Source organism: Streptomyces sp. NPDC096193 (genome assembly GCF_040302905.1).
Classification (GTDB): domain Bacteria; phylum Actinomycetota; class Actinomycetes; order Streptomycetales; family Streptomycetaceae; genus Streptomyces.
Map to the genome: position 1 here is coordinate 1 of NZ_JBEOSJ010000021.1, position 57,049 is coordinate 57,049.

The 57,049-nt window shown below is 71.4% G+C and carries 53 protein-coding genes; 34 read left to right on the top strand and 19 right to left on the bottom strand.

Features of this window, described 5'->3' with window-relative positions:
• Nucleotides 1-576: 576 nt before the first annotated feature.
• Nucleotides 577-3,714 carry an isoleucine--tRNA ligase gene (gene ileS / locus ABTX78_RS26255; RefSeq protein ID WP_352209255.1) on the bottom strand — a complete coding sequence of 1,046 codons (3,138 nt, stop codon included), beginning with the start codon at nt 3,712-3,714 and terminating at the stop codon, nt 577-579.
• Nucleotides 3,715-4,258: 544 nt separating this feature from the next.
• Here ileS and ABTX78_RS26260 point away from each other — a divergent pair.
• From ABTX78_RS26260 to ABTX78_RS26285, 6 genes are read left to right on the top strand one after another with little or no spacing between them, the layout of a single operon-like run.
• Complete coding sequence (locus ABTX78_RS26260; protein WP_352209256.1) at nt 4,259-5,329, top strand: TraR/DksA family transcriptional regulator; 1,071 nt, start codon at nt 4,259-4,261, stop codon at nt 5,327-5,329.
• Nucleotides 5,330-5,389: 60 nt separating this feature from the next.
• Nucleotides 5,390-5,956 (top strand): signal peptidase II, encoded by a 567-nt coding sequence (gene lspA / locus ABTX78_RS26265; protein ID WP_352209257.1) that lies wholly within the window; start codon nt 5,390-5,392, stop codon nt 5,954-5,956.
• Between the two features lie 17 nt (nt 5,957-5,973).
• Nucleotides 5,974-6,915 (top strand): RluA family pseudouridine synthase, encoded by a 942-nt coding sequence (locus ABTX78_RS26270; protein ID WP_352209258.1) that lies wholly within the window; start codon nt 5,974-5,976, stop codon nt 6,913-6,915.
• Entirely contained in the window at nt 6,912-7,388 is a 477-nt protein-coding gene (locus tag ABTX78_RS26275; RefSeq protein WP_352209259.1) for a GNAT family N-acetyltransferase, read from the top strand. The genes ABTX78_RS26270 and ABTX78_RS26275 overlap by 4 nt, the downstream gene beginning before the upstream one ends.
• Before the next feature lie 48 nt (nt 7,389-7,436).
• A complete protein-coding gene (locus tag ABTX78_RS26280; protein WP_352209260.1) occupies nt 7,437-9,023 on the top strand; it encodes a Na+/H+ antiporter in 1,587 nt (528 codons plus the stop codon).
• Nucleotides 9,024-9,050: 27 nt separating this feature from the next.
• Nucleotides 9,051-9,800, top strand: coding sequence for an SDR family NAD(P)-dependent oxidoreductase (locus tag ABTX78_RS26285; protein ID WP_352209261.1), 750 nt, complete (start codon nt 9,051-9,053; stop codon nt 9,798-9,800).
• Between the two features lie 69 nt (nt 9,801-9,869).
• Here the strand turns inward: ABTX78_RS26285 and ABTX78_RS26290 are convergent, their stop codons facing one another.
• On the bottom strand, nt 9,870-10,982 hold the full coding sequence (locus ABTX78_RS26290) for a mechanosensitive ion channel family protein (protein WP_352209262.1): 1,113 nt from the start codon (nt 10,980-10,982) through the stop codon (nt 9,870-9,872).
• 23 nt (nt 10,983-11,005) lie between these two features.
• Here ABTX78_RS26290 and ABTX78_RS26295 point away from each other — a divergent pair, with 23 nt between their 5' ends.
• The gene (locus tag ABTX78_RS26295; RefSeq protein WP_352209263.1) at nt 11,006-11,587 is read left to right on the top strand and encodes a dienelactone hydrolase family protein; all 582 of its coding nucleotides are present in this window, start codon (nt 11,006-11,008) and stop codon (nt 11,585-11,587) included.
• Nucleotides 11,588-11,612: 25 nt separating this feature from the next.
• Here the strand turns inward: ABTX78_RS26295 and ABTX78_RS26300 are convergent, their stop codons facing one another.
• The 5 genes from ABTX78_RS26300 to ABTX78_RS26320 form a co-directional block, all read right to left on the bottom strand.
• Entirely contained in the window at nt 11,613-13,103 is a 1,491-nt protein-coding gene (locus tag ABTX78_RS26300; protein ID WP_502993965.1) for a serine/threonine-protein kinase, read from the bottom strand.
• A gap of 162 nt (nt 13,104-13,265) precedes the next feature.
• Nucleotides 13,266-14,924 (bottom strand): alkaline phosphatase D family protein, encoded by a 1,659-nt coding sequence (locus ABTX78_RS26305; protein ID WP_352209264.1) that lies wholly within the window; start codon nt 14,922-14,924, stop codon nt 13,266-13,268.
• 160 nt (nt 14,925-15,084) lie between these two features.
• Nucleotides 15,085-15,900: a DsbA family protein gene (locus ABTX78_RS26310; protein WP_352209265.1), complete on the bottom strand. Its 816-nt coding sequence runs from the start codon at nt 15,898-15,900 to the stop codon at nt 15,085-15,087.
• A gap of 123 nt (nt 15,901-16,023) precedes the next feature.
• On the bottom strand, nt 16,024-16,707 hold the full coding sequence (locus ABTX78_RS26315) for a hypothetical protein (protein ID WP_352209358.1): 684 nt from the start codon (nt 16,705-16,707) through the stop codon (nt 16,024-16,026).
• A 65-nt stretch (nt 16,708-16,772) separates the two neighbouring features.
• On the bottom strand, nt 16,773-18,107 hold the full coding sequence (locus tag ABTX78_RS26320) for a DUF2252 domain-containing protein (protein ID WP_352209266.1): 1,335 nt from the start codon (nt 18,105-18,107) through the stop codon (nt 16,773-16,775).
• Nucleotides 18,108-18,275: 168 nt separating this feature from the next.
• Here ABTX78_RS26320 and dnaE point away from each other — a divergent pair, with 168 nt between their 5' ends.
• Nucleotides 18,276-21,818 (top strand): DNA polymerase III subunit alpha, encoded by a 3,543-nt coding sequence (gene dnaE / locus ABTX78_RS26325; protein ID WP_352209267.1) that lies wholly within the window; start codon nt 18,276-18,278, stop codon nt 21,816-21,818.
• Nucleotides 21,819-21,904: 86 nt separating this feature from the next.
• Here dnaE and ABTX78_RS26330 read toward each other — a convergent pair whose 3' ends face one another.
• Complete coding sequence (locus ABTX78_RS26330) at nt 21,905-22,084, bottom strand: hypothetical protein (RefSeq protein WP_352209268.1); 180 nt, start codon at nt 22,082-22,084, stop codon at nt 21,905-21,907.
• 268 nt (nt 22,085-22,352) lie between these two features.
• Here ABTX78_RS26330 and ABTX78_RS26335 point away from each other — a divergent pair, with 268 nt between their 5' ends.
• Genes ABTX78_RS26335 through ABTX78_RS26350 form a run of 4 tightly spaced genes read left to right on the top strand, consistent with a single transcriptional unit; the run spans nt 22,353 to nt 26,247 of the window.
• On the top strand, nt 22,353-23,594 hold the full coding sequence (locus ABTX78_RS26335) for an NYN domain-containing protein (protein ID WP_352209269.1): 1,242 nt from the start codon (nt 22,353-22,355) through the stop codon (nt 23,592-23,594).
• Between the two features lie 37 nt (nt 23,595-23,631).
• Entirely contained in the window at nt 23,632-24,606 is a 975-nt protein-coding gene (locus ABTX78_RS26340; RefSeq protein WP_352209359.1) for an ABC transporter ATP-binding protein, read from the top strand.
• The gene (locus ABTX78_RS26345) at nt 24,603-25,433 is read left to right on the top strand and encodes an ABC transporter permease (protein ID WP_502993966.1); all 831 of its coding nucleotides are present in this window, start codon (nt 24,603-24,605) and stop codon (nt 25,431-25,433) included. The genes ABTX78_RS26340 and ABTX78_RS26345 overlap by 4 nt, the downstream gene beginning before the upstream one ends.
• Before the next feature lie 34 nt (nt 25,434-25,467).
• Nucleotides 25,468-26,247 (top strand): hypothetical protein, encoded by a 780-nt coding sequence (locus tag ABTX78_RS26350; RefSeq protein WP_352209270.1) that lies wholly within the window; start codon nt 25,468-25,470, stop codon nt 26,245-26,247.
• 459 nt (nt 26,248-26,706) lie between these two features.
• On the opposite strand, the gene ybaK is transcribed toward ABTX78_RS26350, so the two are convergent.
• The 4 genes from ybaK to ABTX78_RS26370 form a co-directional block, all read right to left on the bottom strand.
• A complete protein-coding gene (gene ybaK / locus ABTX78_RS26355; protein WP_352209271.1) occupies nt 26,707-27,201 on the bottom strand; it encodes a Cys-tRNA(Pro) deacylase in 495 nt (164 codons plus the stop codon).
• 16 nt (nt 27,202-27,217) lie between these two features.
• Entirely contained in the window at nt 27,218-27,958 is a 741-nt protein-coding gene (locus ABTX78_RS26360; RefSeq protein WP_352209272.1) for an LON peptidase substrate-binding domain-containing protein, read from the bottom strand.
• A gap of 11 nt (nt 27,959-27,969) precedes the next feature.
• Entirely contained in the window at nt 27,970-28,992 is a 1,023-nt protein-coding gene (locus tag ABTX78_RS26365; RefSeq protein ID WP_352209273.1) for a hypothetical protein, read from the bottom strand.
• Between the two features lie 102 nt (nt 28,993-29,094).
• Entirely contained in the window at nt 29,095-30,696 is a 1,602-nt protein-coding gene (locus ABTX78_RS26370; RefSeq protein ID WP_352209274.1) for an oxidoreductase, read from the bottom strand.
• A 149-nt stretch (nt 30,697-30,845) separates the two neighbouring features.
• On the opposite strand from ABTX78_RS26370, the gene hisD reads away from it, so the two are divergent.
• The 11 genes from hisD (at nt 30,846) to ABTX78_RS26425 (ending at nt 40,010) form a co-directional block, all read left to right on the top strand.
• Nucleotides 30,846-32,186: a histidinol dehydrogenase gene (gene hisD / locus ABTX78_RS26375; protein WP_352209275.1), complete on the top strand. Its 1,341-nt coding sequence runs from the start codon at nt 30,846-30,848 to the stop codon at nt 32,184-32,186.
• Nucleotides 32,183-33,304: a histidinol-phosphate transaminase gene (locus ABTX78_RS26380; RefSeq protein WP_352209276.1), complete on the top strand. Its 1,122-nt coding sequence runs from the start codon at nt 32,183-32,185 to the stop codon at nt 33,302-33,304. The genes hisD and ABTX78_RS26380 overlap by 4 nt, the downstream gene beginning before the upstream one ends.
• Nucleotides 33,301-33,894: an imidazoleglycerol-phosphate dehydratase HisB gene (gene hisB, locus ABTX78_RS26385; RefSeq protein WP_313946901.1), complete on the top strand. Its 594-nt coding sequence runs from the start codon at nt 33,301-33,303 to the stop codon at nt 33,892-33,894. Before ABTX78_RS26380 ends, hisB begins: the two co-directional genes overlap by 4 nt.
• Entirely contained in the window at nt 33,891-34,058 is a 168-nt protein-coding gene (locus ABTX78_RS26390; RefSeq protein ID WP_327684755.1) for a CG2302 family histidine operon protein, read from the top strand. Before hisB ends, ABTX78_RS26390 begins: the two co-directional genes overlap by 4 nt.
• Nucleotides 34,049-34,696 carry an imidazole glycerol phosphate synthase subunit HisH gene (gene hisH, locus ABTX78_RS26395; protein WP_352209361.1) on the top strand — a complete coding sequence of 216 codons (648 nt, stop codon included), beginning with the start codon at nt 34,049-34,051 and terminating at the stop codon, nt 34,694-34,696. The genes ABTX78_RS26390 and hisH overlap by 10 nt, the downstream gene beginning before the upstream one ends.
• On the top strand, nt 34,696-35,421 hold the full coding sequence (priA, locus tag ABTX78_RS26400; RefSeq protein ID WP_352209277.1) for a bifunctional 1-(5-phosphoribosyl)-5-((5-phosphoribosylamino)methylideneamino)imidazole-4-carboxamide isomerase/phosphoribosylanthranilate isomerase PriA: 726 nt from the start codon (nt 34,696-34,698) through the stop codon (nt 35,419-35,421). Before hisH ends, priA begins: the two co-directional genes overlap by 1 nt.
• The gene (locus ABTX78_RS26405) at nt 35,418-35,816 is read left to right on the top strand and encodes a RidA family protein (protein WP_352209278.1); all 399 of its coding nucleotides are present in this window, start codon (nt 35,418-35,420) and stop codon (nt 35,814-35,816) included. The genes priA and ABTX78_RS26405 overlap by 4 nt, the downstream gene beginning before the upstream one ends.
• Nucleotides 35,813-36,568, top strand: a complete 756-nt coding sequence (gene hisF / locus ABTX78_RS26410) for an imidazole glycerol phosphate synthase subunit HisF (RefSeq protein ID WP_352209279.1) — start codon at nt 35,813-35,815, stop codon at nt 36,566-36,568. The genes ABTX78_RS26405 and hisF overlap by 4 nt, the downstream gene beginning before the upstream one ends.
• A 199-nt stretch (nt 36,569-36,767) precedes the next feature.
• Nucleotides 36,768-37,973, top strand: coding sequence for a cytochrome P450 family protein (locus ABTX78_RS26415; protein WP_352209362.1), 1,206 nt, complete (start codon nt 36,768-36,770; stop codon nt 37,971-37,973).
• A gap of 107 nt (nt 37,974-38,080) precedes the next feature.
• Entirely contained in the window at nt 38,081-38,671 is a 591-nt protein-coding gene (locus ABTX78_RS26420) for an ArsR/SmtB family transcription factor (RefSeq protein ID WP_352209280.1), read from the top strand.
• A gap of 76 nt (nt 38,672-38,747) precedes the next feature.
• Entirely contained in the window at nt 38,748-40,010 is a 1,263-nt protein-coding gene (locus ABTX78_RS26425; RefSeq protein WP_352209281.1) for an MFS transporter, read from the top strand.
• A gap of 100 nt (nt 40,011-40,110) precedes the next feature.
• Here the strand turns inward: ABTX78_RS26425 and ABTX78_RS26430 are convergent, their stop codons facing one another.
• On the bottom strand, nt 40,111-40,746 hold the full coding sequence (locus ABTX78_RS26430) for a TIGR03085 family metal-binding protein (RefSeq protein WP_352209282.1): 636 nt from the start codon (nt 40,744-40,746) through the stop codon (nt 40,111-40,113).
• An 84-nt stretch (nt 40,747-40,830) separates the two neighbouring features.
• Between ABTX78_RS26430 and hisI the strand changes: the two genes are divergently transcribed.
• From hisI to lgt, 11 genes are all read left to right on the top strand, one after another.
• Nucleotides 40,831-41,196, top strand: a complete 366-nt coding sequence (gene hisI, locus ABTX78_RS26435; protein WP_352209283.1) for a phosphoribosyl-AMP cyclohydrolase — start codon at nt 40,831-40,833, stop codon at nt 41,194-41,196.
• A gap of 11 nt (nt 41,197-41,207) precedes the next feature.
• Nucleotides 41,208-42,770: an anthranilate synthase component I gene (locus tag ABTX78_RS26440; protein ID WP_352209284.1), complete on the top strand. Its 1,563-nt coding sequence runs from the start codon at nt 41,208-41,210 to the stop codon at nt 42,768-42,770.
• A 6-nt stretch (nt 42,771-42,776) separates the two neighbouring features.
• Nucleotides 42,777-43,430, top strand: a complete 654-nt coding sequence (locus ABTX78_RS26445; RefSeq protein ID WP_352209285.1) for a TIGR02234 family membrane protein — start codon at nt 42,777-42,779, stop codon at nt 43,428-43,430.
• Between the two features lie 133 nt (nt 43,431-43,563).
• The gene (locus tag ABTX78_RS26450; protein WP_352209286.1) at nt 43,564-43,839 is read left to right on the top strand and encodes an HGxxPAAW family protein; all 276 of its coding nucleotides are present in this window, start codon (nt 43,564-43,566) and stop codon (nt 43,837-43,839) included.
• Between the two features lie 91 nt (nt 43,840-43,930).
• Nucleotides 43,931-44,368, top strand: coding sequence for a DUF2752 domain-containing protein (locus ABTX78_RS26455; protein WP_352209363.1), 438 nt, complete (start codon nt 43,931-43,933; stop codon nt 44,366-44,368).
• A gap of 144 nt (nt 44,369-44,512) precedes the next feature.
• A complete protein-coding gene (gene trpC, locus ABTX78_RS26460) occupies nt 44,513-45,322 on the top strand; it encodes an indole-3-glycerol phosphate synthase TrpC (protein WP_352209287.1) in 810 nt (269 codons plus the stop codon).
• Nucleotides 45,323-45,330: 8 nt separating this feature from the next.
• A complete protein-coding gene (trpM, locus tag ABTX78_RS26465) occupies nt 45,331-45,588 on the top strand; it encodes a tryptophan biosynthesis modulator TrpM (protein ID WP_502993968.1) in 258 nt (85 codons plus the stop codon).
• Between the two features lie 213 nt (nt 45,589-45,801).
• Nucleotides 45,802-47,100: a tryptophan synthase subunit beta gene (gene trpB, locus ABTX78_RS26470; RefSeq protein ID WP_352209288.1), complete on the top strand. Its 1,299-nt coding sequence runs from the start codon at nt 45,802-45,804 to the stop codon at nt 47,098-47,100.
• Nucleotides 47,097-47,912 (top strand): tryptophan synthase subunit alpha, encoded by an 816-nt coding sequence (trpA, locus tag ABTX78_RS26475; protein ID WP_352209289.1) that lies wholly within the window; start codon nt 47,097-47,099, stop codon nt 47,910-47,912. Before trpB ends, trpA begins: the two co-directional genes overlap by 4 nt.
• Before the next feature lie 88 nt (nt 47,913-48,000).
• Complete coding sequence (locus ABTX78_RS26480; protein ID WP_352209290.1) at nt 48,001-48,837, top strand: DsbA family protein; 837 nt, start codon at nt 48,001-48,003, stop codon at nt 48,835-48,837.
• Between the two features lie 99 nt (nt 48,838-48,936).
• A complete protein-coding gene (lgt, locus tag ABTX78_RS26485; protein ID WP_352209291.1) occupies nt 48,937-49,902 on the top strand; it encodes a prolipoprotein diacylglyceryl transferase in 966 nt (321 codons plus the stop codon).
• Nucleotides 49,903-49,998: 96 nt separating this feature from the next.
• Here the strand turns inward: lgt and ABTX78_RS26490 are convergent, their stop codons facing one another.
• The 6 genes from ABTX78_RS26490 to ABTX78_RS26515 are packed head-to-tail and all read right to left on the bottom strand — an operon-like array spanning nt 49,999 to nt 56,934.
• On the bottom strand, nt 49,999-50,796 hold the full coding sequence (locus ABTX78_RS26490) for an HpcH/HpaI aldolase/citrate lyase family protein (protein ID WP_352209292.1): 798 nt from the start codon (nt 50,794-50,796) through the stop codon (nt 49,999-50,001).
• A complete protein-coding gene (locus ABTX78_RS26495; protein ID WP_352209293.1) occupies nt 50,793-52,001 on the bottom strand; it encodes a CaiB/BaiF CoA transferase family protein in 1,209 nt (402 codons plus the stop codon). The genes ABTX78_RS26490 and ABTX78_RS26495 overlap by 4 nt, the downstream gene beginning before the upstream one ends.
• Nucleotides 51,998-52,885: a ribokinase gene (gene rbsK / locus ABTX78_RS26500; RefSeq protein WP_352209294.1), complete on the bottom strand. Its 888-nt coding sequence runs from the start codon at nt 52,883-52,885 to the stop codon at nt 51,998-52,000. The genes ABTX78_RS26495 and rbsK overlap by 4 nt, the downstream gene beginning before the upstream one ends.
• Nucleotides 52,882-54,393 carry an ADP-ribosylglycohydrolase family protein gene (locus tag ABTX78_RS26505; RefSeq protein ID WP_352209295.1) on the bottom strand — a complete coding sequence of 504 codons (1,512 nt, stop codon included), beginning with the start codon at nt 54,391-54,393 and terminating at the stop codon, nt 52,882-52,884. Before ABTX78_RS26505 ends, rbsK begins: the two co-directional genes overlap by 4 nt.
• Nucleotides 54,390-55,553 (bottom strand): ADP-ribosylglycohydrolase family protein, encoded by a 1,164-nt coding sequence (locus ABTX78_RS26510; protein WP_352209296.1) that lies wholly within the window; start codon nt 55,551-55,553, stop codon nt 54,390-54,392. The genes ABTX78_RS26505 and ABTX78_RS26510 overlap by 4 nt, the downstream gene beginning before the upstream one ends.
• On the bottom strand, nt 55,519-56,934 hold the full coding sequence (locus tag ABTX78_RS26515; protein ID WP_502993971.1) for an ADP-ribosylglycohydrolase family protein: 1,416 nt from the start codon (nt 56,932-56,934) through the stop codon (nt 55,519-55,521). The genes ABTX78_RS26510 and ABTX78_RS26515 overlap by 35 nt, the downstream gene beginning before the upstream one ends.
• Nucleotides 56,935-57,049: the final 115 nt, after the last annotated feature.

Here is a 57,049-nt window from a genome sequence, read left to right on the forward strand (position 1 = left end):
CGTGGCTCAGCGAGTAGTGGTCGCGCTCTTCGACGACATCGACGGCGGAGAAGCCCCGGGCCCGGCCCTTGTCTTGTGCGGGGTCTGCAGCGACCGGAGCGCCGTGGGGTTTGTTGCGCCTCAATCGCCGACGGGCTTGGTTTGTGCGGTGGGCGGTCCTGCCGGGGAGCTGAGCCGGGTTGCGTGCCCGGGTCGTTCGCGCCTCGATCGCCGGCTGGGTTCGGGTTGGCTCGGCGGGTGGTCGTGCCGGGGCGGGTGTGTTGAGCCCGGCTGCGTGCTCGGGTCGCTCGTGCCTCGATCGCCGGCGGGGTTCGGGTTGGCTCGGCGGGTGGTCGTGCCGGGGCGGGCGGGTTGAGCCCGGCTGCGTGCTCGGGTCGTTCGCGCCTCGATCGCGGCTGGGTTCGGGTTGGCTCGGCGGGTGGTCGTGCCGCGGGGCGGGTGGGGTTGAGCCGGGTCGTGGGCGCCGGGTCCTTCGCCGACTCGATCGCCGGCGGGGCTTGCTACCGCTCCGGTCCGTCGGTGCCCAGGCAGCACGAAGGGGCCCGGGACGAAACCCGGGCCCCTTCGTGCAGGGCGTTACTGCTTGCGCAGGTGGAACGTCAGGGACAGGCCCTCGTCCGTGAAGGGCGGGCCGAAGTCCGCGGGCGGGGGCGTTGCGGTGAACGACGTCGCCAGTACCTCGTCCGCGATCAGCGGCGCGTGCTCCGTGAGGGCCTCCGTCGTCGAGGGGTCCGTCGAGGACCAGACGACCGCGATCCGGTCCGCCACATCGAGGCCGCTGTTCTTGCGGGCCTCCTGGATCAGGCGGATCGCGTCCCGGGCGAGGCCCGCGAGACGCAGCTCGGGGGTGATCTCCAGGTCGAGCGCGACCGTCGCGCCCGCGTCGGAGGCCACCGACCAGCCCTCCCGCGGGGTCTCCGTGATGATCACCTCGTCCGGGGAGAGTGTGATCGTCTCGCCGTCGACCGTCACCGTGGCCGTGCCGTTGCGCAGCGCGAGCGACAGGGCCGCCGCGTCCGCCTCGGCGACCGCCTTGGCCACGGCCTGCACGCCCTTGCCGAACCGCTTGCCCAGCGCCCGGAAGTTGGCCTTCGCCGTCGTGTCGACGAGCGAGCCGCCGACCTCGGCGAGGGTGGCGAGTGCGGAGACGTTCAGCTCCTCCGTGATCTGCGCGCGCAGCTCGGGGGAGAGCGACTCGAACCCCGTCGCCGCCACCAGCGCGCGCGACAGCGGCTGGCGGGTCTTGACGCCGGACTCGGCGCGCGTCGCGCGTCCCAGCTCGACCAGCCGCCGTACCAGCGCCATCTGCTGGGACAGCACCGGGTCGATCGCGTCCAGGTCCGCCGCGGGCCAGGTGGACAGGTGCACCGACTCGGGGGCGTCCACCGTCACCGGGACCACCAGGTCCTGCCAGACCCGCTCCGTGATGAACGGGGTCAGCGGCGCCATGAGCCGCGTCACCGTCTCCACCACGTCGTGGAGCGTGCGCAGGGCTGCCTTGTCGCCCTGCCAGAAGCGGCGGCGCGAGCGGCGCACGTACCAGTTCGACAGGTCGTCGACGAACGACGACAGCAGCTTGCCGGCGCGCTGGGTGTCGTACGACTCCATCGCCTGTGTCGTCTGGTCCACGAGGGCGTTGAGCTCGCTCAGCAGCCAGCGGTCCAGCACCGTGCGCTCCGACGGGGCCGGATCGGCCGCGGACGGCGCCCAGTTGGACGTGCGGGCGTACAGCGCCTGGAAGGCCACCGTGTTCCAGTAAGTGAGGAGCGTCTTGCGGACGACCTCCTGGATGGTGCCGTGACCGACGCGGCGGGCGGCCCACGGGGAACCGCCGGCGGCCATGAACCAGCGCACCGCGTCCGCGCCGTGCTGATCCATGAGCGGGATCGGCTGGAGGATGTTCCCCAGGTGCTTGGACATCTTGCGGCCGTCCTCGGCGAGGATGTGGCCCAGGCACACGACGTTCTCGTAGGAGGACTTGTCGAAGACCAGCGTGCCGACCGCCATCAGGGTGTAGAACCACCCGCGGGTCTGGTCGATCGCCTCCGAGATGAACTGCGCCGGGTAGCGCTTCTCGAAGATCTCCTTGTTCTGGTACGGGTATCCCCACTGTGCGAACGGCATCGAACCCGAGTCGTACCAGGCGTCGATGACCTCGGGCACACGCGTCGCGGTGGCGGAGCACTGCGGGCAGTCGAAGGTGACCGCGTCGATGAACGGACGGTGCGGGTCCAGCGCCGACTGGTCGGTGCCGGTCAGTTCGGTCAGCTCCGCACGCGAGCCGACGACCGTGAGGTGGTCCTCCTCGCAACGCCAGATCGGCAGCGGCGTGCCCCAGTAGCGGTTGCGGGAGAGCGCCCAGTCGATGTTGTTGTTGAGCCAGTCGCCGAACCGGCCCTGCTTGACCGACTCGGGGAACCAGTTGGTGTTCTCGTTCTCCTCGAGCAGCCGGTCCTTGATGGCGGTGGTGCGGATGTACCAGGACGGCTGCGCGTAGTAGAGCAGCGCCGTGTGGCAGCGCCAGCAGTGCGGGTAGCTGTGCTCGTACGGAACGTGCCGGAAGAGCAGGCCGCGCGTCTGGAGGTCCTCGGTCAGCGCCTCGTCGGCCTTCTTGAAGAAGACACCGCCGACCAGCGGGACGTCCTCTTCGAAGGTGCCGTCGGGGCGGACCGGGTTCACCACGGGCAGGCCGTACGCACGGCAGACCTTGAGGTCGTCCTCACCGAAGGCGGGGGACTGGTGGACCAGACCCGTACCGTCGTCGGTCGTGACGTACTCGGCGTTGACGACGTAGTGCGCGGGCGCCGGGAACTCGACCAGCTCGAAGGGGCGCCGGTACGTCCAGCGCTCCATCTCGGCACCGGTGAACGACGCCCCGGTGGTCTCCCAGCCCTCGCCGAGGGCCTTCTCCAGCAGCGGCTCGGCGACGACCAGCTTCTCGTTGCCGTCGGTGGCCACCACGTAGGTGACCTCGGGGTGCGCGGCGACCGCCGTGTTGGACACCAGCGTCCACGGGGTCGTCGTCCACACCAGCAGCGACGCCTCGCCCGCGAGGGGGCCCGAGGTGAGGGGGAAGCGGACGAAGACCGAGGGGTCCACGACCGTCTCGTAGCCCTGCGCCAGCTCGTGGTCGGACAGTCCGGTGCCGCACCGGGGGCACCAGGGCGCGACGCGGTGGTCCTGGACCAGCAGGCCCTTGTTGTAGATCTCCTTCAGCGACCACCAGACGGACTCGATGTACGAGGGGTCCATCGTGCGGTACGCGTCGTCGAGGTCGACCCAGTAGCCCATGCGGCTCGTCAGTTCCGCGAAGGCGTCGGTGTGCCGGGTCACCGACTCGCGGCACTTCTCGTTGAACTCGGCGATGCCGTACGCCTCGATGTCCTTCTTGCCGGAGAAGCCGAGTTCCTTCTCGACGGCGAGCTCGACCGGCAGCCCGTGGCAGTCCCAGCCGGCCTTCCGGCCGACGTGGTAGCCGCGCATGGTGCGGAAGCGCGGGAAGACGTCCTTGAAGACGCGGGCCTCGATGTGGTGGGCGCCGGGCATGCCGTTGGCGGTCGGCGGGCCCTCGTAGAACACCCATTCGGGGCGGCCCTCGGACTGATCGAGGCTCTTGGCGAAGATCTTGCTCTCGCGCCAGAAGTCGAGCACGGCGTGCTCGAGCGCGGGCAGGTCGACCTGGGCGGGTACCTGGCGGTACTGCGGGGGTGCCATCTACGAACTCCTCCGGCGGACAGTTGCTCTTCCGTCGGAGGGACGAGAGCTGCGCTCCCGCGGTACCACCCTCCTTGGCGGCGCGGAACGCACCGCCCCCTCATTGGGGTCGCGACGCCGGGTCTACTCGCCTCACGGCTTTCTTCCGGCAGCTCCGGGGTGATCCTTCACTTCGCGCTCGCCCCCGGGCTCTCACCGTCCCCGGGTCGCTCATGGCTGCGTACGACGCTACTCGTCCCCATCCAAGCCTTTCGCTCCGCCCAGTGTACGGGCCGCCGCGAGGCGCGTCCGACCGGTTTTCGAGGGCGCCCTCGCGGCGCCCCGAGCGTGACCCGAATGGCCACTCCCGCCCGCCCGGCTCCCGGCGGCCCGATGTCGGCGGATTACCCGGCGGGGAGCTGGGCACAACCGATGCAGGTTCGTCTCACCGCAGGCCGGGGCGGGCCCGCGCGGTGGTGTGCCCCGTTTGCTGCGGAGCTGGGGTCGATTTATCGTCCCAGCACGATTCGCGTGCAAGATCACAATATGTGAAGGGGCCGCGGCCATGGTGGCGAAGAAGACTGCCGAGAGGAAACCGGCGTCCAGCAGATCCACCGCCGCTGAGGCGGCGGCCAAGGGCGGGAGCGGGAAGAAGAGCACCGTCATGAACCAGGCCGTGGCACCCGAGCACAAGGCCACGGCGAAGAGGACGACCGCGAAGAAGGCGAACGCCAGGAAGGCGACCGCGAAGACGGCGACCGCGAAGAAGGCCTACGCCGGAAAGGCGACCGCGAAGAAGACGACCGCGAAGACAGCGACCGTGAAGAAGGCGGTGACCGCGAAGAAGACGGCGGCCGGGAAGTCGGCCGGGGTGGACAAGAGCACCCCGGCCAAGAAGGCCCCGGCCGCGAAGAAGGCGGCTGCCGGCAAGGCAGCGGCCGGCAGGACGTCCGCCAGGAAGACGGCGGGCGGCAGGACCACGGCGAAAAAGGCCGCCGCGGACAAGGCGAAGGCCGTGGAGGAGACGGCCGCCGCACCGGCGGCGAAGGCGCCGGTGAAGAAGGCACCTGCGAAGAAGGCCATGGCCGCGAAGGCCGCGAAGAAGGCCGCATCGGCGGCCAAGGGGGCGGCCGAGGCCGCACAGCAGACAGGAGCCAGGACGGTGGGAGCGAAGAAGACCGCGGCGGGAGCCGGCAACAGCGCCACGGCGGTGCCCGGGGCACCCGTGACGGCCGCACCCGGAGAGCTGGCCGTACGGCCCGGCGAGGACCCGTGGACGCCGGAAGAGGTCGCCGAGGCACGCGCCGAGCTGGAGGGCGAGGTGGTCCGGTTGAACGCCGAGCTGACCACGTCCGAGGCGGCGCTGGCCGGCCTCATGCGGGACTCCGGGGACGGCGCCGGTGACGACGACGCCGACACCGGCAGCAAGAACATCACGCGCGAGCACGAGATGGCGCTCGCCGCCAACGCCCGGGAGATGCTGGAGCAGACCGAGCGCGCGCTCCAGCGACTCGACGCCGGCACCTACGGTCTCTGCGAGAACTGCGGCAACCCCATCGGCAAGGCCCGCATGCAGGCGTTCCCGCGCGCGACCCTGTGCGTGGAGTGCAAGCAGCAGCAGGAACGGCGGGTCTGAGCGCGGAGGGTGGGTGCCGTACCCTCGTGCTCAGTCAGGCACCTAGGTTGAGGGACTCACGTGGCAGAGGCGGAGCGCATCATCGGTACGCCGGATTCAGCAGGAGCCGACGAAGCTGCGGCGCCCGCCGAGCCGTCCCGGCGCAGGCGGAAGGTCGCCGTGCTCTTCGGTGTGGCCGTGGTGGCGTACCTGCTCGACCTCGTCACCAAAATGATCGTGGTGGCGAAGCTCGAGCACCACGAGCCGATCGAGGTCATCGGTGATCTGCTGAAGTTCGAGGCAGTACGGAACGCGGGCGCGGCCTTCGGTATCGGCGAGGCCTTCACCGTGATCTTCACCGTCATCGCGGCCGCGGTGATCATCGTGATCGCCCGGCTGGCGCGCAAGCTCTACAGCATGCCCTGGGCCATCGCCCTCGGCCTGCTGCTCGGTGGTGCGCTCGGCAATCTCACCGACCGGATCTTCCGCTCTCCCGGCGTCTTCAAGGGTGCGGTCGTGGACTTCATCGCGCCCGCGCACTTCGCCGTCTTCAACCTCGCCGACTCCGCCATCGTCTGCGGCGGCATCCTCATCGTGATCCTCTCCTTCCGGGGGCTGGACCCCGACGGGACCGTCCACAAGGACTGACAAGGCATACTCGACGGGTGAGTACGCTTCCCGAGATCCGCACCCTGCCCGTTCCCGATGGCCTCGAGGGCGAGCGCGTCGACGCCGCCATCTCCCGGATGTTCGGGTTCTCCCGCACCAAGGCGGCCGAGCTCGCCGCTGCCGGAAAGGTGCAGGTCGACGGCTCGGTGGTAGGCAAGTCCGAGCGGGTGCACGGCGGGGCGTGGCTCGAGGTGGAGATGCCGCAGGCGGCCGCGCCCGTGCAGATCGTGGCCGAACCCGTCGACGGCATGGAGATCGTCCACGACGACGAGGACATCGTCGTGATCATGAAGCCCGTCGGTGTCGCCGCCCACCCGAGCCCCGGCTGGACCGGGACGACCGTGATCGGCGGACTCGCGGCCGCCGGATACCGGATCTCGACCTCCGGCGCCGCCGAGCGCCAGGGCATCGTGCACCGGCTGGACGTCGGCACCTCCGGACTGATGGTCGTCGCCAAGTCGGAGCGGGCGTACACCCTGCTCAAGCAGCAGTTCCGGGAGCGGACCGTGGACAAGCGCTACCACGCGCTGGTGCAGGGGCACCCGGACCCGATGAGCGGGACCATCGACGCTCCCATCGGGCGCCACCCCAACCACGACTACAAGTGGGCGGTGACGGCCGAGGGCAAGCCGTCCGTGACGCACTACGACCTGATGGAGGCCTTCCGGGCCGCCTCCCTGCTCGACATCAAGCTGGAGACCGGGCGCACGCACCAGATCCGGGTGCACATGGCCGCCCACCGGCACCCGTGCGTGGGCGACCTGACCTACGGCGCCGACCCCACGATGGCCAAGCGTCTCGGACTGACCCGGCAGTGGCTGCACGCCGTGCGCCTCGGCTTCGAGCACCCCGCCGACGGGCAGTGGGTGGAGTTCGCGAGCTCCTACCCCGACGACCTCCAGCAGGCCCTCGACAAGATCGCGGCGGAGAGCGCATGACGACCGGCTTCCGGGTGCGGGTCGCCGACGGGCCCGCCGACCGTGAGGCCTGTTTCGCGGTCCGCAAGGACGTCTTCGTCGTCGAGCAGCGGGTCCCCGCCGACATCGAGTACGACGGCTTCGACGAGATCGGCACCGGCACCGTGCATGTGCTGGCCACGGCCGACGACGGGTCACCGCTCGGCACCGGCCGGCTGCTGCACGGGCCGGCCGCCGCGGACCGGACCGGCGGTGACACGTCGGTCGGCTCGCTCGGCCGTCTCGCGGTGACGCCCGCCGCACGGGGCCTGGGCGTCGGAGTGGCGCTGGTGCACGCCATCGAGGACGCGGCGCGAGAGCTCGGCCTCGTGGCGGTGGACCTGCATTCCCAGACGCACGCGCTCGGTTTCTACGAGCGCCTGGGGTATGCGGCGTACGGCGAGGAGTTCTGGGACGCGGGGATAGGCCACCGGGCGATGCGCCGCTCGTTGTAGCCGGGGCCGCCCCGGATTTCCCGTCCTCGAACAGGAGGCTCTCGCACCGTGGACCAACTGGCGCTGGTACTCGCGCTGTTGCTCGGGGCCGTGGTGACCGTACCGCTGGGGGACAAGTTCGATCTGCCGGCGCCCGTGCTGATGACGCTGGCGGGCATCGCGCTGGCCTTCATCCCGTTCGTGCCCAATGTCGAGATCCCGCCCGACTTCATCCTGCCGCTGGTGCTGCCGCCGCTGCTCTACGCGACGGTGCAGCGCACCTCCTGGCGCCAGTTCGCGGCCAACGTCCGGCCGATCATGCTGCTCGCCGTGGCCCTGGTGTTCGTGACGACGGCCGCCGTAGCGGCCGTCGCGAACGCGCTCGTCCCCGGACTGCCCCTCGCCGCGGCCGTGGCGCTCGGCGCGCTGGTCGCCCCGCCCGATCCGGTCGCAGCGACCGCGGTCGCCGGCCGGCTGGGGCTGCCCCGCCGTCTCGTGTCCATCCTGGAGGGCGAGGGACTGTTCAACGACGTCACCGCGATCGTGCTCTACCACGTGGCGATCGCCGCCGCGGTCAGCGGAACGTTCTCCTGGCCCGAGGCCGCCGGGGAACTCGTGCTGTCCGCCGTGGTCGCGGTCGCGGTCGGACTCGCTCTCGGCTGGCTCTCCAACAAGCTGATGAGCTACCTCGGCGACGCCACGCTGCAGATCGGCCTGTCGCTGCTCGTGCCCTTCGCGAGCTATGTGCTCGCCGAGGAACTGCACGGCTCCGGCGTCCTCGCCGTCCTCACCACGGCGCTCTTCCTCGCCGAGCACACGGCGGACGCCGACGACGTGACCGGCCGGCTGGCCGGCAACACCTTCTGGGACATCGTCGACACCCTGGTGACCGGCGTCGCCTTCGGTCTGATCGGCCTGGAGCTGCACAACGTCTTCGGCACGGCCGAGGAGCAGCTGTGGGAGATGCTCGGCTGGGGCGCCGCGATCAGCGCGGTCGTCGTGGGCGTACGGCTGCTGTATCTGCTGCCGGCGACCTGGCTGGCCAAGCGGCTGCACGACAAACGCGATCTCGACGAGGAGATCCCCGTCGGCTGGCGCGAGACCGTCGTCATGTGGTGGGCGGGGATGCGGGGAGTGGCGACCGTGGCACTGGCGCTCGCCATCCCGCTCACCACGGACAGCGGCGAGCCCTTCCCCGGCCGGGACCAGATCATCTTCATCGCGTTCTCGGTGATCATCTCCACCCTTGTGTTCCAGGGGCTCACCCTGCCCTGGCTGGTCAAGCGCCTCGGAGTGCAGGCCGACTCGGACGCCGAGCGGGCACTGGAGCACGGGCTCGCCCTGCGCGCCGCCAAGGCGGCCAAGTACCGGCTGCGCGAGATCGAGGACAGCGAGGAACTGCCGGAGGAGATCAGCGAGCGGCTGCTGCGCAGGGCCTACGAGATCGGGGCACGGATCAGCCCCGACATCGTCGAGGACGAGCGGCGTGAGTGGTACACCAAGCGGATCGACCGGCTGAAGATGGTCCAGCGCATCCAGCGGGAGATGATGTCGGCGGCCCGCCACGAAGTGCTGTCCGCGCGCAACGAACCGGGAGCCGATCCCGAGATCGTCGACCGGGTGCTGCGCCACCTGGATGTACGCAGCCTCCGCTGAGCGCCTCGGGCTCGTAGGATCCGGAGCATGGCGCGCACCGTGGTGATCAGTGGCGGCGGGACGGGAATCGGGTTCGCGGCGGCGGAGGCCTTCGCCGCCGACGGGGAGCAGGTGGTGCTGCTCGGGCGGCGCGAGGAGGTCCTCGCACGGGCCGCCGAGCAGATCCCCGGCTCCCGTTACTGTGCGGTCGACCTCAGCGAACCGAGCGGCGCCCGTAAGGCGGCGGAGTTCACGGAGCGCGAGTACGGCACCGTCGACGTCCTCGTGCACAGCGCGGGCGGCAACGGACGTCTGGAGCAGCGTTCCGCGTACGACGACGACCCGCTGGAGGCCGTCGCCCGGGACTGGACCCTGAACTTCCGGCTCAACACCCTGACGGCCGCCCTGCTCACCGAGGCCACCCGCGGCCATCTGGCCACCCCCGGGGGCCGGGTGCTGTTCCTGAGCTCGATCGCGGCGTACCGGGGGTCCGGCCCCGCGCCGTACGCGGCAGCCAAGGCCGCGCTGCATCCGTACGCCTTCAAGCTCGCCCGCGAACTCGGGCCGCGCGGGATCACCGTCAACGTCGTCGCGCCGGGGTTCGTCGAGGAGACGGACTTCTTCGGCGGCGCATTCCCCGAGGAGCGCCTGCGCGCCCTGGTCGCGGAGACCGCGACCGGGCGCATCGCTCACCCCGGCGATGTGGCGCAGACCCTGCGCTGGCTCGCCTCCTCGGCGGCCGCCCACATCACGGCCCAGATCATCCAGGTCAACGGCGGCGCCGAGCGCGGCCACTGAGGGCCGGGACGCTCGGCGCCGGACTTTTTGGATCGGCCGCGTTGCCCGAGCACCGGGGCATCCCGCACGTCAGCCGCGGCCGGTCCGTGGAGTGCCGTCCTCCGGCACGATCTGGTCCTGGGTGAGCTCGGCCGGCTTCTCCTCCCGCTCCACGGCGTGGGCGGTGGCGATCCGCGGCAGCGCGTACGGGTGCTGGTCGGACAGCCAGGCGATCAGCTGCTCGCGCACCGCGCACCGCACGGTCCAGATGTCGTCCGCGTCCTTGGCGGTCATCACCGCGCGTACCTGGATCGTCGACGGCGTCGTGTCTGTGACGGCGAGCGACCAGTCGCGGCCGTCCCAGGCCGGGCACTCGAGCAGGACGTCACGGAGCTTCTCGCGCATCTCCGGCACCGGTGTGGAGTGGTCCAGGTGGAAGAAGACGGTGCCGGTCATCTGCACACCGCCGCGGGACCAGTTCTCGAACGGCTTGCTGGTGAAGTACGACACAGGCATGGTGATCCGGCGTTCGTCCCAGGTCCGGACGGCGAGGAAGGTGAGCGTGATCTCCTCGACCGTTCCCCACTCGCCGTCCACCACCACGGTGTCGCCGATACGCACCATGTCGCCGAACGCGATCTGGAGTCCCGCGAAGAGGTTGCCCAGCGTCGACTGGGCGGCCACACCGGCGACGATGCCTAGGACACCGGCGGACGCCAGCATCGAGGTGCCGACCGCGCGCATGGCGGGGAAGGTCAGCAGCATCGCCGCGAAGGCCACCACACCGACGACGGCGATGACGACCCGTTGGATGAGGGTCACCTGTGTACGGACCCTGCGCACCCGGGCCGGGTCGCGGGTGGCCGCGGCGTACCGGTTGTAGGTGGACTCGACGACGGCCGTCGCGATCCGCACGACGAGCCAGGCGGAGGCCCCGATCAGCACCAGGGTCAGCACCTGGCCGATGGCCCCGTGGTGTTCGCGGATGCTCTCGATCTGCGCCTGGCGGTAGGTCGCTCTCAGCATCGCCGTGCACAGGACGACCTGCAGCGGCAGGCGGCACCGTCGCAGCAGACCCCACAGCGGGGTCTCGGTGTGTCGGGTGTCCTCACGGCGCAGCAGCAGGTCGACGACCCATCCCACGAACAGCGTGAGGACGACCGAGCCACCGATGACGATCAACGGGCGCAGCACGTTCTCCATGCCCACGAACGTAACCTGACGGCATGGACATCATGCTTTTCCATTCGACGTATGGCCTTCGTCACGGTGTGCGCCAGGCCGCCGAGCGCCTGGAAGCCGCAGGTCATACCGTCTGGACCCCGGATCTGTTCGAGGGCAGGACCTTCGGGAGCACCGAGGAGGGCATGGCCTTCAAGGACGGGATCGGAAAGGACGAACTGCTCAAAAGGGCGGTTCTCGCCGCGGCGCCCCGCTCGGAACGAGGTCTCGTCTACGCCGGATTCTCGTTCGGTGCCTCCGTCGCGCAGACGCTGGCGCTCGGCGACGAGAAGGCCCGCGGGCTGCTGCTGATGCACGGCACCTCCGACATCGCGGAGAACGCGGCGGTCGACGACCTGCCGGTACAACTGCATGTCGCCGACCCCGACCCCTTCGAGCCGCACGACTGGCTGACCGCCTGGTATCTCGGGATGGGGCGCGCCGGAGCCGATGTCGAGGTCTACCGCTACGCCGGCGCCGGACATCTCTACACCGACCCGGACCTGCCCGACTACGACGAGGAGGCCGCCGAGCAGACCTGGCGGGTCGCTCTCGCCTTCCTCTCCTCGCTGGACGGCACGCCGTAGGACGGTTGTTGGGGTCCGGAAGTACTCAGGGCCGGGTGCAGCGGCCCGAGGCTCCGGTGGCCGTGGGGCGGCACTGCAGGCCGTAGTCGGCCGAACTCGTGCTCAGATAGCGCCCGATGCAGGTGCTCGGCGAGGTCCTGCCGCGTTCGGCGCAGAAGGCCAGGGCCGCCCGCCCGTCCGCGAAGGGGCCCGGTGCGTAGATGACCCAGAACCCCGGGCGCAGCGAGGCGTAGTCGTCGCTGCGGACGAAGACGGCCTCGGGCACGGTGGCGCGGACCTTCGCGAGGCGTACGTCCCGTGCGGCGGTGCCGGAGCCGAGCGGCTCGGAGTAGAGCTGGGCGATCCAGCCGGCGGTGACCGGCGGGCGCGGCGGGTCCGAGGACTCGCTGGGGCTCGGCGTCGGTGTGGGCGTCGGCGTCGGCGTGGGGGACGGTGACGGGGTGGGGCTCGGAGTGGGCCGTGGATCGGTCGTCGTCGCTGCCGGCGTCGACGCGGCGGACCCGGTCGGGCCGCCCCGGCCGCCCGCGTCGTCCTTGCCCTGCTCCCGCAGGACGAGCACCAGAGCGGTCGCGGCGGTGATCGCCACCGCCACCGCGATCACGGCGGCGACAACGGCTCCGCGAGGTCCGCCGCTCGTCCGGTCCGGCAACGGCTGCGGCTGCGGGACCGTCGGCCGCGGACTGTCCAGCTGGGTGGGCACGGGAGGCACCGGGCCCGGCAGCACAGGGGGCGGCGCGGTCGCCGTCATGGTCGGTCCGGCCCAGTGCGGCAGCATGCCGGACTCCACCTGCGCCAGCATCGCGTCCAGTCGGCGTGCGTCGGGACGGCCCGCCGGGTCGCGTACGAGCAGCGCCCGCAGCACCGGTGCGAGCGGACCGGAGCGCACCGGCGGCGGGACGTCCTCGTCCAGCACGGCGGCCAGCGTGGCCAGCGTCGTCCCCCTGCGGAGCGGGCTCAGCCCCTCGACGGACACGTACAGCACGAGCCCCAGCGACCACAGGTCGGAGGCCGGATCGTCGTCCCTGCCGCGGACGCGCTCGGGGGCGATGTACTCGGGGGAGCCGATGAGTTCACCGGTGGCCGTCAGCGAGGCCGAGCCCTGGAGCGCGGCGATACCGAAGTCGGTGAGCACGGCCCCACCCCCGGGACCGTCGCGCAGCAGCACATTGGCGGGTTTCACATCGCGGTGCTGGATGCCCGCCGCGTGGGCGGCGCGCAGCGCCGAGAGCACCTGACGGCCGATGCGCGCCGCCTCCACGGGTGCCAGGGGACCCCGGCCGAGCCGGTCCTGGAGCGTGGTGCCCCGCACCAGCTCCATCACGATCCAGGGATGCGGTTCGCTGTCCACGATGTGATGGATCGTCACCACGTGCGGGTGACTGAGCCGGGCGAGTGCGCGGGCCTCGCGGAGCACCCGCTCACGCACGGCGCCCGACGTTCCGGCCTCCGAACGTACCGCTTTCAGGGCGACTTCGCGGTGGAGCACGGTGTCGCGAGCCCGCCACACCGTGCCCATACCACCGCTGCCCAGCGGTTATATCAGCTCGAACCGCCCGTCGATCACGTCCCCCGGCGCATGCATGGCGTCAGGTTAGAGCAGCTCTGCGTCAGCACACCCGCACAGTTGCGTTCTTCACCCGTTGGTTCCCCGGCCGCGGGGACCGGCGGGCCGGGTGCCTCAGCGCACCGGCTGGTTCACCCGCTCGACCTTCTGCGTGCCGTTGAGCGTCCGGTACGACCGGGCCCATGTGGCGGTCGCCTCGCGCTTCGTCTTGTCGGACAGCACGTAGTAGTCCATCTGCGAGCGCTCGGCGGTCACGTCGAGGACGCCGTAGCCGTGGCTGTCCATGTCCAGCCACTTCACATGGCGGTTGGCGGCCCTGACCGCAGCCTGCGCGACGACGGAGACCGTCCCCGGCGCGACATGGAGAATGTCGTCCAGATTGTCCGAGGTCACCGACGTCACGACGAACTCGGTCGCGGCGGACTGGGACAGCGGGTACGTCGCGGCCTTGACCGGCACGTCGTTGGCCCATGCCATGTGGATGTCACCGGTGAGGAAGACCGTGTTCTTGATCCCGCGCTGCGTCAGGTGCGCCAGCAACTCCCGGCGGTCGTCGGTGTAGCCGTCCCACTGGTCGACGTTGACGGCCAGGCCGCCCTTGGGCAGACCGAGCAACTCCGCGATGGGCTCCAGCAGATGGGCCGGCAGCGCTCCGAAGGCGACCGGCGAGATCATCACCGAGGTGCCGACGAGCTTCCACGCCGCGTCGGACCCGGCCAGCCCGGCCTTCAGCCAGTCCAGCTGGGCACGGCCGGTGATCGTGCGGTCCGGGTCGTCCACACCGCCGTTGCCGACCGACGACTGCTGCGAGCGGAAGGACCGCAGGTCCAGCAGATGCAGATCCGCGAGCTTGCCGAAGCGGAGCCTGCGGTAGACCGTGCCCTCGGTGGAGGCGCGCACGGGCATCCACTCGAAGTACGCCCGGCGGGCGGCGGCCGCGCGGGCCGCGTAGTCGCCCTCGGTGCCCGGGGTGTGGTTCTCGGCGCCGCCGGACCAGGCGTCGTTGGCGATCTCGTGGTCGTCCCAGATCGCGACCACGGGGTGCGCGGCGTGCAGCGCCTGGAGGTCCGGGTCCGTCTTGTAGGTGGCGTGGCGGAGCCGGTAGTCGGCGAGCGTGAGGATCTCGTGGCGGGGCGAGTGCTGCCGTACGCCGTACGGCTCGTCCGGGTAACCGCCCGCCGCGTACTCGTAGATGTAGTCGCCGAGATGGAGAATCGCGTCCAGGTCGGCACGGGCGGCCAGGTGCCGGTAGGCGGAGAAGTAGCCGGCCTCCCAGTTGGCGCAGGAGACCACGCCGAAGCGCACCCCGGACGTCGCGGCGTCGGTGGCCGGAGCGGTACGGGTGCGGCCCACGGCGGACACGGTGGTGCCGGCGGTGAAACGGAAGTAGTACATGGTCGCCGGGCTCAGACCCCTGACGTCCGCCTTGACGGTGTGGTCCGTCTCGGCCGTCGACGTGGTGGAGCCTCGGGCGACGACCTTGGTGAAGGCCCTGTCCTCCGCGACCTCCCAACCGACCGCGGTGTCCGGGCCCTTGCCCGAGCCCGGGAGGGACTCGGGCGTGGGGGTGATACGTGTCCACAGCAGGACGCCGTCGGGCAGGGGGTCACCGGAGGCGAGGCCGTGCAGAAAGGCCGGCGCCAGGGCGGCGGTGGCCGCGGAGGCGGAGGCGGAGGCGGCGACCGCGATGGCGGGCGCAGCGACGACAGCAGTGGCGGCAGCGGCCTTGACGACCGTGCGGCGGCTGGGAGTTGACGGGAGTCGACTGGTCACGGCCGATCAGACTACTGACCGGTAAGCCGAATGGGCGAGCGAACTGTCAAAGTTCGCCCGCCCATCCGGAACGGTCAACCGGCGCGTTCCCTGACGGCCGCCCGGCCGCCCGGGACCCTTCGGTCACAGGGCCTTCGGGCGGGCCGCGAAGCCGCGCGGATCAGCCGTTGAGCACCTTGTCGAGCGAGGTGCGGTACTGCTCCACGGTCATCGGCGGGTTGTCGGTGCCCTCCGCCGTGATCTTCTTGCCGTCCATCCTCAGCGTCGGAGTACCGCCGACACCGCTCTTGTCGAACGTCGCGGACATCTTCATCGCCCACGCGTCGAACGTCCCGTCCTCGACGTTCTTCTTGAACTCGGCGTTGCTCTTGAGCGCCGGGACGGAGTCGGCGACCTCCAGGAGGTAGGAGTCCTTGGCGAACTTGTCCTGGCTCTCCTCGGGGTGGAACTTCGACGAGTACAGAGCGGCCTTGTACGCCGTGAAAGCGTCGGGGCTCACGTTGAGAGCGGCGCCCAGCGCGCTCAGCGCGTTCTTCGAACCCTCGCCCTGGTCGGCGTTGTCGATGAAGGTGGCGCCGACGTACTTGAGCTTGTACTTGCCGTCGGCGACATCCTTGGCGACCGTCTCGCCGATCGCCTGCTCGAAGCTCGCGCAGACCGGGCAGCGGGAGTCCTCGTACAGCTCCAGTGTCTTCTTCGCGGCCGGCTTGCCGATGACCACGGTCGTGCCGTTTGTGCCCTCGGTGTTCTTGGGCGCGGTGACGGTCTTCTCGTCCTTCACCGACTCCCAGTGATCCGGCTTGTTGGCCTGCATCACGGCGTATCCGGCGCCGCCCGCGATCGCGAGGACCACGATCGTCGAGCCGATGACGATGAGCTGGCGGCGGGTCTTGTCCTTCTTGGCCTGGCGCTCGCGCTCCTGGCGCAGCCGCTCGCGGGCCGCCGCCTTGTTGGCCTGGCTGTTACGTGCACTCATGGTTCTTCACTCCGTGGGATGTCGTATCCGCGGATACGGGGAGACACCGGGGACACCGGAAACCGGGACATACCGGGGAACCGGGGACCGGCGAAGTCGGGGAATCGGGAAGGGGGACGTGGCTCAGGCGAGTACCGCGGCCGAGCTCGGCGGTCCCCTCCGTCCGACGCAATGCACCAGCAGCCGGGCGTGGGCCCGCGCGGCCCGGACCGGTGCGCGCCGGGCGACGGTTCCCCCGGATCGCTCCGCCGCCCCCGCCGCGGCGACGGCCAGCAGCAGTGGCCGGAACGCGAAGGCGCCGACCGCCCGCAGGAGGCCGGCCAGCGCGGACTCGCCGCGCCGCAGCCAGGCCGCGGCGAGCAGGCCGACCGAGACATGGGCGGCGAGCAGCAGCCAGGGCACGGCGGGGTCGGCGGAGTGCAGCAGATTCGCCGCGCCCGGGTCGGCGGCCACTCCGGGCAGCCCACTGCCCACGCTGCCGCCGCACAGCACGTCGAAGCCGACCGTGCGCAGCGAACCGGCGACCGGTCCGCCGCCGGGGCCGTAACAGACGTCCTGGCCGGCGGTGAAGACGGTGTCCGCGGCCAGCTCCAGGGGGACGAGCAGGCCCGCTATCCGCCAGAAGCCGCGCTCCTGCCCGGACAGGAGATAGGCGGCGCCGAAGACGAATGCCGACATCCCGGCAAGGGTCGTCCACGGGAGGGGGGAACGGGAGAGCAGCACATGGGAGGCGGCGGACAGTGTCACGACCAGTGCCGTGAAGATCGCTGCCCGCAGCCCCCTGAGCTGCACACCCGATAGGTTCATCACCGGGGAGTCTCCCATGGCTCCCTGAGAGGGTTCTTAACGGATCCGGTCGCTGGGCGGACCGGCTACAGACCGGGGATCCGGCCGTTGCGGAACAGGTCGACGAAGATCTGGTGGTCCTTGCGCGCCCGGGAGCCGTAGCTGTGCGCGAAGTCGACCAGCAGCTCGGCGAAACCGTCCTCGTCCGCCGCGATCGCCGCGTCGATGGCCCGCTCGGTGGAGAACGGCACCAGCGAGTGACCGCTCTCGTCGTCGGCGGCCCCGTGCATCGTGGCCGTGGCCCGGCCGAGGTCCGCGACGACCGCCGCGATCTCCTCCGGGTCGTCGATGTCCGACCAGTCCAGGTCCACCGCGTACGGCGAGACCTCGGCCACCAGCTGGCCGCCGCCGTCGAGCTCGGTCCAGCCCAGCCACGGATCGGCGTGGTCCTGGAGCGCCCGCTGCGAGATCACCGTGCGGTGACCCTCGTGCTGGAAGTACTCCCGCACCGACGGGTCGTCGATGTGCCGGGAGACCGCCGGGGTCTGCGCCTGCTTCATGTAGATCACGACGTCGTTCTCGAGGGCGTCGCTGTTGCCCTCCAGCAGGATGTTGTACGAGGGGAGGCCGGCGGAACCGATGCCGATGCCCCGCCGGCCGACCACGTCCTTGACCCGGTAGGAGTCGGGGCGCGTCAGGCTGGACTCGGGCAGCGTCTCCAGATAGCCGTCGAAGGCCGCCAGGACCTTGTAACGGGTCGCCGCGTCCAGTTCGATCGTGCCCCCGCCGGGGGCGAAGCGGCGCTCGAAGTCACGGATCTCCGTCATCGAGTCGAGCAGGCCGAAACGGGTCAGCGAGCGGGCCACGCGCAGCGCGGCCAGCAGCGGGCCCTCGGCGGTGTCCAGCGTGAAGGGCGGCACCTCGTCGTTCTTGGCGCCGGCGGCCAGGGCGTGGATGCGCTCGCGGTAGGCGGCGGCGTAGATCCGCACCAGCTCGGTGATCTGCTCGTCGCTGAGCGCCTTGGTGTAGCCGATCAGGGCGAGGGACGCGGCCAGCCGCTTCAGGTCCCAGGTGAAGGGGCCGACGTACGCCTCGTCGAAGTCGTTGACGTTGAAGATCAGCCGGCCGTTGGAGTCCATGTACGTGCCGAAGTTCTCCGCGTGCAGGTCGCCGTGGATCCACACCTTGCCGGTGCGTTCGTCCAGGTAGGGACCGCCGTGCTGCTCCCGCTCGAGGTCGTGGTAGAAGAGGCAGGCGGTGCCGCGGTAGAAGGCGAACGCGGAGGCCGCCATCTTCCGGAACTTGACCCGGAAGGCGGCCGGGTCGGCGGCCAGGAGCTCGCCGAAGGCGGTCCCGAAAACGGTGAGGATCTGCTCACCGCGCTGTTCGGCCGTGACCTCGGCGGTGTGCGGTACCGACATCGCTGGGTGCCTCCTGGTGCATGACAAATGGGACAGTGCTTCCGCCCCTCCAACGCTCGAAGGTACTCGGGAGTGCCCCACGATTGTCAGTGGAGAGTCGTAGACTTCCACGCTGTCCCCCCAGACCGTCCGTTACCCGCCACTCACCGTTCCCCGGAGGCCCCCGCCGTGACCAAGCCGCCGTTCACGCACCTGCATGTGCACACCCAGTACTCGCTGCTGGACGGTGCCGCGCGGCTGAAGGACATGTTCAACGCGTGCAACGAAATGGGCATGTCGCACATCGCGATGACGGACCACGGCAACCTCCACGGGGCGTACGACTTCTTCCACTCGGCGAAGAAGGCGGAGGTCACTCCGATCATCGGGATCGAGGCCTATGTGGCCCCGGAGTCCCGGCGGAACAAGCGCAAGATCCAGTGGGGTCAGCCGCATCAGAAGCGCGACGACGTCTCCGGTTCCGGTGGTTACACGCACAAGACGATCTGGGCCGCGAACAAGACCGGACTGCACAACCTCTTCCGCCTCTCCTCCGACGCGTACGCCGAGGGCTGGCTCCAGAAGTGGCCGCGGATGGACAAGGAGACCATCGCCCAGTGGTCGGAGGGGCTCATCGCCTCGACCGGCTGCCCGTCCGGCGAGCTCCAGACCCGGCTGCGTCTGGGCCAGTTCGACGAGGCGCTGAAGTCGGCCGCCGAGTACCAGGACATCTTCGGCAAGGACCGGTACTTCCTGGAGCTGATGGACCACGGCATCGAGATCGAGCGCCGGGTCCGTGACGGGCTGCTGGAGATCGGCAAGAAACTCGGCATCCCGCCGCTGGTCACCAACGACTCGCACTACACCTACTCCCACGAGGCGACGGCGCACGACGCGCTGCTGTGCATCCAGACCGGCAAGAACCTCTCGGACCCGGACCGCTTCCGCTTCGATGGCACCGGCTATTACCTCAAGTCCACCGACGAGATGTACGCGGTGGACTCCTCGGACGCCTGGCAGGAGGGGTGCGCCAACACCCTCCTGGTCGCCCAGCAGATCGACACGACCGGCATGTTCGAGGCCAAGAACCTCATGCCGAAGTTCGAGATCCCCGACGGCTTCACCGAGGTCACCTGGTTCCAGGAGGAGGTGCGGCGCGGCATGGAGCGCCGCTATCCCTCCGGCGTCCCCGCCGACCGCCAGAAGCAGGCGGAGTACGAGATGGACGTCATCATCCAGATGGGGTTCCCCGGGTACTTCCTCGTCGTCGCCGACTTCATCATGTGGGCCAAGAACAACGGCATCGCGGTCGGCCCCGGCCGAGGCTCCGCGGCCGGCTCGATCGTGGCGTACGCCATGGGCATCACCGACCTCGACCCGATCGAGCACGGACTGATCTTCGAGCGCTTCCTCAACCCCGAGCGCGTCTCCATGCCCGATGTCGACATCGACTTCGACGAGCGCAGGCGCGTCGAGGTGATCCGGTACGTGACCGAGAAGTACGGCGCCGACAAGGTCGCCATGATCGGCACCTACGGAAAGATCAAGGCGAAGAACGCCATCAAGGACTCCGCCCGGGTCCTCGGCTATCCGTACGCGATGGGCGACCGTCTCACCAAGGCGATGCCCGCGGACGTTCTCGGCAAGGGCATCGATCTGTCCGGCATCACCGATCCCTCGCACCCGCGCTACAGCGAGGCCGGCGAGATCCGCGGGATGTACGAGAACGAGCCGGACGTGAAGAAGGTCATCGACACCGCCAAGGGCGTCGAGGGCCTGGTCCGGCAGATGGGTGTGCACGCCGCGGGCGTCATCATGTCCAGCGAGCCCATCGTCGACCACGCCCCGATCTGGGTGCGCCACACCGACGGTGTGACCATCACGCAGTGGGACTACCCGCAGTGCGAGTCGCTCGGCCTGCTGAAGATGGACTTCCTCGGTCTGCGCAACCTCACGATCATGGACGACGCCATCAAGATGGTGAAGGCCAACAAGGGCATCGACCTGGAGATGCTCGCGCTCCCGCTGGACGACCCCACGACGTACGAACTGCTCTGCCGCGGTGACACGCTGGGTGTCTTCCAGTTCGACGGCGGCCCGATGCGCTCGCTGTTGCGGCTGATGAAGCCCGACAACTTCGAGGACATCTCCGCCGTCTCGGCCCTGTACCGCCCGGGCCCGATGGGCATGAACTCCCACACGAACTACGCGCTCCGCAAGAACGCGCAGCAGGAGATCACCCCGATCCACCCGGAGTTGGAGGAGCCTCTCAAGGAGGTCCTCGGTGTCACCTACGGCCTGATCGTCTATCAGGAGCAGGTCCAGAAGGCCGCGCAGATCATCGCCGGGTACTCCCTCGGCGAGGCCGACATCCTCCGTCGGGTGATGGGCAAGAAGAAGCCCGAGGAACTGGCGAAGAACTTCGTCCTGTTCCAGGAGGGTGCCCGCAAGAACAAGTACTCCGACGAGGCGATCCAGGCGCTGTGGGACGTCCTGGTCCCCTTCGCCGGATACGCGTTCAACAAGGCGCACTCCTCGGCGTACGGCCTGGTCACCTACTGGACCGCGTACCTCAAGGCGAACTACCCCGCCGAGTACATGGCCGCGCTGCTCACCTCGGTCAAGGACGACAAGGACAAGTCCGCGGTCTATCTCAACGAGTGCCGCCGCATGGGCATCAAGGTGCTGCCGCCCAATGTGAACGAGTCCCAGTCGAACTTCGCCGCGCAGGGCGACGACGTGATCCTCTTCGGCCTCTCCGCCGTCCGCAACGTCGGTACGAACGTCGTCGAGTCGATCATCCGGTCCCGCAAGGCGAAGGGGAAGTTCACCTCGTTCCCCGACTTCCTCGACAAGGTCGAGGCGGTCGTCTGCAACAAGCGGACCGTGGAGTCCCTCATCAAGGCCGGCGCCTTCGACGAGATGGGCCACACCCGCAAGGGCCTCGTCGCCCACCACGAACCGATGATCGACAACGTGGTGGCGGTCAAGCGCAAGGAGGCCGAGGGGCAGTTCGACCTCTTCGGCGGCATGGGCGACGCCGACGAGAGTTCCGAGCCCGGCTTCGGTCTCGACGTGGAGTTCTCCGACATCGAGTGGGACAAGTCCTATCTGCTCGCCCAGGAGCGCGAGATGCTCGGGCTGTATGTCTCGGACCACCCGCTGTTCGGTATCGAGCACGTCCTCAGCGACAAGACGGACGCGGCGATCTCCCAGCTCACCGGCGGGGAGCACGCGGACGGCGCGGTCGTCACCATCGGCGGCATCATCTCGGGCCTCCAGCGCAAGATGACCAAGCAGGGCAACGCCTGGGCCATCGCGACCGTCGAGGACCTGGCCGGTTCCATCGAGTGCATGTTCTTCCCCGCGACCTACCAGTTGGTGTCCACCCAGCTCGTCGAGGACACGGTCGTCTTCGTCAAGGGGCGGCTCGACAAGCGCGAGGACATTCCGCGGCTGGTCGCCATGGAGCTGATGGTGCCCGACCTGTCGTCCGCGGGCACCAACGCCCCGGTCGTCGTCACCATCCCCACGGTGAAGGTGACCCCGCCGATGGTGAGCAGGCTGGGGGAGATCCTCAGCCATCACAAGGGCAACACCGAGGTACGGATCAAGCTTCAGGGGCCGCGTAAGACGACGGTGCTGCGCCTCGACCGGCACCGGGTGCAGCCGGACCCGGCCCTGTTCGGCGATCTCAAGGTGCTGCTCGGCCCGTCCTGCCTGGCGGGCTGAGCCCGCCCGCGGGCCCTTGTGCCCGAACACCCGGAAGGGGTGCGACCGTCGTCACGGTCGCGCCCCTTCCGCTGGGTGCGGGCTGATCAGTTGTGACCGAAGCGCCGCTGATGTTTACGGGCCACATCCGCCGGGCTGCCCTGTGCCTGCGACTGCGAGCGGGCCTGCGACTCGTAGGCGGTCGTCTTCGCCTGCTCGTTGCCACGCTCCGCGGGGGACGCCGCGCGCTCCTGTTGGCCACCCTTGCGATTCTTGTTCTTGGCCATGGTGTGCCTCCACTGGGATCTAGGGGCCAGGGCCGCGATCAGACTCACATACAGGACGATACGCCGCATTTTGGATCATAGCGGTGGGTAAAGACGCCATGTCACAGGCCTTGACATGCGATCCGCCACGCCGATGATCGAGTTCCGGCCGTTAAGCCTCATTCGGTCGGGCAGACTCGAAGGAAACCCGCAACAATCCCCGGTCCGGAACCTTTTCCCGGCCCGGACCCTTTTCTTATTCCGAAGTTCCCGAAGTTCCCGAAAGAAGGTGGAACGCGTGGACCGCTGCGTTGTCCTGGTTGACGCCGGATATCTCCTGGGCGCCGCCGCGAGCCTGCTTGCCGGGGAACCGGCGCGTTCCCGGATCACTGTCGACCATTCCGCACTTATTCAAGGCCTTCGCGAACTCGCCGAGGCCGATACCGAGCGGCCGTTGTTGCGTATCTACTGGTTCGACGGAGCCCCTGACCGTGTGCCGCAGCCCGAGCACCGACGGCTGCGCGTGATGCCCCGGGTGACGGTCCGCCTCGGCGCACTGACGCGCAGCGACGGACGCTGGGCGCAGAAGGGCGTGGACGCGGCCATGCACGCCGAGCTCACCGAACTGGCCAGAAATCGCGCATGCTCCGACGTGGTGCTGGTCACCGGCGACGGAGATCTGCTGCCCGGCCTGATGTCCGCCAAGGAGCACGGTGTGGCCGTGCACCTGTGGGCGGTGCAGGCCGCCGACGGCGACTACAACCAGTCGGAGGACCTGGTCGCCGAGGCGGATGAGCGGCGGGTGCTCGACCGCGTCTGGATCACCCGGGCCGTACGGGCCAAGGAGCTCACCGGCGTCTGCGCGCCGCCCCCTGTCCCGCGGCCGGAGATCGCGGCGATCCTCTCCGCGCCCCTGCCCGAGTCGGCGCTCGCCGCCTCCCAGGAGCGGGCTGCCGAGGCCGCGCGCAACGGCGCGCCGCCCGCGCCCACCGACAACGGCGCAGCGACCCCTCCCGCCCCCGCCGCCTCCTCAAAGGGCGTGCCCACGCCCAAGGACCTGGCGAGTCTGCGGGCCCCGGGGCCGCACCCCCCGCACCACCCCGCGAACGCCACCCTGCGCTGGTCCTCCGACAAGGGCTGGGTCGAGCGGGCCGGCGGTGCGCTCGGCGAGCCGCCGGAGACGGCATCGCTGCCGACGCTGGCTCAGCTCACCAGCGCCGAGCAGCGCTGGGCCGACCGCGAGGAGGACATCACGACGGTCGGCGGCGACCCCTTCGAGGTCGGTCAGGTGTTCGCCCGGCGCTGGATGGCGCGACTGCCGGAGGCCGGCCATGTGCAGAAGCTGTCGACGATGTACCCGCGTATCCCGCATCGCATCGACGGGGAACTGCTGCGCTACGCAGCACGTTTCGGTCTGCTGGCGCACAAGGACGACCAGATCGACGAACACGACCGTTATGCGATCCGGGCCGGATTCTGGCGGGAGATCGACGTCCGGGCGGCGGCGGAACACGCCCCGGCCGGGGAGTAGCACCGGCGACCCCGTAGTCTCGTACCTCGTGAGTACGGTGTGCGTGGTGCGGCGACTGGTCAAGACGTACCCCGCCGTGCGCGCCCGGCGGGGGGTTCCCGCGACGCCCGAGGTGAGGGCGACGGACGGGATCAGCCTGGAGGTGCGGGGCGGTGAGATCTTCGGTCTCCTCGGCCCGAACGGCGCCGGCAAGTCCACCCTCGTACGCCAGCTGACCGGTCTGATGCGGCCCGACTCGGGCAGCGTCGAGGTGCTCGGTCACGATCTCGTACGCCACCCGGAGCGGGCCGCGCGGCTCATCGGGTACCTCGGGCAGGAGTCCACCGCGCTGGACGAGCTGACCGTCGCGCTGGCCGCCGAGACGACGGGCCGGCTGCGCGGACTGACCATCCGGGACGCCAGGGCCGAGCGGGACTCCGTTCTGGAGGAGCTCGGGCTGACGGCGCTCGCCGGGCGTCCGCTGAAGAAGCTGTCCGGCGGGCAGCGCCGGCTCGCGTGCTTCGCGGCCACGCTGGTCGGTGAGCGCCCGCTGCTGGTCCTGGACGAGCCGACGACCGGAATGGACCCCGTCGCGCGCCGCGCGGTGTGGGCGGCCGTCGACCGGCGCCGGGCCGTGAACGGAACGACGGTCGTGCTCGTCACTCATAACGTGATCGAGGCGGAGACCGTCCTCGACCGGGTCGCCGTCCTGGAGCGCGGCCGGGTGATCGCCTGCGACACCCCCGGCGGGCTGAAGGAACGGGTCGCGGGCGAGGTGCGGGTCGAGCTGGTGTGGCGGGACCGGGCGCCGCTGGACGTGCCCGAGGTCGCCGCGCTGCACGGCTTCGCGCAGCAGTCGGGGCGCCGCTGGGTGCTGCGACTGGCGCCCGACGAGGCGCGGGCCGCGGTCGCCGCGGTGACGGGGGGAGCGGCGTTCGCCGCACTCGACGACTTCACGCTGACGACGCCCAGCCTGGAGGACGTGTACTTGGCGCTCGGGGGGAACGCGACGAAGGGGCTGGTCAAAGCGTGAGCATCGTTCCCGCGGAGGCGGTGTCCGGGAAAACCGGACAGATCAGGGTCCACAGCGCGGCGGCCGAACCCGCCGCGCCGCTCGCACCACGGGCCCGGCTGCTGCCGGCCCTCGGTGCGGTGTACCGCGCGCAGCTGTCGCGGGCACGGGTGGCCAGGATCCCGCTCCTCTTCGTGGCGACGTTCCAGTCCGTCGGGATCATGGTCCTGATGCGCGGGGTCGTGGACGGCGGCGCCGAGGCGCGTGCCGTCGTCGCCGGCTCCTCGGTCCTCGTCGTCGCGTTCGTCGCGCTGAATCTGCTCGCCCAGTATTTCGGGCAGCTGCGGGCCACCGGTGGTCTGGACCACTATGCGACCCTGCCGGTGCCGCCCGCGGCCGTGGTGCTCGGGGCGGCCGGGGCCTACGCCTCCTTCACCGTGCCCGGCACGATCGTCACCGCCGTCACCGGCAGCGTGCTGTTCCAGCTGCCCATGACGCATCTGTGGGTGCTCGTGGCGGTGATCCCGCTGAGCGGGGCCGCGCTCGCCGGGCTCGGCGCGGCGCTCGGACTGCTCGCACCGCGCCAGGAATTCGCCACACTCCTCGGGCAGTTGGGCATGTCGGCCGCGCTGCTGCTGGGAGTGCTGCCGGCGGACCGGCTGCCGGAGCCGATCTCGTACGCGCGCGACCTGCTGCCGTCGACGTACGGCGTCGAGGCCCTCGCCAGGACGTTCGAGGCGAGCCCCGACTGGGCCGTCGTGGCGCTGGACCTCGCCGTCTGCGCGGTCGTGGGCGTCGTTTCGCTGGCGGTCGCGACGTGGGCGTACCGGCGGGCGGCGGTCCGGTGAGGCGCCGGGCGAACACGTTTGGCACGATGGCGGTGTGACTGCACCGCTGACACCGCCGCATCAGCCCTCCCCGAACGATCCGTGGCAGACGCCGCAGACCGGTCCCGTACCCGCGCACCCGTACCACGGGACCGAGGGTCACGAGGGGGCGCACCCCGACGACCCGGACCTGAGGACGGATCTGCGGGACGGCGCCGTGGTGCTGGTCGCGGTGGCGGTCGCGGGCGTGGCGCTGGGGCTGCTCTGGCTGTGGCTGGCACCCCGGGTGCCGCTGATCTCCGACGGCAAGGCGGTGTTCCTGCGGGACACCGAGGGCGAAGAGGCGATGGGAGCAGACGGAACGTTTGCCCTGCTCGCGCTCGCCTTCGGCGCGGTGAGCGCGGCGGTGCTCTTCCTGCTGCGCAGGCGCGGCGGAATCACCCTGGTGGTGGCCCTGGCGGTCGGCGGCCTGCTCGGCTCACTGCTGGCCTGGGGCGTCGGTACGTGGCTCGGCCCCACGGACGATGTGGTCGCTCACGCCCGCGAGGTCGGCAAGGGCGTCGTCTTCGACGCACCGCTGGAGCTGAACGCGCACGGGGCGCTGCTGGCGTGGCCGGTGGCGGCGATGGTGGTCCACTTGGCGCTGACGGCGTTGTTCGGCCCACGGGACGTGGAGCCGGAGTGGGACGCGTACGGTCCCAAGGACGGCTCGCAGTCCGGTCCGCAGCACGGTCCGCAGGCCGGTCCCTGGCACGGTCCGCAGTCCGGTCCGCAGGCCGGTCCCCGGCACGGTCCGCAGTCGGGTCCGCAGTCCGGTCCGCGGCACGGCGCCTGACCCGGGTCTTTCGCTCGGTGCGCGGTGCGGCGCCTGACGTGGGGACTGTCCCAGGTCCCCGGCACGCCGCCTGACCCGGGTCTTTCACCCGGTCCGCGGCACGACGCCTGACCCGGGGACCTGTACACCGTCCGCGGCACGGCGCCTGCCCCGGTCCGGCCACCCGGGCCCGAGCCGCCGCGCCCGCGTTCGGTCACCCGCTTTCGTCGGGGCGCCTGGCCCGGCGCTCGGTCCGCCGCCGGTCACCCCGGCAAGCCGCGGTGCAGCCGCGCCGCGAGCGGGCGACCGTGAGGCAGCCCTCCGCGGCACGGCGCGGCCGTCACGCCGGGCGATGGCCGTGGTTGGACTTACGGGTGCGCCATTTGCGCTTGCGGGTGCGTTTGGACATGAGGCTGTACCTCCTCCTCGGACTTCCGCGTACGGATGGTCCTAGTCGAGGAGCCCCCCGCCGTCGAGCCCCTACGCGCGGCCGATCGGCGCCAGCACCGCGGAGGTGAGGGCCGCCAGGTCCGACGGGGAGAGCTCGACCTCCAGGCCGCGGCGGCCCGCCGAGACGCAGATCGTCGGGTGGCCGGCCGCCGAATCGTCCAGCACGGTGGGCAGGCGCTTGCGCTGGCCCAGCGGCGAGATCCCGCCACGGACGTAACCCGTCGTGCGTTCCGCCGCCGCCGGGTCCGCCATCGTCGCCCGTTTGCCGCCGACCGCCGTGGCCAGGGCCTTGAGATCGAGCTTGCCCGCCACCGGCACCACCGCGACCGTCAGTTCGCCGTCGACATCCGCGACGAGCGTCTTGAAGACCCGGTCGGGGGAGACGCCGAGCGCCTCGGCCGCCTCCTCGCCGTACGACGCGGACGCGGGATCGTGCGCGTACTCGTGCACGGTGAACTCCGTGCCCGCCGCGGTCAGGGCGACCGTCGCGGGCGTGCCGCCCTGCTTCCTGGGCTTCTTCGCCACGTCGAGGCGCTCCTGTTCAGTTGGGGCTCGTCGGAGCCCGCGTCAGATCGACCGCGGGCAGCGACGGAAGATGGCGGATCACCGCGGTCTCCGCGCGCAGCAGCGTCAGTTCCTCGCGCAGTCGCGCCGCGGTGTCCTTCGCCTCCAGGAGCCGCTGCTTCGCGGGCGTGTCCAGCACGGCCGCCGCCGCGACCAGGTAGGACACCACCGACGGCTCGTCGGGCAGGTCCGTTCCCGTCGACAGCGAGCGCTCACGCGCCCCCGCCAGCCGCTTCTGGTAGCTGCGGAAGGCCCGCAGCACACCCTCGGCCAGCGTTCCCGCGCCCTCCCCGGTCTCCTCCGGCAGTTCCTCCACCTCGGCCGTCAGAAAAGGGCCGCTCGCGTCGACCGAGAGCAGCCGGATCCTGGTCGTACCGGTGGCGAGCACTTCGAAGCTGCCGTCGTCGCGCTCACGGATGGTGGCGGCGTCGGCGATGCAGCCCACCGGGTGGAAGGCCTGGACGGGGTCGTCGCCGAAGCCCGCCGTGGGGCCGCGCTCCGGCAGAGCGGTCTGGTCCGGCATCCCGGGCAGCGTCGGCGCGACCTCACGGCCGTCGCGGATGGCGACCACGGCGAAGCGGCGCGGCTCGGACTCGTCCGTCTTCAGCAGTTCGCGCATGAGGGCGCGATAGCGCTCCTCGAAGACGTTCAGGGGCAGGACGAGACCCGGGAACAGCACCGAGTTGAGTGGGAAGAGGGGGAGACGTGCGGTGGTCACAACGGTCAAGCCTAATGGTCCGCGGACCCGCTTCGTCCGGCCCTTGCCCGCGGAGGTCTCGCGGAAGCGATCTGCAGCCGTACCGCGTCGCGTGCGTCGAGGAACCGGCCGAGCGGATCGTCCGAGACGTGGTTCCACGGGAAGGATGTGGCATACGGGCCGATGAGCCGGAACTGCTCCAGCGCGGGCTCCCAGCGCCGCCGCCCCGCCAGCACGTACGCCGTCAGGTTGCGGACCTCAGCGGGCCACGGGTCACCGGCTTCGTAGTCCGCCGAGAGGGCGACCGCGAGATCGGCCGCCGCGTCGATCCGGTCGTCCTGGACGGAATTGGTGTCCCCGCTCAGCAACTGAGCGAAGGCCGCCCGCACCGGCAGCGCCTGCACCAGGGAGCCGGGCAGCGCGTCGGCCGCGGCCTGCTCGGCGAAGTCGAAGCACTCGCGGTGCGATCCGTACCACTGGGCGGACAGGTACTGCAGGGCCGCGACATGGCATCCGTAGTGGTGCGACGAGCGGCGGACGGCCTGCTCCCACAGCGACTCGAAGGCCGTGTGCGTGGCATGCGTACCGCGCGCGTGGTCCAGGGCGATCCGCCACGGCACCGGGTCGTCCGGGTCCCCCTCGGCCGCCGCGTCCAGCAGCGGGCCGACCTCGCGCAGCCGCTCGGCGCGTGCCGGCGACTCCCAGGCCCTGCGGACGGCCAGCTCCGCCTTGAGGACCAGCGCGTCCGGGTCGCGGGGCGCGACGGCGAGCCACGACGTGAGCCATTCGTCCCGGTTCAGGGTGAAGGTGGCGAGCCGCAGGACGTAGCGGTCCCGGTCCTCCCAATCGGCTGATTCCCGTGTGGTCGCGAGCAGTTTGGCGGCCGGTTCCCATTCCCCGAACGCTGCCGCCACGAGGGCGGGGCTGAGCCGTTCGTCGGGCGCGTCGAGCAGAACCGCCTGGTCGGGCGGCAGTCCGTGGGCGATCCGCGGGGCGGTGCGGATCGTCCGTGCGGTGCGCAGCAGCGCTCGAAGCAATGACATGGTGCGGACCATTGAAAACTGCAGGTCGGGGCGGCGCCAGAGGATGGCTGTGAAGCTTTGGTGGCGGCCGGATGGTTGTCCTGGCGGAAGCCAAGAGAGCGTAAAGAAAGTGACTCAGCCGCGCCGTAGGAGACGGGACGCGCCGGCCGCGACCGTCGTGGCGAGAATCCACCCGAGCAGCACCAGTGCGGCGGCGGCCCATTGCCAGCGGCCGTCAAGCAGCCAGTAGCCGTCCTGGCCGAGATTGATCACCGGCACCAGCAGATCCAGCGCGTACAGCGGAGCGTTCCACTCGGGATGCTCCCCGGACTTGATCGGCGCCGGTTCCACCTGGGAGAAGGCCACCGTGCCGGCCGCCCACAGCACCGCCATCCACAGCGCGGCCCGGCCGGGCCGGTAGCCGTACGCCACCGTCCAGTCCTGGAGCAGGCCCCACAGCTTTCCGGCCAGCGGCAGCGTCTCGCGGCGCCGGCGCTGCTTGGCCAGCAGCACTTCCCGGGCGTCCTCGTCCTCGCCGCTGTTGCGCAGCACGGTCGCGAGGCGTTCGTAAGGCTCGGGGGAGTACTCGGGGGTCGCCGAGGCCACCCAGGCCAGCCGTGTGCTCAGCGGGAACTCCTCGTACGGGACGAGGTTCTCGTAGACGAACCCGCCCATCGCGAGCCCTCCCGGGCCCGGCCAGCTCGCCGCCATGTCGATCAGAGTCACGACCTTCGCGCCGTTCAGCACGACCCGGCCCTCCTCGGAGCGCTCGGCGCTGAACCGCAGCTCGGGTGTCACGATCCGGCGCAGCGACAGCTCCTCGCGGGCGTTCAGCACGAACCGCGCACGGTTCAGATCGACCGCGTCACCGAAGCGGCCGTCATCGAGACGCACCCCGCCACGGCACTCGAACGGCTGAAGTCTGGTCCCGCGCGCCGCGGTGCTGCCCCGCGGGGTGCCGAAGGGGGGAGTGGCGCCCTGGTTGCCGGTGACCTCACTGACCCACGCGCCCGTCATGTAGAGCGTCCGCTCCACGCTGAGCTGGGGGGCGTTCAGCGCCCGGCGCTCGCCCGCGGCCCGCAGTCTGCTGCCGCGCAGACTGAGCGAGACCCCGACCTTCGCGCCGCGCAGGCTGAACTCGCCGTAGGTCTCGATCAGTTCCGCCTGTAAGTCCTGTGCGACCGACATGCCGTCCGCGGTGATCGCCCGGCCCCTGCGGTCGGGCCGCACATGGATCTGGTTGATCAGCAGGTCGGTGCCTATCTGGGCGTCCGTGAGCCGGATGCCGTGCTCGATGCGGCAGCGCGGCAGATGCAGATCGCCCTCGGTGCGCAGCCGCGCGGCCTCGATCCGCGGGATGGCGCAGCCGACCATGCGCACGGTGGTGAAGTGCGCCTCGGGCATGAGCAGTTCGTTCTCGAAGCGGCAGCCGTTCAGCTCGACGTACGGGGCGATGCTGCCGCCGGCGAGTTTGAGGGTGCCGGTGATCTGGATCCCGCGCAGCTTCAGGGCGGCCACCCGGCCGGGGCGGGCGGTCGGTCCGCTCAGCAGCAGCCGGGCCACGATGGACGCGCGGACACTGCGGTCGGGACCCCAGGGGCGTGGCGAGAAGGGGTCGTTCAACAGGGGATTGGGATCGCTCAGGTCGTATGTGCTTCCGTTCCGGAAGGCGTTCCACATGCGTTCCTCGGGCGGGCTCAGCCCGTCGGGAGGACCGTCGTCCAGCGGCTCGGTCACTGCCGCTCCTCCGCTTCCTTGGCTCGTACAGCTGTTCTTCCCGCTGAGTAACCAACTGAACGCATGTGGTCATGGTCAAAAAGAGTGGCGTGTATCAGCCATTGATACGGACGACCGGCGGCCGGACCGGGTCTGAGAGAATTGGCTGCGTGATCTCTCGAATCGATCTGCGCGGCGACGCCCTCCCCGAGGGCGCCGCTCTGCGCGACCTGCTGCCCCGTGCCGAGTTCGACGTGGAAGCCGCCCTGGAGAAGGTGCGGCCCATCTGCGAGGACGTGCATCATCGGGGCACGGCCGCGCTGATCGAGTACGCGGAGAAGTTCGACGGTGTCACGCTGACGCAGGTGCGGGTGCCCCGCGCCGCGCTCACCGAAGCCCTGGAGCAACTCGACCCCGAGGTCAGGGCCGCGCTGGAGGAGTCGATCCGGCGCGCCAGGATCGTGCACCGGGCGCAGCGCCGCGCCGAGCACATCACCCAGGTCGTCCCCGGCGGCACGGTCACCGAGAAGTGGGTGCCCGTCGAGCGCGTCGGGCTCTACGCCCCCGGCGGCCGTTCCGTTTACCCCTCCTCCGTGATCATGAACGTCGTCCCGGCCCAGGAGGCCGGCGTCGAGTCGATCGCGCTCGCGTCCCCGCCGCAGAAGCCCCGTTTCGACGGCGACCCGGCCGGTGGCCGTCCGCACCCGACGATCCTGGCCGCGTGCGCGCTGCTGGGCGTCGACGAGGTGTACGCGGCCGGCGGCGCCCAGGCCGTCGCGATGTTCGCGTACGGCACCGAGGAGTGCGCCCCCGCCAACATGGTCACCGGCCCGGGCAACATCTGGGTCGCCGCCGCCAAGCGCTACTTCACCGGACGGATCGGCATCGACACCGAGGCCGGCCCGACCGAGATCGCGGTCCTCGCCGACGACACCGCCGACCCGGTGCACGTCGCCGCCGACCTGATCAGCCAGGCCGAGCACGACCCGATGGCCGCCGCCGTGCTGGTCACCGACTCCCCGGAGCTGGCCGACGCGGTCGAGAAGGAGCTGGAGCCGCAGGTCGCGGCCACCAAGCACGTGGTCGACCGGATCCTGCCGGCCCTGGGGGGAAAGCAGTCCGCGATCGTCCTGGTCGACGACGTCGAGGCGGGCCTGCGGGTCGTCAACGCCTACGGCGCCGAGCACCTGGAGGTCCAGACCACTGACGCCGCCGCGGTCGCCGCGCGGGTGCGCAACGCCGGAGCGATCTTCGTCGGCCCCTGGGCCCCCGTCTCCCTCGGCGACTACTGCGCGGGCTCCAACCACGTCCTGCCGACCGGCGGCTGCGCCTGCCACTCCTCCGGTCTGTCCGTCCAGTCGTTCCTGCGCGGCATCCACATCGTGGACTACAGCCGCGACGCCCTCGCCGAGGTCACCCACCACGTGGTCACCCTGGCCGAGGCCGAGGACCTGCCGGCGCACGGCGCCGCCATGAAGGCGCGTTTCGGCTGGAAGGTACCGCGGACGTGACCGGCATCGACGATCTCCCCATCCGGGACGAGCTGCGCGGCAAGTCCCCGTACGGCGCGCCCCAGCTGGACGTGCCCGTCCGGCTGAACACCAACGAGAACCCCTACCCGCTGCCCGAGGCGCTGGTGGACCGGATCGCCGAGCGGGTCCGGGAGGCCGCCCGCGGCCTCAACCGCTACCCCGACCGGGACGCCGTCGAGCTCCGCACCGAGCTCGGCCGCTATCTCACCCGCACCACCGGGTACGAGGTGGGTTGCGCGGGCGTCTGGGCGGCCAACGGCTCCAACGAGGTCATCCAGCAACTGCTCCAGACCTTCGCCGGGCCGGGCCGTGTCGCCATCGGGTTCGAGCCCTCGTACTCGATGCACGGCCTGATCTCCCGGGGCACCGGCACCGCCTGGATCTCCGGGCCGCGCCACGCCGACTTCACCATCGACGTGGCGGCGGCCCGGGAGGCCGTCGCCGAGCACCGACCGGACGTCGTCTTCATCACCTCGCCCAACAACCCCACGGGCACCGCGGTCGACGCCGACACCGTCGTCGCGCTGTACGACGCGGCCCAGGCCGCCAGGCCGTCGCTGGTCGTGGTCGACGAGGCGTACGTGGAGTTCAGCCACCGCCCCTCGCTGCTGCCGCTGATCGAGGGGCGGCCGAACCTCGTGGTATCCCGCACTATGTCCAAGGCCTTCGGCGCCGCCGGACTGCGCCTCGGCTATCTCGCCGCCGATCCCGCCGTGGTCGACGCCGTCCAGCTGGTCCGCCTGCCGTACCACCTGTCGGCCGTCACGCAGGCCACCGCGCTCGCCGCCCTCGAACACACCGATACCCTGCTCGGGTACGTCGAGCAGCTGAAGACCGAGCGGGACCGCCTGGTCACCGAGCTGCTCGCCATCGGATACGAGGTCACCGAGTCCGATGCCAACTTCGTGCAGTTCGGACGGTTCCCCGACGCGCACGAGGCCTGGCGGCAGATCCTCGACCACGGCGTCCTGGTCCGCGACAACGGCGTACCCGGATGGCTGCGGGTCACCGCCGGCACCCCCGAAGAGAATGACGCGTTCCTCGATGCGGTTCGCGCTTTGATGAAGGAACGCAGCAAGAAGGAGCAGAGCGCATGAGCCGCGTAGGACGGGTCGAACGCACCACCAAGGAGACGTCCGTCGTCGTCGAGATCGACCTCGACGGCACCGGAAAGGTCGATGTCGCGACCGGGGTCGGCTTCTACGACCACATGCTCGATCAGCTGGGCCGGCACGGTCTTTTCGACCTCACCGTGAAGACCGAGGGCGACCTCCACATCGACTCGCACCACACCATCGAGGACACCGCACTCGCGCTCGGCAACGCCTTCAAGCAGGCGCTCGGCGACAAGGTCGGCATCTACCGCTTCGGCAACTGCACCGTGCCGCTGGACGAGTCCCTCGCCCAGGTCACCGTGGACCTGTCGGGGCGGCCGTACCTGGTGCACACCGAGCCCGAGAACATGGCGCCGATGATCGGCGAGTACGACACGACGATGACCCGGCACATCCTGGAGTCGTTCGTCGCGCAGGCCCAGATCGCCCTGCACGTGCACGTGCCGTACGGCCGCAACGCGCACCACATCGTGGAGTGCCAGTTCAAGGCGCTGGCCCGCGCCCTGCGTTACGCGTCCGAGCGCGACCCGCGCGCGGCCGGCATCCTCCCGTCCACGAAGGGCGCCCTGTGACCGGCCTCTCCACCGTACTCATCGTCGTCGGGCTCTTCCTCGCCGGCGGTGTGTACTCCTTCATCAAGCAGGACATGCCCCGCGGCCTCGTCGTGCTCCTCGGTATCGGGTCCGCGATGTGCCTGGTCGCCGGTGTCCTGCGGATCCAGGGGATCTGGGCATGAGCACTCCGAAGAAGGTCGTCGTCTTCGACTACGGATTCGGCAACATCCGATCCGCCGAGCGGGCACTGGCCCGGGTCGGCGCGGACGTCGAGATCACCCGTGACTTCGACACGGCGATGAATGCCGACGGACTCCTCGTCCCGGGCGTCGGCGCGTTCTCCGCCTGCATGGACGGCCTCAAGCGGGCCCGCGGCGACTGGATCATCGGCCGCAGGCTCTCCGGCGGCCGGCCCGTCATGGGCATCTGCGTGGGGATGCAGATCCTGTTCGGCCGCGGCATCGAGCACGGTGTGGAGACCGAGGGCCTCGACGAGTGGCCCGGCACGGTTGGCCCGTTGGAGGCGCCCGTCGTCCCGCACATGGGCTGGAACACCGTAGAGGCGCCCGCCGGGAGCAAGCTGTTCGCCGGCACCGACGACGACACCCGGTTCTACTTCGTGCACTCCTACGCCGTGCACGAGTGGGAGCTGGAGGTCACCAACCCCGCCATCCGCGCGCCCCAGGTCACCTGGGCCACCCATGGCGAGCGTTTCGTGGCCGCCGTGGAGAACAACGCGCTGTGGGCGACCCAGTTCCACCCCGAGAAGTCCGGCGACGCCGGCGCCCAGCTGCTGACCAACTGGATCGAGACGCTGTAATGCCGAAGCTTGAACTCCTTCCCGCAGTCGACGTCCGCGACGGCCAGGCCGTCCGGCTGGTGCACGGCGAGTCCGGCACCGAGACGTCCTACGGCTCGCCCCTGGAAGCCGCCCTTGCCTGGCAGCGCTCGGGCGCGCAGTGGCTGCATCTGGTCGACCTGGACGCCGCGTTCGGCACCGGCGACAACCGCGAGCTGATCGCCGAGGTCGCGCGCGCCATGGACATCAAGGTGGAGCTGTCCGGCGGCATCCGCGACGACGCCTCGCTCGCCGCGGCGCTCGCCACCGGCTGCACCCGGGTCAACCTGGGCACGGCGGCCCTGGAGACCCCGGAGTGGGTCGCCAAGGTGATCGCCGAGCACGGCGACAAGATCGCGGTGGGCCTGGACGTCCGGGGCACGACCTTGCGCGGCCGCGGCTGGACGCGTGACGGCGGCGACCTCTACGAGACGCTGGCCCGCCTGGACTCCGAGGGCTGCGCGCGGTACGTCGTCACCGACATCGCCAAGGACGGCACCCTCCAGGGCCCCAACCTGGAGCTCCTGAAGAACGTCTGCGCCGCGACCGACAAGCCGGTCGTGGCCTCCGGCGGTGTCTCCTCGCTCGACGATCTGCGGGCTCTGTCCTCGCTGGTCCCCGCCGGTGTCGAGGGCGCGATCGTCGGAAAGGCGCTGTACGCCAAGGCTTTCACGCTGGAAGAGGCGCTCGCGGCGGTGTCGGCATGACCGATTCCGTACGCCGTCTCGCCACGGAGAGCCCGTGGGAGGAGTCCTTCGGCTACTCCCGCGCCGTCGAGCTGCCGACCGGCCTGGTCCTCGTCTCCGGCTGCACATCGACCGTCGGCGGCCAGATCTCGGCAGGTGGGCCCTACGAGCAGGCCGTCACCGCGTTCGGTGTCGCCATCGACGCCCTGAAGGAGCTCGGCCTCGGCCGGGAGCATGTGGTGCGGACGCGGATGTACCTCACGCACGCCCGTGACGTGGAGGACGTCGGCCGCGCGCACAAGGAGCTGTTCGGCGAGGTCCGCCCCGCGGCGTCCATGCTCATCGTCTCCGGCTTCGTCGACCCGAGCCTGGTCGTCGAGGTGGAGGTCGAGGCGTACCGGGGAGGTGCCGGATGAGCCTTGCGGTCCGTGTCATCCCCTGTCTCGACGTGGACAACGGACGGGTCGTCAAGGGGATCAACTTCCAGAACCTGCGCGATGCCGGCGACCCCGTCGAGATGGCGAAGCTGTACGACGCCGAGGGCGCCGACGAGCTCACCTTCCTCGACATCACCGCTTCCTCGGGCAACCGGGAGACGACGTACGACGTGGTGCGGCGCACCGCCGAGCAGGTCTTCATCCCCCTCACCGTCGGCGGCGGTGTCCGCTCGGCGGAGGACGTCGACAAGCTGCTGCGGGCGGGCGCCGACAAGGTGGGCGTCAACACGGCGGCGATCGCCCGGCCCGAGCTGATCCGTGAGATCGCCGAGCGCTTCGGCCGGCAGGTGCTGGTGCTGTCGGTGGACGCCCGGCGTACCGCGTCCGGTTCGTTCGAGGTCACCACGCACGGCGGCCGCCGGGGGACCGGTATCGACGCCGTCGAATGGGCGCACCGGGCCGCCGAGTTGGGGGCGGGCGAGATCCTGCTCAACTCGATGGACGCCGACGGCACCAAGGACGGCTACGACACCGAGATGATCGCGGCGGTGCGCAGGCACGTCACCGTGCCGGTGATCGCGAGCGGCGGCGCGGGCCGGCTGGCGGACTTCGCGCCGGCGGTCGACTCCGGCGCGGACGCCGTCCTGGCCGCCTCCGTCTTCCACTTCGGCGAGCTGCGGATCTCCGAGGTGAAGGAGACCCTGCGCGGGTCCGGTCACCCCGTGCGCTGACACCGGGCGACGGTCCGGGACCGCGGGCGGAAGTCGCAAGGACACGGTCCGGGACAGCGGGTGGAGCTGTCCGGGACCACGATCCGGGAACGCGGGCGAACCGTCCGGGACTCGGGACGAACTGACCGAAAACTGGCGTCCATCCCCCTGTGGGCCGGGTTAGCGTGCCGTTGGACCCATGATGAACAGGGGGAACAGCATGGTGACCCGGCCCATTGCCGATCTCGCGGAACTCAGCCCGCACTTCGTCAGCGACCCGTATCCCGTCTACGCCCGGCTCCGCGCGGAGGGGCCCGTCCACCATGTGCGCGCCCCCGACGGCGAGGAGTTGTGGCTCGTCGTCGGGTACGAGGCGTGCCGTACCGCCTTCACCGATCCCCGCCTCAGCCGGGACTGGATGAAGTCCGGTGACATCACCCAGATCGTGAACACGGACCAGGACCAGCCGGCGCTCGCGCACATGCTGATGTCCGACCCGCCGGACCACACCCGCCTGCGGCGGCTGGTGGCGCGGGAGTTCACACCGCGCCGCATCGACGCGCTCGCCCCGCGCGTCCAGCAGATCACCGACGACCTGCTGGACGCGATGCTCGCGACGGGGGAGCGACGGGCCGACCTGGTGGCCTCGTTCGCCTTTCCGCTGCCCATGACCGTCATCTGCGAGCTGCTGGGCGTGCCCGGAATGGACCGCGAGGCCTTCCGCGGCTGGTCCAACGAGATGGTGGCGCGCACCAGTCCGGAGGCGGAGGCGCAGGCCTACCAGGAGACGACGGCCTACCTCCGGGAGCTGATCGCGGCCAAGCGCCGGGACCCGGGTGAGGACCTGCTCAGTGCGATGATCCATGCCGTCGACGAGGGCGGTGACCGGCTCTCGCCGGACGAACTCATCGGCATGTGTGTCCTGTTGCTCATCGCGGGGCACGAGACGACGGTCAACCTCATCGGCAACGGCATGCGTGCCCTCTTCGCGCACCCGGACCAACTCGCCGCGCTGCGCGCCGACTTCTCGCTGCTCGACGGAGCGATCGAGGAGATGCTCCGCTACGACGGTCCGGTGGAGGCCTGCACGGACCGACTGGCACTCGCGGACGTGGAGATGGAGGGCGTCACGATCCCGGCGGGCTCCACCGTCCTGATCGCGATGGCGGACGCCGACCGCGACCCGGCGCGCTTCAGGGACCCGGACCGGTTCGACATACGCCGCGACGCGCGCGGCCATATCGCCTTCGGGCACGGTCTGCACTACTGCCTCGGCGCGCCGCTGGCCCGGCTCGAAGGCCGCATCGCGATCCGCGGACTGCTGGAGCGTTTCCCCGGACTGGCGCTCGACGCACAGGTGGCGGACCTCCCCTGGATGCCGGGGATGCTGATCAGGGGCGTACGGAAGCTGCCGGTGCGCTGGTGATGCCCGCGCGCTGACCGCTGGCTCCTGGTCCGTCAGGAACGTGATAGGAAAGTGGAGTTGCGCAAATCTTATTGCGCAACTTCTCTTTCGTATCTACGGTCGTGCTCATGGCCGACCACGACGAGACCCAGCGCATCACCGACGTCGAGGCCCTCAAGGTCTTCACGCACCCGCTGCGCATCACGCTCTACCGCGCCCTCCACCTGGCCCGCACGGCCACCGCCTCCCACCTCGCCGACCAGGTCGACGAGGCCGTCTCGCTGGTCAGTTACCACCTGCGCAAGATGGCCGAGCACGGGTTCATCGAAGAGGCGCCGGAGGCGGGCAGGGACGGCCGTGAGCGCTGGTGGCGCCTCTCCACCGAGCGGGGATTCTCCTTCCGCACCTCGGACTTCGACGGCCCAGAGGGCGCGGCGGTCGCCGGCGCCGTCATCCGTGGGCTCGTCGACACACGCGCCGAGCGGTACGCCGCCTACCTCGACCAGCAGGCCGCCTGGCCCCACGAGTGGACCGACGCCGCCTTCAACTCCGAGTACGCCCCCCGCCTCACCTCCGCCGAACTTCAGGAGATGGCCGAGGAGATCGGCGAGCTGATGCGCCGTTGGACGGACCGGGGCCGCGCCGCCGAGGAGGGCGGTGACACAGCCGGGCGCGAGCACGTCGCGGTCCACCTGTACGGATTCCCGTTCCGCCCCTGACGACTTCGTCCTCCCCTCGAAGGAACGCCCCGCTCGAAGGGAAGCCCTGCTCGAAGGAACGCCCGAAGGAGCCCGAGTGACCACGACAGAGACAGCAGAGGCCGGGACCTCCGGTACCCGCATACCTGCCCGTCCCGCCCACCGCGACGGGAACGTCCTGCGCTGGCTCGGCGCCTACGCCGCCTCCCTCGTCGGCGACAGCGTCTACTTTCTCGCACTCGGCTGGGCCGCCGCCCAGATCGCCGGTCCCGCCCAGGTCGGCATGGTGATGGCCGCCGGAGCCGTGCCCCGAGCGCTCCTCATGCTCGGCGGCGGAGTGATCGCCGACCGGTTCGGCCCGCGCCGGGTCGTCATCGCCTCCGACGCCGTCCGCTGCGCCGTGATCCTGGCCGTCGCCGGTGCGCTCGCCCTCGCCACGCCCGGACTGTGGCTGCTGATCGCCGCGGCCCTCGTCTTCGGCGCCGTCGACGCCCTGTTCATGCCCGCGGTCGGCGCTCTGCCGCCCCGCATCACGGACGCCGGCCGGCTCGTAGGCGTCCAGGGGCTGCGCGCCGTCGTCCAGCGCGTCGGCACCACCACCGGCCCACCCCTCGCCGGATTCGCCATGGGAACCGGGGGACCCGCGGCCGCCTTCGGTGTCGCCGGAGGTCTCTTCGCGCTCTCGCTCGTCCTGCTCGTCGCGGTACGGATCGCACCACTGCCCGGGGGTATCGGCGAGGACCGGGGCGAAACCCCCTGGCAGCAGTTGCGCGGCGGACTGCGCCACATCCGCCGCCATCCGCTGATCGGCCCGCTCGTCCTGTCCGGAGCACTCAGCGAACTCGGAGGCATCCCGGCGCTGAACGTCGGCCTGGTCCTCCTCGCCGACGAGCGCGGCTGGGGGCCCTCGGGCGTCGGCTGGGTCGTCTGCGCCTTCGGGGTCGGCGCCGGAGCGAGCGCCCTGCTGCTCGCCGTCGTCCGCCGGCTGCCGCGCGCCGGGGCGGTCCAGATCGCGGCCCTCGTCGCCGGCTCGGCCGCCATCGGCTCACTGGCGCTGGCACCCGGGCTCGTCACGGCCGTCGCCCTCGCGGGCACCGCGGGCCTGGTCGCGGGCATCTGCGGGGGACTGGCGATCGCGCTGATCCAGACCGCGACCGACCCCGCCTACCTCGGCCGGGTCAGCTCGGTCATGGCGCTCACCAGCGTGGGCATCGCCCCGCTGGCGTACCCCCTCTTCGGCTTCGCGACCGACAGCTTCGGCACCGTGCCCGTCTTCCTCGCCTGCGGCACGATCAGCATGACCGGTGCGGCCGTCGGGCTCCTCACCCCGGCCGTCCGCCGCGCCGAGCTCGCGCGCTGACCGCGCCACATCCCGAGGACCGCGCCACATTCCGAGGGCCCCGTTCCGTCCCGAGGACCGCGCTACATCCCGAGGACCGCGCTACATCCCGAGGACCGCGCTACATCCCGAGCTGGCCCATCTCCCGCAGCCGGGCCACCGCGTCCTTGTCGCCCTCCAGCTCCACCTGGGCCGCGTCCTGCCGGCCGAAGGCGAAGACCGTCAGCTCACCCGGCTCACCGGTGACCGTGACCACGGGCGTGCCGCGATGGGCGACCGCGGTCTGGCCGTCGGGCCGCCGCAGCACGAGGCCCACCGGCGCCTTGCGGCCCAGCAGCCGGGCCACCTTCTCCAGCCGCGCCCACAGCGCGTCCTCGAAGACCCGGTCCAGCGTGCGTGGCGTCCAGTCGGGCTGCGCCCGGCGCACATCCTCGGCATGCACGAAGAACTCGACCGTGTTCGCGGCCTCGTCCACCTGTTTGATCCCGTACGGCGACATCCGCGGCGGTCCCGTACGGATGAGCCGGATCAGCTCGTCGTACGGCCTGGCCGTGAACTCGGCCATCACCCGTTCGAGCCGGCTCCTGAGCAGCGGGATCATGATCCCGCCGGCCGCGTCGGCCCGCCGCTCACGCACCACCACATGGGCCGCGAGATCCCGGGTCGTCCAGCCCTCACACAGAGTGGGGGCATCGGGGCCCGCCGCCTCCAACAGATCGGCGAGCAGAAGTCGTTCACGCTTCGCATGGGTCGACATGCCCGCCAGCCTACGGCGGCGGCACACGGTCCGCCCAGTGGACATACCGTCCACCGCGCCCCCGCGACACGGCACAATGGCCGTATGACCAGCAGTGTCCCCGCCAGCTCCCTCGATCCCGCCGTCGCCGAACGCCTGAAGCGCGACGCCGGCGGACTCCTCCCGGCCATCGCCCAGCAGTACGACACCGGTGAGGTGCTCATGCTCGGGTGGATGGACGACGAGGCCCTCCACCGCACGCTGACCACCGGCCGGTGCACCTACTGGTCGCGCAGCCGCCAGGAGTACTGGGCCAAGGGCGACACGTCGGGCCACGTCCAGCTCGTCAAGTCCGTCGCCCTGGACTGCGACGCCGACGCCATCCTCGTCAAGGTCGACCAGATCGGGGCCGCCTGCCACACCGGCGACCGCACCTGCTTCGACGCCGACGTGCTCCCGCTCGGCAAGTAGGCTCAGCCGCCATGGATCTCGACACCTTCCGGAAGCTGGCCGCCGACCGCCGCGTCATCCCCGTCAGCCGCAGGCTCCTGGTCGACGGCGACACCCCGGTCGGGCTCTACCGCAAGCTGGCCGCCGAACGTCCCGGCACCTTCCTGCTGGAGTCCGCCGAGAACGGGCGGTCCTGGTCCCGCTACTCCTTCGTCGGGGTCCGCAGCGCCGCCACCCTCACCGAGCGGGACGGCCGCACCCACTGGCTCGGCACCCCGCCCGTCGGCGTCCCCACGGACGGCGACCCGCTGGCCGCCCTGCGCGCCACCGTCGAGACCCTGCACACTCCCCCGACGCCTGGCGGCGGGGGTGGGACCCCCACTCCCACGACCGGCGACCTCGCAGGGAACCGCACGAGTGACCCGGCGTCCGGCATGCCGCCCTTCACCGGCGGCATGGTCGGCTATCTCGGCTACGACATCGTCCGCAGGCTGGAGAAGATCGGCCCGGGCGGGTGCGACGACCTGAAGCTCCCCGAGCTGACGATGCTGCTCACCTCGGACCTCGCCGTGCTCGACCACTGGGACGGCACCGTCGTGCTGATCGCCAACGCGATCAACCACAACGATCTCGACACCGGTGTCGACGAGGCATACGCGGACGCCGTCGCCCGGCTCGACGCCATGGAGGCCGACCTCGCACGGCCGCTGGCCTCCGCCCCCGCCGTTCTGCCGCCCTCCGAGCTCCCGGACTTCACCGTCCCGTGGGGCGGGCCCGACTACCAGGCCGCCGTCGAGGACATCAAGGAGCGGATCCGGGCGGGTGAGGCGTTCCAGGTCGTCCCCTCGCAGCGGTTCGAGACCCCCTGCGCGGCGAGTGCCCTGGACGTCTACCGGGTGCTGCGGGCCACCAACCCGAGCCCGTACATGTACCTCTTCCGCTTCGACGGCTTCGACGTCGTCGGCTCCAGCCCCGAGGCCCTGGTCAAGGTCGAGGACGGGCACGCCATGGTCCACCCCATCGCGGGCACCCGGCCGCGCGGCGCGACCCCGCAGGAGGACCAGGCGCTCGGCGACGAACTGCTCGCCGACCCCAAGGAGCGCGCCGAGCACCTGATGCTCGTGGACCTCGGCCGCAACGACCTCGGCCGGGTCTGCGAGCCGGGCAGCGTCGAGGTCGTCGACTTCATGTCGATCGAGCGCTACTCCCACGTCATGCACATCGTCTCGACCGTGACCGGCCGGGTCGCCGCGGGCAGCACCGCCTTCGACGTGCTCACCGCCTGCTTCCCCGCCGGCACCCTCTCCGGAGCGCCCAAGCCGCGCGCGATGCAGATCATCGACGAGCTCGAACCCTCCCGGCGCGGGCTCTACGGCGGATGTGTCGGTTATCTCGACTTCGCCGGCGACTCGGACACCGCGATCGCCATCCGTACCGCCGTGCTGCGCGACGGAACCGCGTTCGTGCAGGCCGGAGCGGGTGTCGTGGCCGACTCCGACCCGGTCGCCGAGGACACCGAGTGCCGCAACAAGGCGGCCGCGGTGCTCCGTGCCGTCCATACGGCCAACCGGCTGAACGGCCACACCGGGCGGTAAGGGATAGTGGGGGTCGTGAGTGCTGTACCTGTACCCCAGCCCCGCGCCGAATCGGCATCCGCCGCGTCCGCCGACAGCAGCCGCCGCAGCCTCGGCGCAGCACTTGTTCTCGGCGCCGCAGGCGCCACCGTCGTCCTGCTCGCCTCCGGCCAGACCTGGGCCGAGGGCACGGCGGCCGTCGGTGGCGGCAGCGTGCCGCTCGACGCGGACGGCAGCGACGTCACCGGAGTGCCCACCGCGCTCGCGATCGTCGGCCTGGCCGCGCTCGTCGCGGTCTTCGCCGTCCGCAGGGCCGGCCGGTTCCTGGTGGCCGCGCTGCTCGCCCTCAGCGGCGCCGGTGCGGCCGTCACCGCCTTCCTGGGCGCGTCCGACAGCGCGGCCCTGGACGAGAAGGCCGCGACGACCACCGGCGACACCGCCGCAACGGTCGGCGCACTCACCCACACCGCCTGGCCCTATGTGACGGCGGCCGGCGGTCTGCTGATCCTGCTCGCCGGACTGCTGGCGCTCCGCTACGGCAGCCGGTGGCCCGCCATGTCGGGCCGCTACGAGCGGGACGGCACCCCGAGGCCCCGCAAGGCGCCGGTCGTCGACCCCGACCGGCCCGAGGACCTCTGGAAGGCACTGGACCGCGGCGAGGACCCGACCCGCGAGACATGACCCCCCGGCTCCGAGGCGTGACCGCCACCCCTGGCACAGGGCACGTCACGGCGTACGGGACAATGGCGGGTGAGCTACCGGCTCACCATCGAGCAACAGCTCACCACAGAGCAACGGCAACGAGGAGCAACTCATGGCGGGCAGCGCCCACGGACACACCCCGGCCGCCTGGACCGGTGTCATCATCGCTTTCATCGGCTTCTGCATCGCCGGAGTCTTCATGGTCGCGGCCAACCCGCTCGGCTTCTGGGCCGGCATGGGCGTCGTCGTCGCCGGCGGTCTGGTCGGCCTCGCGATGAGGGCCGCCGGTCTCGGTATGCCGAAGGCCGAGAAGGCCGCCCAGGAGCGGGCCCGTGCACAGGCGGCCACCGCCTCCGCGCAGCCCGCCTCGGCGCAGACCTCCGCCTGACACCGCCAGGGCCTCACGACGCGAGGGCGCAGACCGGCCGAGCCGGGCTGCGCCCTCGCGTTCCGACGGAGACAATCACGGGGTGGACGCCATGCCTTCTCCCGCGACACCCGCGCGCACTCCCGGGCCCGCCCCGCTGGCGCGACGTCTCGCCGCCCCCGTGGCCACCCTCGCGGGAGTCACGGCCGCCTTCGCGTACGTCGGCGCGGTCGACCCCAACGAACCAGGTCACTACCCGGTCTGCCCGCTCCTGCGGCTCACCGGGATCTACTGCCCGGGCTGCGGTGGTCTGCGCAGCGCCCACGCCTTCGCCCACGGTGATCTGACGGCGGCCCTCGGGGCCAACGCCGTGGCCGTCGTCGGCTACGGCGTCTTCGCCGTAGTGATGGTTCTGTGGCTGATTCGCGCCGTCCGCGGCGTGCCGATGCGGATCGCCGTCGCACCCGTGTGGTGGTGGTCGCTGGGCGCCGTGCTGCTGGTCTTCAGCGTCGTGCGGAACCTGCCGTTCGGCTCTGCGCTGGCCCCGTGAGGGCGGCCGGGCCGGTGCCGGGGAGTTGTCGAAGTCCCAGGTAGTGGGACAGGCGTCAACCGGATGCGAGGCCGAGGGCCTCCTGCGGATACCATCGACATGGCTGATCCTGAACCATCACCGTCCCGGAAGGGGGCCGCTCGCGTGAGTGTGCTCGACGAGATCATCGAAGGCGTACGCGCCGACCTCGCAGAGCGGCAGGCGCGCGTCAGCCTCGACGAGCTCAAGGAGCGCGCCGCCAAGGCTCCCGCCGCCAAGGACGGGGTCGCCGCACTGCGCGGCGAAGGCGTCCAGGTGATCTGCGAGGTGAAGCGCTCCAGCCCCTCCAAGGGAGCGCTCGCCGCGATCGCCGACCCCGCCGCGCTCGCCGCGGACTACGAGGCCGGGGGCGCCGCCCTCATCTCCGTGCTGACCGAGGAGCGCCGCTTCGGCGGCTCGCTCGCCGATCTGGAGGCCGTCCGCGCCCGGGTCGACGTACCCCTGCTGCGCAAGGACTTCATCGTCACGGCGTACCAGCTGTGGGAGGCCCGCGCGTACGGCGCCGACGTCATCCTGCTGATCGTCGCCGCCCTGGAGCAGGAAGCCCTGGTCTCCCTCATCGAGCGTGCCGAGTCGATCGGGCTCACGCCGCTGGTCGAGGTGCACGACGAGGACGAGGTCGAGCGTGCGGTGGACGCCGGCGCGAAGATCATCGGGGTCAACGCCCGCGATCTGAAGACGCTCAAGGTCGACCGGGGCACCTTCGAACGGATCGCCCCCGAGATCCCCTCCCACATCGTCAAGGTCGCCGAGTCCGGAGTGCGCGGTCCGCACGACCTGATCGCCTACGCCAACGCCGGCGCCGACGCCGTACTGGTCGGAGAGTCCCTGGTCACCGGCCGGGACCCGAAGGCGGCCGTCGCCGACCTCGTCGCCGCCGGCGCCCACCCGGCGCTGCGGCACGGCAGGAGCTGACACCCGCCATGACCGCCGCCCGCACCACCGCCCGGCCGCACCGGACGCCCGCGCGTCCCGTGACGGCGACCGCGGCCGTGCGCGCGGCACGGGTGGCGCCGTCCGCCGCCAGTGGCCCGTACGCCCGTCTCGCCCGGGGCTGCAAGCCCCGTGGCTGCCGCGCCCCCGCCCGCCGGGTGCACGGCCGGCGCGTGCGGTACGTCATCGGCTCGGAGCCGGGCCAGGTCAACGGGATGCGATGGCGCGGGGCAGGCGCGCGCGACTGACGTCCGGCGGTTCCGGGTTCCCGGCGTGAAGCCCCCGGTACGGCCGTCGCGGTGTCCCCGATCGCCGGACGGGCCCAGATGTCCGGACCTCGCACCGCCGGTTGCGGCGCGGTGGTCCGGTGCGGAACCCCGGTCACGGCGGCGCGCGCGCATAACGTGTCCCCTGCACACCCAGACTTCCGGGGCGTCAGCCCCTTCTGAGGAGTACGTCGGATGTCTTCTGACTTCTTCATCCCGGACCCCGAGGGTCAGGTCCCCAGCGCCCAGGGCTACTTCGGCGCCTTCGGCGGCAAGTTCATCCCCGAGGCCCTCGTCGCCGCCGTCGACGAGGTCGCCGTCGAGTACGACAAGGCCAAGACGGACCCGGCCTTCGCGGCCGAGCTCAACGACCTCATGGTCAACTACACCGGCCGTCCCAGCGCCCTGACCGAGGTGCCCCGGTTCGCCGAGCACGCCGGCGGTGCGCGGATCTTCCTGAAGCGGGAGGACCTGAACCACACCGGCTCGCACAAGATCAACAACGTGCTGGGCCAGGCGCTGCTCACCAAGCGCATGGGCAAGACGCGCGTCATCGCCGAGACCGGGGCCGGCCAGCACGGCGTCGCGACCGCGACCGCGTGCGCGCTGTTCGGTCTCGAGTGCACCGTCTACATGGGCGAGATCGACACCGAGCGCCAGGCGCTCAACGTCGCCCGGATGCGGATGCTGGGCGCCGAGGTCATCCCGGTGAAGTCCGGCAGCAGGACCCTGAAGGACGCCATCAACGAGGCGTTCCGCGACTGGGTCGCCAATGTCGACCACACCCACTACCTCTTCGGCACGGTCGCCGGCCCCCACCCCTTCCCGGCCATGGTGCGCGACTTCCACCGGGTCATCGGCGTCGAGGCCCGGCGCCAGATCCTGGAGCGCGCCGGCCGCCTGCCGGACGCGGCCGTCGCGTGTGTCGGCGGTGGTTCCAACGCCATCGGGCTGTTCCACGCCTTCATCCCGGACGCCGGTGTGCGCCTCGTGGGCTGTGAGCCCGCCGGGCACGGCATCGAGTCCGGCGAGCACGCGGCGACCCTGACCGCGGGCGAGCCCGGCATCCTGCACGGCTCGCGCAGCTACGTCCTCCAGGACGAGGAGGGCCAGATCACCGAGCCCTACTCGATCTCGGCCGGACTGGACTACCCCGGCATCGGTCCGGAGCACTCCTACCTCAAGGACAGCGGGCGCGGGGAGTACCGCGCGGTCACCGACGACGCCGCGATGCAGGCCCTGCGGCTGCTGTCCCGCACCGAGGGCATCATTCCGGCGATCGAGTCGGCGCACGCGCTGGCCGGTGCGCTGGACCTCGGCCGGGAGCTCGGCAGCGACGGCCTGATCGTCGTCAATCTGTCCGGGCGCGGCGACAAGGACATGGACACCGCCGCCCGTTACTTCGGGCTCTACGACCGTGAGGCGGACGCCGTGGTCGAGGCGGACACAGCCGCCGAGAACGGCGAGGGCGAGATCAAGGGGGACGCGAAGTGAGCGGCAACATCCGGCTGTTGAGCGACACCCTGGCGCGGGCCGAGGCCGAGGGGCGTGCCGCGCTCATCGCCTACCTCCCGGCCGGCTTCCCGACCGTCGACGGCGGAATCGAGGCCGTCAAGGCCGTCCTGGACGGCGGCGCGGACGTCGTCGAGGTGGGGCTGCCGCACAGCGACCCCGTCCTCGACGGACCGGTGATCCAGACCGCCGACGACATCGCCCTGCGCGGCGGCGTCAAGATCGCCGATGTGATGCGCACGGTCCGCGAGGCGCACGCGGCGACCGGCAAGCCGGTCCTCGTGATGACGTACTGGAACCCGATCGACCGCTACGGCGTCGAGCGCTTCACCGCCGAGCTCGCCGAGGCCGGCGGCGCGGGCTGCATCCTGCCCGACCTGCCGGTCGAGGAGTCCGGCCTGTGGCGCGAACACGCCGAGAAGCACGGTCTCGCCACCGTCTTCGTCGTCGCTCCGAGCAGCAAGGACGCCCGGATCGCGCGGATCACCGAGGCAGGGTCAGGCTTTGTGTACGCGGCCTCGCTGATGGGGGTCACCGGTACCCGCGCGTCGGTCGGCGCACAGGCCCAGGACCTGGTGGCCCGCACCCGGGCCACCACCGGGCTGCCGGTCTGCGTGGGCCTCGGGGTCTCCGACGCGCAGCAGGCCGCGGAGGTCGCCGCGTTCGCCGACGGGGTGATCGTCGGGTCCGCGTTCGTGAAGCGCATCCTCGACGCCCCGGACACCGCCGCGGGCCTCGCGGCCGTCCGCGAGCTGGCCGCGGAGCTGGCCAGGGGCGTGCGCAGGGACGGGTAGGTAGGACATCCCTCTCGTACGGCTCGCTCGTACGAGTGGATCTGGACCGGGGAGGCGCTCACGTGCCTCCCCGGTTCGTTTGCGGGATGTGAGTGAGAAGAACCAGGACCGGAAGAGGACCGCGCGCGAGCGGCTCCAGCAGGAACGTGAGCAGCACAAGGCGCGTGAGAAGCGCCGCCGGGTGCTGATCGTGTCGACGGCGGTGGTGGCCGTGCTGGGCCTCGCGGCCGTCGTCGGCGTGATCGCGGCCAACTCCGGCACGAAGAAGGACAGCGGCTCCCAGGCCGGCCCGCTCCTCGCGCCCGCCGGCGTGCAGGGCAAGGACCGGCTGGCGATCCCGGTGGGCGCGGACGACGCCCCCTCCACGCTCACGATCTGGGAGGACTTCCGCTGCCCGGTCTGCGCGCAGTTCGAGAACCTCTTCCGTGACACGATCCACGAGCTGGTCGCGGCCGGTCAGATCAAGGTCGAGTACCACCTCGCCACCATCATCGACGGCAACATGGGCGGCAGCGGATCCCTGCGTGCGGCCAATGCCGCCGCCTGCGCCCAGGACACCGGCCACTTCGCCCCGTACCACGACGTGCTCTTCCAGAACCAGCCGCCGGAGACGGACGACGCCTTCGGCAACAACGACCGGCTGATCGAGCTCGCGGGCAAGGTCGAGGGACTGGACACCCCCGGGTTCCGCAGCTGTGTCAAGGACGGCAAGCACGACAGCTGGGTCGCCAAGTCCAACACGGCCTTCCAGAACGGCGGCTTCCGCGGCACGCCCACCGTCCTGCTCAACGGCGAGTCCGTCTTCCCGGCCAAGGGCAGCGAGCAGATCTCCCCGGCCAACCTGAAGAAGTGGGTCACGGAGGCGAACAAGGGCAAGAAGCCGGGCACCCAGCAGTCCGCGCCCGCGTCGAGCCCCTCGCCCTGACGGCCCCGCGGGGCCGCGCCGCGGCACGCGGCTCGTTATCAGGACGTTGCCGGGTGGGTTGCCGTGTCTCCCGCCCGGCAGGGTAGCGTCGGTCCTGCCATGGAACTTGCCTACATTCCCAGTCCGTCGACCGGAGTGATCCATCTCGGACCGCTCCCGCTGCGCGGCTACGCCTTCTGCATCATCATCGGTGTCTTCGTGGCCGTCTGGTACGGCAACAAGCGCTGGATCGCCCGAGGCGGCAAAGCCGGCACCGTGGCCGACATCGCCGTCTGGGCGGTGCCCTTCGGCCTGGTCGGCGGCCGGCTCTACCACGTGATCACCGACTACCAGCTGTACTTCAGCGACGGTGAGAACTGGGTCGACGCCTTCAAGATCTGGGAGGGCGGCCTCGGTATCTGGGGCGCGATCGCGCTGGGCGCGGTCGGTGCCTGGATCGGCTGCCGCCGTCGCGGGATTCCGCTGCCGGCGTGGGCGGACGCTCTCGCGCCGGCAATCGCCATCGCGCAGGCGATCGGCCGCTGGGGCAACTGGTTCAACCAGGAGCTGTACGGCAAGCCGACCGATCTGCCCTGGGCCCTCAAGATCACGGAGGGTGCGAACCGCGAGGCGGGCCTGTACCACCCGACGTTCCTGTACGAGTCCCTGTGGTGCATCGGTGTCGCGCTGCTCGTCATCTGGGCCGACCGGCGCTTCAAGCTCGGCCACGGGCGGGCGTTCGCGCTCTACGTCGCCGCGTACTGCGCGGGCCGCGCCTGGATCGAGTACATGCGCGTCGACGAGGCGCACCACGTCCTGGGCCTGCGGCTGAACGTGTGGACCGCGATCATCGTCTTCGCGCTGGCGGTGGCGTACATCGTGATCTCGTCGCGGGTGCGGCCGGGACGCGAGGAGATCGTCGAGCCGGACCGCACGAAGCCGGGCACGGACGGCGCGGACGCGGCCGACGAGAAGAAGGAATCGCGCGACGGGACGACCGCGGAGGACTCGGCGGACGCCGGGGGCACCCTCAACGATGCCGACGCCAGCGCCGACGCGGATGCGGGGTCGGCCAAGAAGGGCTGACCGCGGCGACGTACGGCGAGGCCGCCGGGACCGATCGGGTCCCGGCGGCCTCGTCGTGTGCGGCAGGTCGGTTGCCTGCGGCAGAGCGTCAAGGCGTCAGAAGGTCTCCCGCCGGGCGATGGACAGCGTGCGCTCGGCGGCCGCCACGATCGCGGCGTCCACGAAACGGCCGTCCGGCAGGGCCAGCGCCCCCTCGTCCCCGGCGGCCGCCTTGACGACCTCCTCGGCCGCCTCGATCTCCTCCGGGGTGGGCAGGAAGGCCCGCTCGATGACGGGGAGCTGGCGGGGATGGATGGCCGCCCGGCCGAGGAAGCCGAGCGCGCGGCCGTGTGTGCAGGAGGCGTAGAGCGCGTCCAGGTCCCGGATGTCCGGGAAGACGGACTGCGACGGGGGCGGGAGACCGGCCGCGCGGGCGGCGACCACAATGCGCGAGCGGGGCCAGTCGAGGGAGGAGCCGTCCCGTACGCCGAGGTCGGCGCGGAGGTCCGCCTCCCCGAGCGAGATGCCGCGGACGGCCGGATGAGCGGCGGCGATGTCGTAGGCGTGCTCGATCGCGACGGCGGACTCCAGCAGGGGGTGGAGGGGGACACCGGGTGCGCGGTCCGCGATCCGCCGGATGTCAGTGCCGTGTGCGACCTTGGGAACACGCAGAGCACACAGGCCGGGAAGACCGGTCAGGGTCTCGATGTCCTCGGGGGAGTTGATGCGGACATGGACAGGCAGGGGCTGGGGGAGGGCCAGAAGTTCGGCCGTGGCGGCCAGGGCGTAGTTCTTGCGGTCGGAGGGGACCGCGTCCTCGAGGTCGATGATCACGACGTCGGCGCCGGAGGCGAGGGCTTTCAGTACGACGTCGGGGTGGTCGCCGGGGGCGTAGAGATAGGTGAGCGGGGTCATAGGGCGCCCTGGGTGCGCAGTGCGCTGATATCGGCCCCGGTCAGGCCGAGTTCGGTGAGGACCGCGTCGGTGTCGGCGCCGTGCGGACGGCCGGCCCAGCGGATGGAGCCGGGCGTCTCGGAGAGGCGGAAGAGGACGTTCTGCATCCGGAGCGGACCGAGTTCCGGGTCGGGGACCTCGGTGATGCTGTCGAGCGCCTGGTACTGGGGATCGTCCATGACATCGCGGATGTCGTAGATCGGCGCGATGGCGGCCTCGGCCTTCTCGAAGGCTTCCATGGTCTCGGTCCGGCTGCGCTCGGCGATCCAGCCGCCGACCGCGTCGTCGAGGATGTCGGCGTGGGCGGCGCGGCCGCTTCCGGTGGTGAACCACGGCTCGTCGATCAGATCGGGGTGGCCGACCAGGGTCATGACGCGCTCGGCGATGGACTGGGCCGAGGTGGAGACGGCCACCCAGTGGCCGTCGGCGGTGCGGTAGGTGTTGCGGGGCGCGTTGTTGCCGGAGCGGTTGCCGGTCCGCGTCTGGACGTAGCCGACCTGGTCGTACCAGAGCGGCTGCGGGCCGAGGACGGTCAGGATCGGTTCGATGATGGCCATGTCGACGACCTGGCCGCGGCCCGTGACCTGACGGGCGGTGAGCGCGGTCATCACGGCGTAGGAGGTGGCCAGGGCGGCGATGGAATCGGCGAGACCGAACGGGGGGAGCGTGGGCGGGCCGTCGGGCTCGCCGGTGATGGAGGCGAAGCCGCTCATCGCCTCGGCGAGGGTGCCGAAACCGGGCCGGTGGGAGTAGGGGCCGAACTGGCCGAAGCCGGTGACGCGGGTGAGGACGAGACGGGGGTTGACCGCGCCGAGTTCGTCCCAGCCGAGCTGCCACTTCTCCAAGGTGCCGGGGCGGAAGTTCTCGACGATCACATCAGCGGTGGCGGCCAGGCGCAGCAGGGTCTCGCGGCCGCCGGGGGTGGACAGGTCCAGGGTGATGGTGCGCTTGTTGCGGCCGAGCAGCTTCCACCACAGGCCCACGCCGTTCCTGGCGGCGCCGTGGCCGCGGGACGGGTCGGGCCTGGTGGGGTGCTCGACCTTGATCACCTCAGCGCCGAAGTCACCGAGCATGGTGGCGGCGAGCGGACCGGCGAAGAGGGTGGCCAGATCGAGAACGCGCAGCCCCTGAAGGGGCATCGGGGAGGGTGCGGGCGATGGTGTCATGAGGCCTCGTCGATCTCGGAGCGGTACGGCATGGAGGTCGAGGCGCCCGCGCGCTGGACGCACAGTGCCGCGGCGGCGGAAGCCCAGGTGAGGGCCTGCTCGACGGGCTTTCCCTCGCCGAGCGCGACGGCGAGGGCGCCGACGAAGGTGTCGCCGGCCGCCGTGGTGTCGAGGGCGGTGACCTCGGGGGCGGGGACGATGAGCGGGGGCGAGTGACGGCCGGCGTGGAGGCAGCCGGCGGAGCCGAGTGTGATCACCACCTCGGGGACCTGGCGCAGGAGCGCTTCTGCCACGGCGCGCGGGTCGGCGACGCCCGTGAGGGTGGCCGCCTCGTGCTCGTTCGGCACCAGCAGGTCGGTCACGGCGAGGAGCTCGGGAGGCAGCGGCTGGGCGGGGGCGGGGGTGAGCACGGTGCGCACGCCGTGCCGGCGCGCGGTCTCGGCGCCCTCCAGCACGGCGCTGAGGGGGAGTTCGAGCTGAAGGAGCAGGGCGTCGGCGGTGGCAATGAGGGCTTCGTCGCCGGGGGCGAGGCCGGTGAGCGTGCCGTTGGCGCCGGGGATGACGACGATGGAGTTGCCGCCTTCGTCGTCGACGACGATATGGGCGGTGCCCGAGGGGCCTTCGGAGGTGCGCAGGAGATCGACGTCGACCCCGGAGGCGACGAGCGTCTGCCGCAGGACCGCGCCGAAGTCGTCCGAGCCGACCGCGCCGATCATCGCGACGTCACCACCGGCGCGGGCGGCGGCGACGGCCTGGTTGGCGCCCTTGCCGCCGGGAATCGTCCGGAACTCCCGTCCGGTGACGGTCTCCCCGCGTTTGGGCGCGTGGGCGACGTAGGCGACGAGGTCCATGTTGGTGCTGCCGAGCACCACGATGCCGGTCATGGGCGAAGTGCCTCCTGGTGCGTGAGGTGGGCGAGGGCGTCGAAGCCCGTGCCGTCGAAGCCGGCGACGGAGGTGGAGAGCCGGTTCTTGAGCGGGGCGGTCCACCGGTCGGGCAGCTCAGTGGGCCGGCCGGTGAGCAGTCCGGCGATCGAACCCGCGGTGGCTCCGTTGGAGTCCGTGTCCCAACCTCCCGAGACAGCACGGCAGATGGAGCCGCCGAAATCGCCGTCCGCATGGGTGAGCGCGGCGGCGAGCAAGGCGGCGTTGGGCAGCACATGCACCCAGTGGTAGTGGCCGTAGGCGGTGTGGAGCCGGTCCACCACCGAGGCGAAGTCGGTTTCGGCGCGCGCGGTGTCGATACCGAGGCGGACCGCGTGGGCCAGCCGGGAGGCGGGCGGTACGACGATCAGCCCGGCGGCGAGCGCACGGTGCACGTCACCGGCACCGTCGGCGGCGGTCGCGACGGCCGCCGCCACGAACATCGCGGCGTGGACGCCGTTCGCGGTGTGGGTGAGCACGGCGTCACGATGAGCCTGCTCGGCGGCGGCCCCGGGATCGCCGGGGTGCGTCCAGCCGTGCACATCGGCGCGGATGGCGGCGCCGATCCACTCCCGGAAGGGGTTGTGGTGGCAGGCGGTGAGCGGGGGTTCGAGTCCGCAGAGGAGGTTGCGGTAGGCGATGCGTTCCGCGGTGAAGGTGCGGCCGGCGGGCAGTTCGTCGAGCCAGAGCCGGCCGACGTCCGCGGTGGTGAAGCGGCGGCCGTACCGCTGGAGCAGGAGCAGATTCAGCAGGGGGTAGTTGAGGTCGTCGTCCTCGGGCATGCCGTCGATGTTCTCGGCCAGTGAGGTAGGGGCGGAACGGCGGTTCCAGGGGTGGGCGCGGGCGAGTTCCGCGGGCAGGCCCTTGGCGGTGAACCAGGTGTGGAGAGGCCAGTTGCCGGTGGCGCGGGCGATGGCACGGATCGCGTGCAGGGGGAGTTTTTCGACCGGTTTGCCGAGCAGACAGCCGGCCGCGCGGCCGAGCCAGGCCGCGTGGAGACGGTCGGGGAGCCGCGGGTCGTGTACGGCGGCGGGGTTGTGCGCCGGCGTTGGGGCGCCGGGCCCGGCGGACGGAGAGGAAGGGGCGCTCCCAGGTGGTGTCGTCGTGCCGGCGGGCCCTGTCGTAGGGGGCGCGGTCGCCGTACCCGCCTCGGTGGGCAGCGGGCCGCGCGGGGACGTGGGCCAGTTGGGGCATGCCGCCTTGATGGCCGCAAGCTCGGTCGGCTCCTGTGCGGCCAGCGGACTCGGGACCGCGGACAGCTCGTCCAGCAGCCGGAGCGCCAGGGTGCGCAGTTCGGGAGCGGCCGGGACGGCGGAGGCACCGGCCGCGGGCTGTGCGGGGGAGCCGCCCGCCGCGCGCCAGGCGGCGGTGACCTCTTCCGTGTCACGGCCGTCCTCGGCGGCCTGGCGCAGCTCGTGGCCGAGCAGATCCTCCGGCTGCACCCAGGTGAGTCGGAGGCTCTCGCTCATCGCGCGTCCGTCAGGGCGGCGAAGGCCGACTCGTGGGCCCGGCGGCGTTGCGTGTCGCGGGCGAAGACCTCCCGGGTGACCTCGATCAGCTCGCGGGCGGGTGCGTGCAGATCGAGGCGGCTGGCCTCGGCCACCGTCTTGGCCCAGTCGTGTGGTACCGCCGCGGTACCGCCGAGAGCGCCCGCGATCGCGCCGGACATCGTGGCGATCGAGTCGCAGTCGCGGCCGTAGTTCACCGAGCCCAGCACCGTACGGCGGTAGTCGCCCTCCCCGACCAGCAGCATGCCCAGGGCGACGGGGAGTTCCTCGATGGAGTGCAGCCGGGAGGGGCGGCGGGCGGCGAGGGAGGGCGCCCGGTAGTCCGGGCCGACTGTGTCGAAGGGTGCGACCGCCGTACGCAGCGGCGACAGTGCCGACTCGAAGTCCGTGTGCCGCGCGGCGACTTCGGCCACCGCCTCGATGGCCGAGCGGGTGCCGTCCTTCGCGAGCGCCAGGGCCGCGTCGACGACGGACGCGGGGGTCGCGTCGGGCAGACACGCGGCGGCGACCGCGGCCGCGAAGACGCCCGCCGCCTCCCTCCCGTATGAGGACTGGTGCGCCCCCGCGATGTCGAGCGCCTCGGCGTAGGCGGCGGCCGGGTTGGCCGCGTTGACCAGTCCCACCGGTGCCATGTACATCGCGGCACCGCAGTTGACGATGTTGCCGCTGCCGGCCTCGCGGGGATCGTGGTGTCCGTAGTGGATGCGGGCCACGAGCCACTTCTCGGCGAGGAAGATCCGTTGCAGGGGGAGCGCCTCCGCCTCCAGTTCCGGGATCCAGCGGGTGTTGGAGAGCAGGTCCGGCACCAGGTGGTCGGCCACGGCGTAGGCGTCGAGATGGTCGCGGACCGTGCCGTAGACCCGGATCAGGGCATGGGTCATGAGGGTGTCGTCGGTGACGTGGCCGTCGCCCTTGTGGTAGGGCGCGATGGGTCGGGCGGTACGCCAGTCGTCGCCGTTCCAGGGGCCGACGATGCCGTGGACACGGCCGCCGTGCCGTTCGGTGATCTGCTCGGGCGTGTAGCCCTCGACCGGGCCGCCGAGCGCGTCGCCCACGGCCGCGCCGATCAGGCTGCCGGTGATCCGGTCATCGAGTGTGAGCGTCGCGAGTGTCGTCGTCATGCCGGAATTGTCCACCCGGGGCCGTCGGTTCCGTGTCTGCGAGCAGCCCGGCGAGTTCCACGAGATCGGTGCCCGCGAGACGGGGCAGGGCGCAGCCCGCGAGGGTCCGGCAGGCGTCCCGCCAGCTGGCCGGCACGGCGTCGCCCCCGCCGAGCGCACCGGTCAGCGCGCCGGCCAGCGCGGGGGCGGAGTCGGCGACGCGTGACAGGCAGGCCGCGGCGGGTACGGCTTCGCAGACCCGGCCGCGGGCCGCCGTCGCGACGGCGAGTGCGACGGGCAGGGTCTCGGCGGCGGCGACCCCGTAGCTGTAGACATGGTCGACGATCTGGTGCTCCAGCAGTGGTACGAGGTCGAAGGCGGCGGCGGCGTCGTGGGCGAGCTTGAGCGCGTGGCGGGCGTTGCGGCCGATCTCGGTGGACTCGGGGAGTTCCGCAAGCGCCGCGTCCACACAGTCGTCGATCCCTCCGCCGACCAGCGCGACGGCGACGGCCGCCGCCATGGCGCGTGCGCCGTGCACCCCGTCGCCGTCCTGGGTGTAGCGGGCGTCGAACTCGGCGAGGTCGGCGGCCGCTGCCGGATCGCCCGGGTGGACCACCGCGAGGACTGCGGCGCGTACACACGCGGCGTCGTCGAAATAGTGCGGGTTGTCGTGGCCGGTGGCCGGCGGGCGCAGCCCGGTGGCGAGGTTGCCGAGTCCCGCGCGTACGGAGATCCGGGCGCGCAGCGGCAGCACGGCGGACTCCACTTCGGGGGCGCGGTCGGCGGCGGCCGCCACCTCACCGGCGAGGGAGTTCCAGGCCAGGTCGACGGCCGCGCGCATGCGGCGTCCGGGGGCCAGCCCGGCGAAGAGGTGCCCCGAGCCGATGAGCACGGTCTCGGCGGCGAACGCGGCCCACTCGGCGTCGTCGGACGGACCGAGGCGAAGGGGCTCCGGCGGCTGGTTGAGGGCGATCGGCACGGGAAGCGTGGTGGTCGAGTTCTGCTCGGCGAAGGTGTCGAGCTCGCGGGTGAGCCGCCGGGTCCACTCGGGCATCCGCGCCGCCCGGTGCCGCGCCGCGGGCCACCCGGCCGCGTCACCCGCGGCAAGCCCGAGGAGGAGCCCTTCGACGGGCCGGACGGGGACGCGGTGTGTCCGGTGCGGACCGCGGGTGCGCTCGCTGTCCCCGCAGGGCGGACCGTCCGCCGGCCGGCCCTGACGGCCTGCCGAGGTGGTAGCGGCGTCGTCTGTCGTGGTGGCGGCGGTGTCACCCGACGTGGTGGTGCCTGCGCCCCTTGTCCGCAGGCCCTGCGGGGGATGGTCGTCGGCCGGGCGGTCGAGTACGGCGGTGCCGCCGGGGGCCGCGGGGGTGTCCGGCGTCGGCGCGTCCGCGAGGGCGAGCAGATACGGGTCGGTGCGGGTGCCGGTGTCCGGCGCGGCCGGGTGTTCGAGCACGGCCATGCCGAAGGTCGTGGCCGCCGCCTCCGGTGCCGCGGCCCCCGCGGGCCGGGACCCGGGC

Excerpts from the sequence above, each read along its gene's own strand:
- ileS (WP_352209255.1), bottom strand. The coding sequence starts at position 3,714 with ATGGCACCCCCGCAGTACCGCCAGGTACCCGCCCAGGTCGACCTGCCC.
- ABTX78_RS26260 (WP_352209256.1), top strand. The coding sequence starts at position 4,259 with ATGGTGGCGAAGAAGACTGCCGAGAGGAAACCGGCGTCCAGCAGATCC.
- ABTX78_RS26275 (WP_352209259.1), top strand. The coding sequence starts at position 6,912 with ATGACGACCGGCTTCCGGGTGCGGGTCGCCGACGGGCCCGCCGACCGT.
- ABTX78_RS26285 (WP_352209261.1), top strand. The coding sequence starts at position 9,051 with ATGGCGCGCACCGTGGTGATCAGTGGCGGCGGGACGGGAATCGGGTTC.
- ABTX78_RS26290 (WP_352209262.1), bottom strand. The coding sequence starts at position 10,982 with ATGGAGAACGTGCTGCGCCCGTTGATCGTCATCGGTGGCTCGGTCGTC.
- ABTX78_RS26295 (WP_352209263.1), top strand. The coding sequence starts at position 11,006 with ATGGACATCATGCTTTTCCATTCGACGTATGGCCTTCGTCACGGTGTG.
- ABTX78_RS26300 (WP_502993965.1), bottom strand. The coding sequence starts at position 13,103 with ATGGGCACGGTGTGGCGGGCTCGCGACACCGTGCTCCACCGCGAAGTC.
- ABTX78_RS26310 (WP_352209265.1), bottom strand. The coding sequence starts at position 15,900 with ATGAGTGCACGTAACAGCCAGGCCAACAAGGCGGCGGCCCGCGAGCGG.
- ABTX78_RS26315 (WP_352209358.1), bottom strand. The coding sequence starts at position 16,707 with ATGAACCTATCGGGTGTGCAGCTCAGGGGGCTGCGGGCAGCGATCTTC.
- ABTX78_RS26320 (WP_352209266.1), bottom strand. The coding sequence starts at position 18,107 with ATGTCGGTACCGCACACCGCCGAGGTCACGGCCGAACAGCGCGGTGAG.
- ABTX78_RS26330 (WP_352209268.1), bottom strand. The coding sequence starts at position 22,084 with ATGGCCAAGAACAAGAATCGCAAGGGTGGCCAACAGGAGCGCGCGGCG.
- ABTX78_RS26365 (WP_352209273.1), bottom strand. The coding sequence starts at position 28,992 with ATGGTCCGCACCATGTCATTGCTTCGAGCGCTGCTGCGCACCGCACGG.
- hisB (WP_313946901.1), top strand. The coding sequence starts at position 33,301 with ATGAGCCGCGTAGGACGGGTCGAACGCACCACCAAGGAGACGTCCGTC.
- priA (WP_352209277.1), top strand. The coding sequence starts at position 34,696 with ATGCCGAAGCTTGAACTCCTTCCCGCAGTCGACGTCCGCGACGGCCAG.
- ABTX78_RS26405 (WP_352209278.1), top strand. The coding sequence starts at position 35,418 with ATGACCGATTCCGTACGCCGTCTCGCCACGGAGAGCCCGTGGGAGGAG.
- hisF (WP_352209279.1), top strand. The coding sequence starts at position 35,813 with ATGAGCCTTGCGGTCCGTGTCATCCCCTGTCTCGACGTGGACAACGGA.
- ABTX78_RS26415 (WP_352209362.1), top strand. The coding sequence starts at position 36,768 with ATGGTGACCCGGCCCATTGCCGATCTCGCGGAACTCAGCCCGCACTTC.
- ABTX78_RS26420 (WP_352209280.1), top strand. The coding sequence starts at position 38,081 with ATGGCCGACCACGACGAGACCCAGCGCATCACCGACGTCGAGGCCCTC.
- ABTX78_RS26430 (WP_352209282.1), bottom strand. The coding sequence starts at position 40,746 with ATGTCGACCCATGCGAAGCGTGAACGACTTCTGCTCGCCGATCTGTTG.
- hisI (WP_352209283.1), top strand. The coding sequence starts at position 40,831 with ATGACCAGCAGTGTCCCCGCCAGCTCCCTCGATCCCGCCGTCGCCGAA.
- ABTX78_RS26440 (WP_352209284.1), top strand. The coding sequence starts at position 41,208 with ATGGATCTCGACACCTTCCGGAAGCTGGCCGCCGACCGCCGCGTCATC.
- ABTX78_RS26450 (WP_352209286.1), top strand. The coding sequence starts at position 43,564 with ATGGCGGGCAGCGCCCACGGACACACCCCGGCCGCCTGGACCGGTGTC.
- ABTX78_RS26455 (WP_352209363.1), top strand. The coding sequence starts at position 43,931 with ATGCCTTCTCCCGCGACACCCGCGCGCACTCCCGGGCCCGCCCCGCTG.
- trpM (WP_502993968.1), top strand. The coding sequence starts at position 45,331 with ATGACCGCCGCCCGCACCACCGCCCGGCCGCACCGGACGCCCGCGCGT.
- trpB (WP_352209288.1), top strand. The coding sequence starts at position 45,802 with ATGTCTTCTGACTTCTTCATCCCGGACCCCGAGGGTCAGGTCCCCAGC.
- lgt (WP_352209291.1), top strand. The coding sequence starts at position 48,937 with ATGGAACTTGCCTACATTCCCAGTCCGTCGACCGGAGTGATCCATCTC.
- ABTX78_RS26490 (WP_352209292.1), bottom strand. The coding sequence starts at position 50,796 with ATGACCCCGCTCACCTATCTCTACGCCCCCGGCGACCACCCCGACGTC.
- ABTX78_RS26495 (WP_352209293.1), bottom strand. The coding sequence starts at position 52,001 with ATGACACCATCGCCCGCACCCTCCCCGATGCCCCTTCAGGGGCTGCGC.
- rbsK (WP_352209294.1), bottom strand. The coding sequence starts at position 52,885 with ATGACCGGCATCGTGGTGCTCGGCAGCACCAACATGGACCTCGTCGCC.
- ABTX78_RS26505 (WP_352209295.1), bottom strand. The coding sequence starts at position 54,393 with ATGAGCGAGAGCCTCCGACTCACCTGGGTGCAGCCGGAGGATCTGCTC.
- ABTX78_RS26510 (WP_352209296.1), bottom strand. The coding sequence starts at position 55,553 with ATGACGACGACACTCGCGACGCTCACACTCGATGACCGGATCACCGGC.